This is a genomic window from Leisingera sp. CC-HEC093, from assembly GCF_059429195.1.
Genome location: NZ_JCAIJR010000001.1, coordinates 1,008,088 through 1,064,495, shown reverse-complemented (window position 1 = coordinate 1,064,495; position 56,408 = coordinate 1,008,088). Strand labels below are relative to the sequence as shown.

At 59.9% G+C, this 56,408-nt stretch carries 52 protein-coding genes, 2 tRNA genes and 3 pseudogenes (2 of these 57 only partly in view); 32 read left to right on the top strand and 25 right to left on the bottom strand.

Annotated elements, in window-relative coordinates; translation table 11 throughout:
* From polA to AC5STB_RS05095, 4 genes are all read right to left on the bottom strand, one after another.
* A protein-coding gene (gene polA / locus AC5STB_RS05110) for a DNA polymerase I (RefSeq protein ID WP_495441898.1) crosses the window boundary here: on the bottom strand, positions 1 to 2,796 show its 5' portion. It extends 12 nt beyond the left edge of the window; the window shows 2,796 of its 2,808 coding nt (coding positions 1-2,796); its start codon is at positions 2,794 to 2,796; its stop codon lies off the left edge, out of view.
* Between the two features lie 190 nt (positions 2,797 to 2,986).
* Positions 2,987 to 3,652: a YrbL family protein gene (locus AC5STB_RS05105; RefSeq protein WP_495441897.1), complete on the bottom strand. Its 666-nt coding sequence runs from the start codon at positions 3,650 to 3,652 to the stop codon at positions 2,987 to 2,989.
* 207 nt (positions 3,653 to 3,859) lie between these two features.
* Positions 3,860 to 4,345 carry an NAD(P)H-dependent oxidoreductase gene (locus AC5STB_RS05100; RefSeq protein ID WP_495441895.1) on the bottom strand — a complete coding sequence of 162 codons (486 nt, stop codon included), beginning with the start codon at positions 4,343 to 4,345 and terminating at the stop codon, positions 3,860 to 3,862.
* A gap of 131 nt (positions 4,346 to 4,476) precedes the next feature.
* Positions 4,477 to 4,659, bottom strand: coding sequence for a zinc-finger domain-containing protein (locus AC5STB_RS05095; RefSeq protein ID WP_495441894.1), 183 nt, complete (start codon positions 4,657 to 4,659; stop codon positions 4,477 to 4,479).
* 71 nt (positions 4,660 to 4,730) lie between these two features.
* Between AC5STB_RS05095 and AC5STB_RS05090 the strand changes: the two genes are divergently transcribed.
* Complete coding sequence (locus AC5STB_RS05090; protein ID WP_495441892.1) at positions 4,731 to 5,660, top strand: ABC transporter ATP-binding protein; 930 nt, start codon at positions 4,731 to 4,733, stop codon at positions 5,658 to 5,660.
* Between the two features lie 134 nt (positions 5,661 to 5,794).
* Here AC5STB_RS05090 and AC5STB_RS05085 read toward each other — a convergent pair.
* A pseudogene (locus AC5STB_RS05085) lies at positions 5,795 to 5,962 on the bottom strand (IS5/IS1182 family transposase); the annotation flags it as partial.
* Between AC5STB_RS05085 and AC5STB_RS05080 the strand changes: the two are divergent.
* Positions 5,879 to 6,127 carry a PHD finger domain-containing protein gene (locus AC5STB_RS05080; protein ID WP_495444638.1) on the top strand — a complete coding sequence of 83 codons (249 nt, stop codon included), beginning with the start codon at positions 5,879 to 5,881 and terminating at the stop codon, positions 6,125 to 6,127. The pseudogene AC5STB_RS05085 and the gene AC5STB_RS05080 sit on opposite strands and share 84 nt — an antisense overlap.
* Positions 6,128 to 6,214: 87 nt before the next feature.
* Here AC5STB_RS05080 and AC5STB_RS05075 read toward each other — a convergent pair whose 3' ends face one another.
* Complete coding sequence (locus AC5STB_RS05075) at positions 6,215 to 7,120, bottom strand: isocitrate lyase/PEP mutase family protein (protein ID WP_495441891.1); 906 nt, start codon at positions 7,118 to 7,120, stop codon at positions 6,215 to 6,217.
* 179 nt (positions 7,121 to 7,299) lie between these two features.
* Between AC5STB_RS05075 and AC5STB_RS05070 the strand changes: the two genes are divergently transcribed.
* Both AC5STB_RS05070 and AC5STB_RS05065 read left to right on the top strand, forming a co-directional pair.
* The gene (locus AC5STB_RS05070; protein ID WP_495441890.1) at positions 7,300 to 8,187 is read left to right on the top strand and encodes a LysR substrate-binding domain-containing protein; all 888 of its coding nucleotides are present in this window, start codon (positions 7,300 to 7,302) and stop codon (positions 8,185 to 8,187) included.
* 233 nt (positions 8,188 to 8,420) lie between these two features.
* A pseudogene (locus AC5STB_RS05065) lies at positions 8,421 to 8,624 on the top strand (IS110 family transposase); the annotation flags it as partial.
* 508 nt (positions 8,625 to 9,132) lie between these two features.
* Here the strand turns inward: AC5STB_RS05065 and AC5STB_RS05060 are convergent.
* Positions 9,133 to 9,207: transfer RNA gene (locus AC5STB_RS05060), tRNA-Thr, on the bottom strand.
* An 85-nt stretch (positions 9,208 to 9,292) separates the two neighbouring features.
* Between AC5STB_RS05060 and AC5STB_RS05055 the strand changes: the two genes are divergently transcribed.
* From AC5STB_RS05055 to hisD, 5 genes are all read left to right on the top strand, one after another.
* Positions 9,293 to 9,448, top strand: a complete 156-nt coding sequence (locus tag AC5STB_RS05055; protein ID WP_495441889.1) for a hypothetical protein — start codon at positions 9,293 to 9,295, stop codon at positions 9,446 to 9,448.
* Between the two features lie 6 nt (positions 9,449 to 9,454).
* Positions 9,455 to 10,726: a UDP-N-acetylglucosamine 1-carboxyvinyltransferase gene (gene murA, locus AC5STB_RS05050; protein ID WP_495441888.1), complete on the top strand. Its 1,272-nt coding sequence runs from the start codon at positions 9,455 to 9,457 to the stop codon at positions 10,724 to 10,726.
* Positions 10,723 to 11,199: a DUF2948 family protein gene (locus AC5STB_RS05045; RefSeq protein WP_495441887.1), complete on the top strand. Its 477-nt coding sequence runs from the start codon at positions 10,723 to 10,725 to the stop codon at positions 11,197 to 11,199. The genes murA and AC5STB_RS05045 overlap by 4 nt, the downstream gene beginning before the upstream one ends.
* Positions 11,200 to 11,202: 3 nt before the next feature.
* Complete coding sequence (locus AC5STB_RS05040) at positions 11,203 to 11,715, top strand: GNAT family N-acetyltransferase (protein ID WP_495441886.1); 513 nt, start codon at positions 11,203 to 11,205, stop codon at positions 11,713 to 11,715.
* 183 nt (positions 11,716 to 11,898) lie between these two features.
* Positions 11,899 to 13,200, top strand: a complete 1,302-nt coding sequence (gene hisD / locus AC5STB_RS05035; protein ID WP_495441885.1) for a histidinol dehydrogenase — start codon at positions 11,899 to 11,901, stop codon at positions 13,198 to 13,200.
* Between the two features lie 82 nt (positions 13,201 to 13,282).
* Here hisD and AC5STB_RS05030 read toward each other — a convergent pair whose 3' ends face one another.
* Entirely contained in the window at positions 13,283 to 14,041 is a 759-nt protein-coding gene (locus tag AC5STB_RS05030; RefSeq protein WP_495441884.1) for an SDR family oxidoreductase, read from the bottom strand.
* 161 nt (positions 14,042 to 14,202) lie between these two features.
* On the opposite strand from AC5STB_RS05030, the gene AC5STB_RS05025 reads away from it, so the two are divergent.
* The 4 genes from AC5STB_RS05025 to AC5STB_RS05010 are packed head-to-tail and all read left to right on the top strand — an operon-like array spanning position 14,203 to position 16,123.
* Positions 14,203 to 14,682 carry a UPF0262 family protein gene (locus AC5STB_RS05025; RefSeq protein WP_495441883.1) on the top strand — a complete coding sequence of 160 codons (480 nt, stop codon included), beginning with the start codon at positions 14,203 to 14,205 and terminating at the stop codon, positions 14,680 to 14,682.
* A gap of 3 nt (positions 14,683 to 14,685) precedes the next feature.
* Entirely contained in the window at positions 14,686 to 15,144 is a 459-nt protein-coding gene (locus tag AC5STB_RS05020; protein ID WP_495441882.1) for an arsenate-mycothiol transferase ArsC, read from the top strand.
* Positions 15,141 to 15,539: a ketosteroid isomerase-related protein gene (locus tag AC5STB_RS05015; protein WP_495441881.1), complete on the top strand. Its 399-nt coding sequence runs from the start codon at positions 15,141 to 15,143 to the stop codon at positions 15,537 to 15,539. Before AC5STB_RS05020 ends, AC5STB_RS05015 begins: the two co-directional genes overlap by 4 nt.
* Entirely contained in the window at positions 15,536 to 16,123 is a 588-nt protein-coding gene (locus tag AC5STB_RS05010) for a GNAT family N-acetyltransferase (RefSeq protein WP_495441880.1), read from the top strand. The genes AC5STB_RS05015 and AC5STB_RS05010 overlap by 4 nt, the downstream gene beginning before the upstream one ends.
* Positions 16,124 to 16,163: 40 nt before the next feature.
* Here the strand turns inward: AC5STB_RS05010 and AC5STB_RS05005 are convergent, their stop codons facing one another.
* On the bottom strand, positions 16,164 to 17,084 hold the full coding sequence (locus tag AC5STB_RS05005; RefSeq protein WP_495441879.1) for a hypothetical protein: 921 nt from the start codon (positions 17,082 to 17,084) through the stop codon (positions 16,164 to 16,166).
* Positions 17,085 to 17,339: 255 nt separating this feature from the next.
* Between AC5STB_RS05005 and AC5STB_RS05000 the strand changes: the two genes are divergently transcribed.
* From AC5STB_RS05000 to AC5STB_RS04970, 7 genes are all read left to right on the top strand, one after another.
* A complete protein-coding gene (locus AC5STB_RS05000; protein WP_495441878.1) occupies positions 17,340 to 18,218 on the top strand; it encodes a carbon-nitrogen hydrolase family protein in 879 nt (292 codons plus the stop codon).
* Between the two features lie 83 nt (positions 18,219 to 18,301).
* A complete protein-coding gene (infA, locus tag AC5STB_RS04995) occupies positions 18,302 to 18,520 on the top strand; it encodes a translation initiation factor IF-1 (protein ID WP_005978431.1) in 219 nt (72 codons plus the stop codon).
* Between the two features lie 176 nt (positions 18,521 to 18,696).
* Positions 18,697 to 19,278 carry a Maf family protein gene (locus tag AC5STB_RS04990; protein WP_495441876.1) on the top strand — a complete coding sequence of 194 codons (582 nt, stop codon included), beginning with the start codon at positions 18,697 to 18,699 and terminating at the stop codon, positions 19,276 to 19,278.
* Positions 19,275 to 20,297, top strand: coding sequence for a ribonuclease E/G (locus tag AC5STB_RS04985; RefSeq protein ID WP_495441874.1), 1,023 nt, complete (start codon positions 19,275 to 19,277; stop codon positions 20,295 to 20,297). The genes AC5STB_RS04990 and AC5STB_RS04985 overlap by 4 nt, the downstream gene beginning before the upstream one ends.
* A complete protein-coding gene (locus AC5STB_RS04980) occupies positions 20,294 to 20,497 on the top strand; it encodes a DNA gyrase inhibitor YacG (protein ID WP_495441873.1) in 204 nt (67 codons plus the stop codon). Before AC5STB_RS04985 ends, AC5STB_RS04980 begins: the two co-directional genes overlap by 4 nt.
* 81 nt (positions 20,498 to 20,578) lie before the next feature.
* Positions 20,579 to 20,653 (top strand) — tRNA-Phe (locus tag AC5STB_RS04975).
* A 270-nt stretch (positions 20,654 to 20,923) separates the two neighbouring features.
* Complete coding sequence (locus AC5STB_RS04970) at positions 20,924 to 21,940, top strand: tyrosine-type recombinase/integrase (protein ID WP_495441872.1); 1,017 nt, start codon at positions 20,924 to 20,926, stop codon at positions 21,938 to 21,940.
* A 75-nt stretch (positions 21,941 to 22,015) separates the two neighbouring features.
* Here the strand turns inward: AC5STB_RS04970 and AC5STB_RS04965 are convergent, their stop codons facing one another.
* Entirely contained in the window at positions 22,016 to 22,693 is a 678-nt protein-coding gene (locus AC5STB_RS04965) for a HEPN domain-containing protein (protein WP_495441871.1), read from the bottom strand.
* A 46-nt stretch (positions 22,694 to 22,739) separates the two neighbouring features.
* On the opposite strand from AC5STB_RS04965, the gene AC5STB_RS04960 reads away from it, so the two are divergent.
* From AC5STB_RS04960 to AC5STB_RS04945, 4 genes are all read left to right on the top strand, one after another.
* The gene (locus AC5STB_RS04960) at positions 22,740 to 23,105 is read left to right on the top strand and encodes a hypothetical protein (RefSeq protein WP_495441870.1); all 366 of its coding nucleotides are present in this window, start codon (positions 22,740 to 22,742) and stop codon (positions 23,103 to 23,105) included.
* Between the two features lie 112 nt (positions 23,106 to 23,217).
* Complete coding sequence (locus AC5STB_RS04955) at positions 23,218 to 23,613, top strand: hypothetical protein (protein WP_495441869.1); 396 nt, start codon at positions 23,218 to 23,220, stop codon at positions 23,611 to 23,613.
* An 898-nt stretch (positions 23,614 to 24,511) separates the two neighbouring features.
* The gene (locus tag AC5STB_RS04950) at positions 24,512 to 27,328 is read left to right on the top strand and encodes a DNA polymerase (protein WP_495441868.1); all 2,817 of its coding nucleotides are present in this window, start codon (positions 24,512 to 24,514) and stop codon (positions 27,326 to 27,328) included.
* A gap of 55 nt (positions 27,329 to 27,383) precedes the next feature.
* Entirely contained in the window at positions 27,384 to 28,322 is a 939-nt protein-coding gene (locus tag AC5STB_RS04945; protein WP_495441866.1) for a hypothetical protein, read from the top strand.
* A 17-nt stretch (positions 28,323 to 28,339) separates the two neighbouring features.
* Here AC5STB_RS04945 and AC5STB_RS04940 read toward each other — a convergent pair whose 3' ends face one another.
* Positions 28,340 to 28,978 (bottom strand): recombinase family protein, encoded by a 639-nt coding sequence (locus AC5STB_RS04940; protein WP_495441865.1) that lies wholly within the window; start codon positions 28,976 to 28,978, stop codon positions 28,340 to 28,342.
* Between the two features lie 536 nt (positions 28,979 to 29,514).
* Here AC5STB_RS04940 and AC5STB_RS04935 point away from each other — a divergent pair.
* Both AC5STB_RS04935 and drt2 read left to right on the top strand, forming a co-directional pair.
* Positions 29,515 to 30,549 (top strand): competence protein CoiA family protein, encoded by a 1,035-nt coding sequence (locus AC5STB_RS04935; protein WP_495441863.1) that lies wholly within the window; start codon positions 29,515 to 29,517, stop codon positions 30,547 to 30,549.
* A 330-nt stretch (positions 30,550 to 30,879) separates the two neighbouring features.
* Positions 30,880 to 32,250, top strand: a complete 1,371-nt coding sequence (gene drt2 / locus AC5STB_RS04930) for an antiviral reverse transcriptase Drt2 (RefSeq protein WP_495441862.1) — start codon at positions 30,880 to 30,882, stop codon at positions 32,248 to 32,250.
* A gap of 211 nt (positions 32,251 to 32,461) precedes the next feature.
* On the opposite strand, the gene AC5STB_RS04925 is transcribed toward drt2, so the two are convergent.
* The 3 genes from AC5STB_RS04925 to AC5STB_RS04915 form a co-directional block, all read right to left on the bottom strand.
* Positions 32,462 to 32,863: a YbhB/YbcL family Raf kinase inhibitor-like protein gene (locus AC5STB_RS04925; protein WP_495441860.1), complete on the bottom strand. Its 402-nt coding sequence runs from the start codon at positions 32,861 to 32,863 to the stop codon at positions 32,462 to 32,464.
* A gap of 27 nt (positions 32,864 to 32,890) precedes the next feature.
* Entirely contained in the window at positions 32,891 to 33,502 is a 612-nt protein-coding gene (locus AC5STB_RS04920) for a hypothetical protein (protein WP_495441859.1), read from the bottom strand.
* Positions 33,503 to 34,131: 629 nt separating this feature from the next.
* On the bottom strand, positions 34,132 to 34,863 hold the full coding sequence (locus AC5STB_RS04915; RefSeq protein ID WP_495441858.1) for a hypothetical protein: 732 nt from the start codon (positions 34,861 to 34,863) through the stop codon (positions 34,132 to 34,134).
* 115 nt (positions 34,864 to 34,978) lie between these two features.
* Between AC5STB_RS04915 and AC5STB_RS04910 the strand changes: the two genes are divergently transcribed.
* The 3 genes from AC5STB_RS04910 (at position 34,979) to AC5STB_RS04900 (ending at position 39,345) form a co-directional block, all read left to right on the top strand.
* Positions 34,979 to 36,184: a CBASS cGAMP synthase gene (locus tag AC5STB_RS04910; RefSeq protein WP_495441857.1), complete on the top strand. Its 1,206-nt coding sequence runs from the start codon at positions 34,979 to 34,981 to the stop codon at positions 36,182 to 36,184.
* A complete protein-coding gene (locus AC5STB_RS04905) occupies positions 36,184 to 37,836 on the top strand; it encodes a ThiF family adenylyltransferase (RefSeq protein ID WP_495441856.1) in 1,653 nt (550 codons plus the stop codon). The genes AC5STB_RS04910 and AC5STB_RS04905 overlap by 1 nt, the downstream gene beginning before the upstream one ends.
* A gap of 138 nt (positions 37,837 to 37,974) precedes the next feature.
* Positions 37,975 to 39,345, top strand: a complete 1,371-nt coding sequence (locus AC5STB_RS04900; protein ID WP_495441855.1) for a hypothetical protein — start codon at positions 37,975 to 37,977, stop codon at positions 39,343 to 39,345.
* 239 nt (positions 39,346 to 39,584) lie between these two features.
* Here the strand turns inward: AC5STB_RS04900 and AC5STB_RS04895 are convergent, their stop codons facing one another.
* Positions 39,585 to 40,352: a tyrosine-type recombinase/integrase gene (locus tag AC5STB_RS04895; protein ID WP_495441854.1), complete on the bottom strand. Its 768-nt coding sequence runs from the start codon at positions 40,350 to 40,352 to the stop codon at positions 39,585 to 39,587.
* A gap of 179 nt (positions 40,353 to 40,531) precedes the next feature.
* Between AC5STB_RS04895 and AC5STB_RS04890 the strand changes: the two are divergent.
* A pseudogene (locus AC5STB_RS04890) lies at positions 40,532 to 41,544 on the top strand (IS5 family transposase).
* A 56-nt stretch (positions 41,545 to 41,600) separates the two neighbouring features.
* On the opposite strand, the gene AC5STB_RS04885 reads toward AC5STB_RS04890, so the two are convergent.
* The 8 genes from AC5STB_RS04885 to AC5STB_RS04850 form a co-directional block, all read right to left on the bottom strand.
* Positions 41,601 to 42,281, bottom strand: a complete 681-nt coding sequence (locus AC5STB_RS04885; RefSeq protein WP_495441853.1) for a GntR family transcriptional regulator — start codon at positions 42,279 to 42,281, stop codon at positions 41,601 to 41,603.
* Between the two features lie 141 nt (positions 42,282 to 42,422).
* Complete coding sequence (locus AC5STB_RS04880; RefSeq protein WP_495441852.1) at positions 42,423 to 43,448, bottom strand: trans-3-hydroxy-L-proline dehydratase; 1,026 nt, start codon at positions 43,446 to 43,448, stop codon at positions 42,423 to 42,425.
* Positions 43,449 to 43,468: 20 nt separating this feature from the next.
* The gene (locus AC5STB_RS04875; protein ID WP_495441851.1) at positions 43,469 to 44,719 is read right to left on the bottom strand and encodes an NAD(P)/FAD-dependent oxidoreductase; all 1,251 of its coding nucleotides are present in this window, start codon (positions 44,717 to 44,719) and stop codon (positions 43,469 to 43,471) included.
* A 10-nt stretch (positions 44,720 to 44,729) separates the two neighbouring features.
* Positions 44,730 to 46,040, bottom strand: a complete 1,311-nt coding sequence (locus tag AC5STB_RS04870) for a TRAP transporter large permease (protein WP_495441850.1) — start codon at positions 46,038 to 46,040, stop codon at positions 44,730 to 44,732.
* A 3-nt stretch (positions 46,041 to 46,043) separates the two neighbouring features.
* On the bottom strand, positions 46,044 to 46,580 hold the full coding sequence (locus tag AC5STB_RS04865) for a TRAP transporter small permease subunit (RefSeq protein ID WP_495441849.1): 537 nt from the start codon (positions 46,578 to 46,580) through the stop codon (positions 46,044 to 46,046).
* 54 nt (positions 46,581 to 46,634) lie between these two features.
* Positions 46,635 to 47,696, bottom strand: a complete 1,062-nt coding sequence (gene dctP, locus AC5STB_RS04860; RefSeq protein ID WP_495441848.1) for a TRAP transporter substrate-binding protein DctP — start codon at positions 47,694 to 47,696, stop codon at positions 46,635 to 46,637.
* Positions 47,697 to 47,760: 64 nt separating this feature from the next.
* The gene (locus tag AC5STB_RS04855) at positions 47,761 to 48,711 is read right to left on the bottom strand and encodes a 4-hydroxyproline epimerase (RefSeq protein ID WP_495441847.1); all 951 of its coding nucleotides are present in this window, start codon (positions 48,709 to 48,711) and stop codon (positions 47,761 to 47,763) included.
* Positions 48,702 to 49,661, bottom strand: coding sequence for a dihydrodipicolinate synthase family protein (locus AC5STB_RS04850; RefSeq protein ID WP_495441846.1), 960 nt, complete (start codon positions 49,659 to 49,661; stop codon positions 48,702 to 48,704). The genes AC5STB_RS04855 and AC5STB_RS04850 overlap by 10 nt, the downstream gene beginning before the upstream one ends.
* 295 nt (positions 49,662 to 49,956) lie before the next feature.
* On the opposite strand from AC5STB_RS04850, the gene AC5STB_RS04845 reads away from it, so the two are divergent.
* Both AC5STB_RS04845 and AC5STB_RS04840 read left to right on the top strand, forming a co-directional pair.
* Positions 49,957 to 51,849 (top strand): methyl-accepting chemotaxis protein, encoded by a 1,893-nt coding sequence (locus AC5STB_RS04845; protein ID WP_495441845.1) that lies wholly within the window; start codon positions 49,957 to 49,959, stop codon positions 51,847 to 51,849.
* Between the two features lie 236 nt (positions 51,850 to 52,085).
* Complete coding sequence (locus tag AC5STB_RS04840) at positions 52,086 to 53,987, top strand: methyl-accepting chemotaxis protein (protein WP_495441844.1); 1,902 nt, start codon at positions 52,086 to 52,088, stop codon at positions 53,985 to 53,987.
* Between the two features lie 81 nt (positions 53,988 to 54,068).
* Here AC5STB_RS04840 and AC5STB_RS04835 read toward each other — a convergent pair whose 3' ends face one another.
* Complete coding sequence (locus AC5STB_RS04835) at positions 54,069 to 56,282, bottom strand: NADP-dependent isocitrate dehydrogenase (RefSeq protein WP_495441843.1); 2,214 nt, start codon at positions 56,280 to 56,282, stop codon at positions 54,069 to 54,071.
* 30 nt (positions 56,283 to 56,312) lie between these two features.
* Positions 56,313 to 56,408, bottom strand: the 3' portion of a protein-coding gene (locus tag AC5STB_RS04830) for a hypothetical protein (protein WP_495441842.1). 57 nt of this gene lie beyond the right edge of the window; only the last 96 of its 153 coding nucleotides appear in the window; its start codon lies beyond the right edge, outside the window — the gene reads right to left on this strand; its stop codon occupies positions 56,313 to 56,315.

Below are 56,408 nucleotides of genomic sequence, written 5' to 3'. Positions count from 1 at the left end.
GGCCCAGTTCTGGCCGCGGCCTGCGTCCACCACTAGTTTCACGTCCAGATGCACCGCCGGATCGGCGGCGGTCTCCATTACATGGCGGGCAGCTGCGATGGTGTCCTCCACCGCCGCTTCCGGCACTTCGAACAGCAGTTCGTCGTGCACTTGCAGCAGCATCCGGGCGGGCAGATGGGTAATGGCGTCCGGCATCCGGATCATCGCGCGGCGGATCACGTCGGCGGCTGTGCCCTGGATCGGCGCATTGATCGCCGCGCGTTTGGCAAAGCCGGCCTTCGGCCCCTTGGCATTAATCTCCGCCGTGTGGATCTTACGGCCGAACAGGGTCTGCACATAGCCATGCTCCTTGGCGAACTCCACCGTGGAATCCATATACTTTCGGATGCCCGGGAAGCGTTCGAAATAACGGTCGATAAAACCTTGCGCGTCCTTGCGCGGAATGCGCAGGTTGCGCGCCAGGCCAAAGCCCGAAATGCCGTAGATCACACCAAAGTTGATCGCCTTGGCCTGACGGCGGATTTCCGGGGTCATCTCTTCCAGCGGCACCTCAAACATCTCGGACGCGGTCATCGCGTGAATATCGACACCTTCCGCAAAGGCCTGTTTCAGCGCATCAATCCCAGCCATATGCGCCAGAATACGCAGCTCGATCTGGCTGTAATCGAGCGACAGCAGCACGTTGCCCTCTTCCGCGACAAAGGCCTCGCGGATGCGGCGGCCTTCCTCGGTGCGCACCGGAATGTTCTGCAGGTTCGGATCGGTCGAGGCCATGCGGCCGGTGCTGGCCCCGGTCTGGGCATAAGACGTATGCACCCGGCCCGTGTCGGGGTTGATGTGGTCCTGCAGCGCGTCGGTGTAGGTCGATTTCAGCTTCGATAGCTGCCGCCAGTCAAGCACCCGCCTGGGCAGGTCGTGTTCGGTCGCCAGATCCTCCAGGATATCGGCGCCGGTGGAGTACTTGCCGGTTTTGCCGCGCTTGCCGCCTTCCAGCCCCATCTTGTCGAACAGGATCTCGCCCAGCTGCGCAGGCGAGCCGACGTTGAATGTCTCGCCTGCCAGCTCGTGAATCTCCGCCTCCAGCGCCGCCATCTTCTGGGCAAAGGCATTGGACATCCGGCTGAGCGTATCGCGGTCCACCTTGATGCCGTTGCGCTCCATATCCGCCAGCACCGGCACCAGTGGCCGTTCCAGTGTCTCATAGACCGTCGTGACCCGCTCCTGATGCAACTGCGGCTTGAACAGCTGCCACAGGCGCAGGGTGATGTCGGCGTCCTCAGCAGCATAAGGCACCGCATCGTCAATCGGCACCCGGTCAAAGGTGATCGCCGATTTGCCGGAGCCCAAGAGCGGCTTGATCGGGATCGGCGTGTGATCCAGATACCGTTCCGATAGCGCATCCATACCATGCCCGTGCATCCCCGCATGCAGCGCATAAGACATCAGCATGGTGTCGTCGATGGGTGCCACATCGACCCCGTAGCGGTGGAAAATCTTGGCGTCGTATTTCATGTTCTGGCCGATCTTTATGATCGCCGGGTCTTCCAGAGCGTCCTTGAGCATCGCGACTGCTTCCTCCAGCGGCATCTGCCCTTCGGACAGCCCTTCGCTGCCAAACAGATCATCGCCCCCGGCCTTGTGCGCCAGCGGGATGTAGCAGGCCTCGCCCGCCTCGACGCACAGCGAGATGCCGACCAGATCCACCACCATCTCATCCAGGCCGGTGGTCTCGGTATCCACCGCCACCCAGCCGCGCTGGCGGATGCGGTCAACCCAGACCTGCAGCGCCGCGGCGTCGCGGACGCATTCGTATTTTTCCTTGTCAAACGGCACCGCTTTCGGCGCTTCCGCCGCTGCGGACGCAGCAGCGGCGGGCGCTTCCGGAATGGCCGGCGCCTCCATGCCCAGCTGGTCCGCCAGCCGCTTGGTCAGGGTGCGGAATTCCATGCTGCTCAGGAACTCCAGCAACACCGCCGCATCCGGCTCCTTCACCTCCAGATCGTCCAGGGTGAAGTCCAGCTCCATGTTGCAATCGAGCTGCACCAGCTTCTTCGACAGCTCGATCTGCTCGCGCTTCTCGATCAGGGTCTGGCGGCGCTTGGGCTGCTTGATCTCCTCGGCCCGGTCCAAGAGGCTCTCCAGATCGCCGAATTCATTGATCAGCAGTGCGGCGGTCTTGATCCCGATCCCCGGCGCGCCCGGCACGTTGTCAACCGAGTCGCCCGCCAGCGCCTGCACATCGACCACCCGGTCGGGGCCGACGCCGAATTTCTCCACCACGCCGTCGCTGTCGATGCGCTTGTTCTTCATCGCATCCAGCATCTCGACGCCGCCGCCGACCAGCTGCATCAGGTCCTTGTCCGACGAGATGATGGTCACCCGCCCGCCCGCATCCCGCGCCTGGTGCGCCAGCGTTGCGATGATGTCGTCGGCCTCAAAGCCTTCGACTTCCTTGCAGGCGATGTTGAACGCCTTGGTGGCTTCGCGGGTCAGCGGGAATTGCGGCACCAGATCCTCCGGTGCCGGCGGGCGGTTGGCTTTGTACAGATCGTACATCTCGTTGCGGAACGATTTGCCGGAATAGTCGAATATCACCGCCACATGGGTCGGCGCATCCGCACCTTTGTTGTCCTCCACCTGCTTGAACAGCATGTTGCAGAACCCAGCCACCGCGCCGATCGGCAGCCCGTCGGATTTGCGGGTCAGCGGTGGCAGCGCGTGATAGGCGCGGAAAATGAAGGCCGAACCGTCGATCAGATGCAGATGGCAGCCCTTGCCGAAGTGTGTCCCGCTCATGTGCGCCGCGCTCCCGTTGGAAATCCGTTCGTGTTCTGTTTCCCGGTTATCGGTGATCCGGGCAGGAAGGGCAATTGGAGTTTAGGGCGGCTGGCAAGAGCGCGGAATGCACCACCCCAGTCAGCAGCCTAAGGCGCGCCTGGCAGTCATGCAGTCCGGCTTTGACATCGCCGCCGCGCACCGCACTGGATCAGCGCTGACTGAAGGCGCACCGGTCCTTGTGCCAAATCAGCCGGGTCTTCTGGGCGATGAGGTTCAGCTGCTTGTGCAGGGACCGGTCGTTCAGGGCACGGGACATCGAACGAAGCGGCACCACGTTTCTTTCACCGTAGCCATCGATCAGGAAAAACGCCGGAACGCCTCCGCGGTGGCCATAGACGATATTGCGGTTGTGAATGTCGCGGGCAACGATCTGCAGGCCGAACAGTTTCTTTGCAAAGACATTCAGATCCTGCAGCACCGCATCATTCATCCCGCCGGTCTTGGAGACCTGCTGCAAATGCGGGGCCAGGTTGCCGTCCTGAGCGGCAATGCGTTCGACGACAACACCAGGCCCGCGGTCCGTCTGCACTACCCCCAGGCACCTGGCCAGCGGAGATCCCGCGATATCCTTGCCGAGCTTCAGCGCTGCCATCAGCTCGCATTCGATCTCTTTCAGGGTGTTGCGGTGGGTGGTATCCGGAAACAGATACCTGGCCAGCCGCTTGCCCAGCGAATAGTCATGCTTGGGGTTCTGAAGCGTGGCGACCTTGATCAGCAAGTCCGGGTGGCCGGGAAACGCAAAAACGCTTCGGACCCGGCCTTTGGCCACGGGCTCCTGGCCCGACAACGCGACAACTTCCACTGCAAATGCCATATTCTCTCCTGCGGGCGCGGGTGGGCTGGAAAATGACCCGGCAGCCAGGCGGTATCCGGCAGCGGGATGCGGTCCAAAGCAGTTCAAACCCGTTTGCAAGGGGTTTGTAAAGGCTTGAACTGCGGCAGAAATGCAGTGCTGTTCTGTTGTGACTATTAGTGATTTGTGGGCCGGGGCATTACGCCAGGGTTCAGGCGGCACTGCCGATCAGAACACTCCCATCGCCAGTCCCGCCCCCAAGGCCAGCCCCAGCTCGCGGCAGGTCTCCAGCTGATCCTCCGGGATCACCTTCTCCGCCATAATGGCCTCGGGCGTCTGCGCATGGGTGCAGATGATCAGCGGCTTCTGCACCTCTTTCAGGCGCCAGCCGGTGGCAATACGGGCGCATTGCCGCGCGGCGTTTTCCCCGTCCGACCCGGCGCAGACCATCTGCGCGTAGGGCCGCCCCTGGATCTTTCCCAGCACCGGGTAATAACAGCGGTCAAAGAAGTCCTTCATCTCGCCAGACAGCGCCGCCAGGTTCTCCGGTGCGCAGAACAGATAGCCGCTTGCGGCCACGAGATCCTCCGGCCCGGCGTCCTTGGCCTGTTTCAGGACGGTTTCGGTTTCGCTGCACGCTGCGGCCTGCGCGGCCTCAGCCATCTGCCGGCTGCCGCCGGTGCGGCTGTGATAGACGATCAGGAGCTGTGCCATATCCGCTGCCCGCCATTTCTTCCTACTTCGGACACTACCGGAGGCCAGCAAATGCCTTCAAAGAAACGTGGCCGGAAAATTCGAGTTTTCCAGAGTCGTGACGCCGGCCCCTCTGCCTCGCGCGGCCCGGATCACTGCGCCGCCTTGGCCGAGTCCTCATAGATAAATTTGCAGTCGCAATAGGGGCATTCCACAAAACCTTCGGCCTCTGGGATCTGCAGATAGACCCGCGGATGCCCCAACGCGCCTTCGCTGCCGTCGCACGCAACCTTGCGGTTGTTCACAATCTTGGTTTCCGGCGCTTCGGTGCTCATGGCTGGCGGTCCTTTCGGTTTTCGGCTAGGCGCTTTTATGAGCCAAGGAAAAACCGGGGGCAAGAGCGGCGATGACATGCGATGCAATCCGTATTGAAGCTTTGCGCAAAATCTACAGGGGCGGCAAAGGCCAGCCGGAAAAACACGCGCTGAAGGGCGTTGACCTCTCCGTGCCGCGCGGCTCTGTCTTCGGCCTGCTGGGGCCGAACGGTGCGGGCAAGTCCACCCTGATCAACATTCTGGCAGGTCTCGTGCGCAAGACCTCCGGCAAGGTTTCGATCTGGGGGTTTGACCAGGACGAAAACCCGCGCCAGAGCCGCGCCGCCATCGGGGTGATGCCGCAGGAGCTGAACCTCGACCCGTTCTTCACCCCGCGCGGCGCGCTGGAGGTGCAGGCGGGGCTTTACGGCGTGCCCAAGCACGAGCGCCACAGCGACGAGATCCTGCGGATGATCGGGCTCACGGACAAGGCGGAGGCCTATGCCCGCACTCTCTCCGGCGGCATGCGGCGGCGGCTGCTTTTGGGCAAAGCGCTGGTCCACCGCCCCTCGGTGCTGGTGCTGGACGAACCCACCGCCGGCGTCGATATTGAGCTGCGCCAGATGCTGTGGGAGAACATCCGAAAATTGAACGCACAGGGCATGACCATCATCCTCACCACCCACTATCTGGAGGAGGCCGAGGAGATGTGCGACGAGATCGCTATCATCAACCAGGGCGAGGTAGTGGCGCGGGATACCAAGGCCAGCCTTTTGGGCCGGCTCGATGCCAAGACTATGGTGGTGCAGCCCGCGGTGCCGGCGGCGGCTCTGCCGCAGGGCGAAGGCATTGAGGCCGAACTGCGCGCGGACGGCGCCGTCGCGCTGCGCTACCGCAGCCAGGCAACCAGCGCCGAAGACGTACTGGCCGCGGTTCACGCCGCCGGGATTTCGATCCGCGACGTGAAGACCGAGGAAGCGGATTTGGAGGATGTGTTCCTGTCGCTGACCAAGGCGGGGTGAGGCGCCGTCTGCCGCCCTGCCTGATGACCTGCAGCCAATCTCCGCCCCATCCGTAAAATGCAATCAGGCGCGAGAACTTCGGCAGCATACTTCGTGGTCACCAGTAGCCTGATGATTAGGGACAGGAGTCATAATCAATGGATGACGGTTGCTGCGAGGGAGGTGATTGAAAGGAAGACCTTGGGACAGCCGTCAAAGCGGGTGGCCACGCGCCTCCAATGTTCGAGCCTGCCAAACGTGATCTCGATGCGGTTTGGCCGCTTGCACCGGCGCTGGTCGTATTTAAACGGCGTCTTGCGATTGATGAATGTAATTCCGCTTATCACCTGTTTGTCATCGACCCGAGCCTTGCCGCGTCACTTTGTGAAAAAAGGGGCGGGCTTGGCCATCTTCTCGCCGGTAAGCCAAACAAAGCTCGCTCATGCCACCGCTCCGTTTTCCGAACTGTGACTCATGCAACGCAGTGAATATCAATGCATCCTGTCCCCAGCGAAGCACCGGTGGCGGCACGTAGCCGGGGCAGATCCAGTTTGGAAAATCACGTTTATCCGGCATCATTCTGTCGCCCGCTGAATTATTCTCATTTGATTGGCGGCGGCAGTATCCGAAATCGCTTTGTCAGCGTAGCGGTAGGTTCCGTGCATTTTCAGCTCTGTCGCGGCCCGGATCATCTCACCAAGCGCTGCGCGCGCAAGTGAGCCACCGGTGCTGATGCGTCGTACGCCAGCTTTTGAGAGATCGGCTACCGAGTAGCTCGTCGCGGAAAGTCCTACGACCACGTTGACGGGTACAGTAACTGCGGCGCAGACCGCGCGCACACATTTGAGGTCTGGAAGCCCCGGTGCATAGACCACATCAGCACCAGCCCGTTCAAAGGCTTTCAGGCGCCGGATCGTGTCGCAGAGATCAGGGCGTCCGCAGATGAAGTTTTCCGCCCGTGCGGTGATCAGGAATTGCTTTGATGGTTTGGCCTCAGCGGCCGCTCGTATCCGATCGACGGCAAGTTCGAATTCGATTATCGGATTGCTTGGATCGCCTGTAGAATCTTCGATGGCGCCACCGCATAAACCGGCATTTCCGGCTTCACGTATAGTTTGAGCCACGTCCTCTGGAGATGCGCCAAACCCATCCTCCAAGTCCGCGGAGACAGGAAGAGATGTGGCTTCGACAATCGAACGGGCGTTTTCCAAAACCTGCCGGCGCGATAGGCTGCCGCTGGAATCCCGCAATCCCAGCGAGAAAGCCAGCCCCGCACTTGTCGTGGCCAGCGCTGAAAAGCCTAGCCCTTCCAGAATGCGAGCGGTCCCGGCATCCCAGGTGTTCGGCATCAGAAACGCACCAGGTGCTTGGTGAAGGCGGGCAAAAGAATCAAATTTTTGCTGTTGCGAGGTTAATGGCATAGGCCTGTGGTTCTTTCGCAGTTCGTCGGCCTCTTCATTGATTTCCGTGATTGGCGCCAAGCGCGGGTTCCGTCGTTGTTGGCGCGTTACCGAGGGTCGCATGCGCGCTGCAACGAACATGCTTCGAGCAAGAATTCCTAACATACTGATTACCTCCGAGGTCAGGATAGAGGCCTCTCGCATGATTGCCGAAACGAATATTGTTGCTAAGCGTGATGAGTATGTCTTGTTATAGGCATATGAAACGCGATCTCGAAATCGACCTTCTCCGGTCCTTTATAGCCGTGGCTGCTCACCTCAACTTCACGCAGGCAGCAAGCGCGATTGGCCGAACCCAGTCGGCAGTAAGCCTTCAGATCAAACGGCTTGAAGAGATCGTCGGAAAGCGCCTGTTCAACCGGAGCCGGCAGTCTGTCGCAGTCACACACACCGGCGAAATCTTACTGGTTTACGCCAACCGTATTCTCGCTGCCAATGACGCCGCCCTCTCTCACATTCAACGGCCTGAGGCGGCCGGGCTGGTCCGGATCGGTGCACCGGACGACTATGCAACCTTTCTGTTGCCGCCGATCCTTTCGGCGATCAGCAAGGACTACCCCCGGCTGCAACTGGAAGTCACATGCGACAACGCCAGTGACTTGCTGCCGGGGATCGGCAAAGGGGCTCTTGATGTCGTCGTGGCGACCCACCCTGCGGCAGCGGTCGCAGGCGAGATCGCGCGATACGAACCGCTTCACTGGGTTGCTGCACCCGATTACTTGGACGACCCGGCGGCACCGCTGTCGTTGGTCCTGTTTCCAGCGGGATGTGTCTGCCGCGATATTGCCTTGGACGCATTGCGGCGGATCGACCGTACTTGGCATGTGGCCTACTCGACCAGAAGTATCGGCTTGATGGAGAAAGCAATACTCGAAAACTCCGGTGTTTCGGTTATGGAAGCGTCAACTATTCCCGCCGGCCTCAAGATCATAGACGGCAGGGAGGGCTTCCCTTCACTGCCTGATGTGGTGATCTCGGTCCACCGGTCGGCTATGAGCGAAGCGCATGTCTCCCTCGTGGCCGATTACCTTCTGGCGAAACTTGCAGCGCCCCTCCGGGAAATGCGGCCAGGCAAGGAACGTGACTGATCGCGGACGAGGCTATCATCCAGATCATAAACCGGCATCCAGTCAATGGTCGTTTTCTCCCGCTATGCGTGAAACCGCGGTTTCAGATTGACCGCAGACGCCGGATTGGCCGAAATTCCTTACTCCATGCCGCGGACAAAAGTCAGCGGCGCATCGGTTTTGATGATGTGACCGCCCCCGACGGCATCAATGTGCCAAGGTGGGTCTGCAACGATCCATAAGGGAGAGCGGTCATGTCGGAGATTATCACGGCCGGGCTCGATCTGGCTAAGAATGTGTTTCAGGTCCACGGGGCAGATGGAGCGGGGCAGCCTGTTCTGCGCAAGAAATTGCGGAGGGATCGGGTGCTGGCTTTCTTCAGGTCGTTGCAGCCCTGTGCCGTCGCGATGGAAGCCTGTGGCGGCGCTCACTTCTGGGGCCGTGAGATTGGGAAGCTGACCTCAAGCCATCTGCGAAATTACACCGGCTTGCCGGACGTGATCTCCCAAAAGCCGATGCATGGTGAGTTTCTTCACAGTTCCGCAACCCATCAACAGCGCAGAATGACTTATGCACATGTCTCACGCACCCGGGCGGAAGTCTCGGGGCGCAAGAGGGAGTGCAAAGGCTGATCTGAGCTTGTGGATTTCCCCTCTACGAAGAGAAGCTTTCTCCTCGCGCCGTATAGGTCCGCGTGCAAACTTTCCGGGACGGTGTATTACGCGAAAAGGCCGCGTGTGTGGTGACCGTGATGAAGACAGTCGAATCACCGGAGGGAGCCTGATCCAGCGTGTCACTGGCTTTGCCGTCCACGTCAGACGGGACGCACCCCTGATCTAATAGGCAGTGTTTCTCTGCTTTAAATTCGGCATAGCTCTAACACGCAATGTGTAGCACCTTTATGTAACAGTACGGCAGGCGCAACCCCTTGAAAACAAGGTCTATCATCAAAATCAGTGGGATACATGGTGCTGCTGGAGAGAATTGAACTCTCGACCTCTCCCTTACCAAGGGAGTGCTCTACCTCTGAGCTACAGCAGCGCCGGTGAGGGGGCTTTTAGGCATAAACGCAGAGGGGTGCAAGAGCATTCTGGACGGTTTTTTCGCACTAAGTTACAGAAGTCTTATGGCAGAGAAGAAATCACCTAAAAACGACGGTTCCGCAGCATCGCGCGATGACCGGCTGAAAGCGGCGCTCAAGGCAAACATGGCCCGGCGCAAGGCACAGGCCAAGGCGCGGGCGGATAAGCAGGACCAGAACACGGGCAAGAGCGGAGAATAACCTCAGATGGATTCGATTCTGGTTACGGGCAATGGCCCGCTGAACGGGCAGATCCCGATTGCCGGCGCCAAGAACGCCTGTCTCACCTTGATGCCGGCGACATTGCTGAGCGAAGATCCGTTGACACTGACCAACGCGCCGCGGCTGAGCGACATCAAGACGATGACGATGCTGCTGCAGTCTTTGGGGGCCGAGGTTTCCAGTCTGCAGGACGGCCAGGTGCTGGCGATGTCAAGTCATGACCTGACCAGCCACGTCGCCGACTATGATATCGTGCGCAAGATGCGCGCATCGAACCTGGTGCTGGGCCCGATGCTGGCACGGCTCGGCCAGGCGGTGGTGTCGTTGCCCGGTGGTTGCGCCATCGGTGCCCGCCCGATGGATCTGCATATCCACGGACTTGAAGCGCTGGGGGCAGAAATCGAGTTGAAGGACGGCTACTTGCATGCCAAGGCGCCCAAGGGCCTGAAAGGTGCCGTCGTGGAGCTGAGTTTTGCCTCTGTCGGCGCAACCGAAAACATCATGATGGCGGCGACGCTGGCGAAAGGCACCACCGTCATCAAAAACGCTGCGCGCGAGCCGGAGATTGTCGACCTGGCCGATTGCCTGCGCAAGATGGGCGCGCAGATCGAGGGAGACGGATCGTCTGAGATCACCATTCAGGGTGTCGACCGCCTGCATGGCGCGACGCATCAGGTGGTGACCGACCGGATCGAACTGGGCACCTATATGCTGGCGCCCGCGATCTGCGGCGGCGAGGTGGAATTGCTGGGCGGACGCCGCAGCCTGCTGGAAAGCTTCTGCGACAAGCTGGAGGCCGTCGGCGTCGAGATCACCCAGGGCACGAACAGCCTGACCGTCAGCCGCAAGAACGGCCGGATCCGGGCGGTGGATGTAGTCACCGAACCCTTCCCGGGTTTCCCGACCGACCTGCAGGCGCAGATGATGGCGCTGATGTGCACGGCTGAGGGCACTTCGGTGCTGGAAGAGAAAATCTTTGAAAACCGATTCATGCACGCGCCGGAACTGGTGCGCATGGGGGCGGAGATCGAGGTCCACGGCGGCCACGCAACAGTGACAGGCGTCGAGAAGCTGAAGGGCGCCCCGGTGATGGCCACCGACCTGCGCGCCTCTGTCTCGCTGATCCTGGCCGGGATGGCGGCAGAAGGCGAAACCAAGGTTAGCCGGGTCTACCACTTGGACCGCGGGTATGAGCATGTGGTGCGCAAACTGTCCGGTGTCGGCGCCAAAATCGAGCGGATCAAGGAGGAGTCATGACCGACGCTGGCTTTGAGGACGGCCGCGAGGCGCCGCTGAACCTGGGCGCGCTGGAGGAAGAGGACCTCAAGGTCCTGTCTTCATTGCTGCAGGACGCGGTGTTTCCGGCAAGTGAAATGAGCTGGCGCGCAGCTGAGCGCCGATTTGCGCTGCTGCTGAACCGGTTCCGCTGGGAGGACCGCGACGCCGCCGAGCGCCGGGGCCGTGCCTATGAGCGGGTGCAGTCCCTGCTAGTGGTCGACAATGTGCTGGGCGTCTCCTCGCAAGGTGTGGACCGCAAGGACAAGGATCTGATTTTGTCTCTGCTGTCTGTCACATTTGAACCGTCTGAAGACGGGGCAGGTCATGTTCTGCTCACTCTCGCAGGGGATGGAGTGCTGCGCCTTTCGGTTGAAGCGCTGGAAGTGTCCTTGCGCGATGTCACCCGGCCCTACCGGGCACCTTCCGGCCAGGCCCCGGACCACGGCGCCTGAGCCGTGCAGAACAAGCGCGGCATTTCCCAGGCCTTTGCCGCTCAGGCGGCGCCGCTGGAAATCCGCCGCGCCACGGTTTTTGACGTCTTTGCTATGAGCCGGGTTCTGATCGCCTCGATCCGGGATCTGTGCGAGGCGGATCACGGTGGCGACGCCGCGCGGATTGCGGACTGGACTGCAAACAAGACGCCGGAACAGATCCGCAACTGGATCAGCGGTCAGGGGCGGTATTGGCTGTCGGAACGGGGCGGAGAGCCCACTGCGGTGGGCGGCGTTGATCCGGGAGGCGCCATTACCCTGCTGTATGTGGCCCCTGCCGCTGCCGGCCAGGGATCAGGAACGGCGATGCTGACCCATCTGGAGGCGGAACTGCTTCGGGATGGCCATGCCGAGGGCCGGCTTAACGCTACCCGCACGGCACAGAACTTCTACAGCAAGCACGGCTGGCAAGAGACCAGGCGTAACGGCAGCTGCTGCGGCACGCCTTGTATCGCGATGCGGAAAGCTTTGCGCTGATCTGCCGCTTCTTTGTGGCCCCAAATATTCGGCGGTGAATTGGCCTCCAGGCCAAAAGAGGTGGCGCCCCTCTCCCAATCAAGCTTTCGGCCCCCCTACGACTTGCGTCCAATTGCACCGGTCTAACGTATAAATCTTGAGGCCCTGCGCCCGTGCCGCTATGCGGGGGCAAAGGAGATCCAGATGCCGCAGTTTCTGAACACCGCCGATGCCGGTTTTGAACAGTCCTTTACCGCCCTTCTGGGTGCCAAGCGGGAGGACAGCCCGGATGTGGATGCTATCGTGGCCGGGATCATTGCTGACGTCCGCGCCCGCGGCGATGCGGCGCTGGTGGAGCTGACGGCGAAATTCGACCGGCTGGAACTGGAGCCGGCTCAGCTGCGGATCTCTGACGCCGAAGTGGACGCGGCCATTGCAACTGTCCCGGCAGAGGAGCGCGAAGCGCTGGAACTGGCAGCAGAGCGCATCCGCGCCTACCACGGCCGTCAGATGCCCGAGGATGCGCAGTGGACGGACGAGAGCGGCGCATCGCTGGGCTGGCGCTGGTCAGCTGTTTCGGCTGCTGGGCTGTATGTGCCGGGCGGGTTGGCCTCCTACCCGTCATCGGTTCTGATGAACGCCATCCCGGCCAAGGTTGCGGGTGTGGAGCGGCTGGCGGTCACGGTGCCGACGCCGGCCGGGCGGATCAACCCGCTGGTGCTGCTGGCGGCCAGGATCGCAGGCGTCGATGAAATTTACCGCGTCGGCGGGGCGCAGGCGGTGGCTGCGCTGGCCTATGGCACCGAAAGCATCGCGCCGGTGGACAAGATCACCGGCCCCGGCAATGCCTTTGTCGCCGCAGCCAAGCGGCGGGTGTTCGGCAAGGTCGGCATCGACATGATTGCAGGTCCCTCGGAAATCCTGGTGATCGCGGACAAGGACAATAACCCGGACTGGATCGCACTGGACCTGATGAGCCAGGCCGAGCACGACGAAAGCGCCCAATCGATCCTGATCACCGATAACGAAGCCTTTGGCCGCGCGGTAGCCGCGGCGGTGGACAAGCGGCTGGAAACGCTGGAGCGCCGCGCCATTGCCGGTGCCTCCTGGCGCGATTTCGGTGCCGTGGTCACCGTGCGGGATTTGGATGAGGCGGCGGCGCTGTCAAACCGCATTGCGCCGGAGCACCTGGAGCTGTGCGTTGCCGACCCTGTTGCTTTGAGCAAAAAGACCATTCACGCAGGCGCCATTTTCCTCGGCCAGTACACCCCCGAAGCGATTGGCGATTACGTTGGCGGCCCGAACCATGTGCTGCCTACGGCGCGCTCTGCCCGGTTTTCTTCCGGCCTGTCGGTGATGGATTTCCTCAAGCGGACAACGCTGACCCAGATGACCCCGGACTCACTGCGCGCCATTGGCCCGGCGGCAGAGGTGCTGGCGAAAAGTGAAAGCCTGGAAGCGCACGGCCTGTCCGTCACCGCACGGCTGGATGCGCTGAACGGCTAAGCGGCGGAGGGGCCGCTGCCCCTCTGCACTTGACGCGCATTCACCCCGTGGGTTTCCAGACCAGGAAGAAGCGGATGGCAGGTCAGTAATGCGCGGTATAGCCGCCGTCCACGGCCAGCACCTGCCCGGTGATGTAGGACGCAGCGGGTGATGCGAGGAAAAGGATCGCGGGGGCCAGTTCCTCGGGCTCGCCCCAGCGGCCCAGCGCGGTGGCAGTCCTGAGTTTCTCCGCAATGGCCGGATCCGCGGCGGCGGCCTCATTCGGGGCAGTCTTGAAAAAGCCGGGAGCAATCGCGTTCACGGTGATGCCCTGGGGCCCAAGCTCAGCTGCCAGCGCCCGGGTCATGCCGTTGATGCCGGCCTTGGCGGTGGTATAGGCGGCGTCGCCGGACTGCGCGATGAGGCCAGCAATCGACGAGATATTAATGATGCGCCCCCAGCCCTTGGCCGCCATCTGTGCGGCGGCCATCTGCGACAGGCGGAAGGGTGAGACCAGGTCGACCTCCCACAGCGACTGCAAATCGGCGCGGGTGAACTCCGGCAGGCTGCGGCGGTCGCGCTGGCCAACATTGTTGACCAGGATGTCGAGCCCGCCTTCGTGCGCGATTTCCGCAAAGGCCGCAGCGGCTGCATTATCATCTGCGACATCAAACACCAGCGGGCGGGCCGCGCCGGGCATCCGGGCAAGCGCGGCTTCTACGCGAACCGTGCCGCGGCCGTTGACCCAGACCTCGGCACCGGCTTTTGCCAGCAAGCGGGCAGCGGCAAGGCCGAGGCCATCGGTGGAACCGGTCACCAGCGCACGCCGGCCATTGAGGGAAAACGGGTTAAGCGCTGTCAACTTTTTGGCCTCCTGCTGGCTGCAGGCTGGTCGCCGGAGCGTGGTGTGTCAAGCACTGCCGCAAACGGCCGCCATATTGACGTCCGCTGCTGCATTGCCCCAGGCACGGCGGTGCGATACTCATGGCCGGACGCCTTTGCGCATTTCAGAGACATAGACCCATGAGCCGCATCAGCCATATCGAACTGGACGACCGTAACCTGCCGCCCCCGACGCCCGAGATCGAGCAGGAGCGCAAGGTGGCGATCTATGATCTGATCGAGGACAACAGTTTTTCCCTGCCGCAACGGGAAGACCGCGATGTGCCCGCAGGTCCCTATCACCTGGGGCTGGCAATCCGCGACAAGCGCCTGGTCTTCGACATCAATACCGAAGCGGGGGAAAGGGCCGCGGAATTCCACCTGTCGCTTTCGCCCTTCCGGCAGGTGGTCAAGGACTACTACCAGATCTGCGAAAGCTATTTCACCGCGGTGAAGACCATGCCGCCGAGCCAGATCGAGACCATCGATATGGCGCGGCGCGGCATCCACAACGAAGGCAGCCGGGTATTGCAGGAGCGGCTGGAGGGCAAGGCTGAGGTCGATACCGACACCGCTCGGCGCCTGTTCACCCTGATTTGCGTTCTGCACTTCGGAGGCTGACGCGTGAAGGAGCTGCCGCAGTCCGTTCTGTTCTGTTGCGACCACAATTCGGTCCGCTCTCCGATGGCGGAGGGCATCATGAAGAAATTCTATGGCACCGGCACCTATGTGCAATCCGCCGGGGTCAAAAACGACATGGAGATCGACGGCTTTTCCATCGCGGTCTGCCAGGAGATGGATGTGGAACTGTCGCGCCACCGGTCGCGCTCTTTTGACGAAATGGAGCGCTGGGGCGATGACCTGTCGTCTTTTGACCTGGTGGTGGCACTGTCGCCCGCCAGCCAGCGCCGGGCACTGGAACTGACCCGTTTTTTTCACCTTGATGTCGAATATTGGCCGATAATGGACCCTACCGGGCTCGGCGAGACGCGTCAGGCCAAGTTAGATATCTACCGTCAAACACGGGATCAAATCATCCAGCACCTGAAAAACCGCTGGGGTGAACCGACGGAGAGAACATGACCGACACCATCGCGCGCTATTTCGCGGCCTTCAATGCCGGCGACACCAACACCATGCTGGATTGCCTGGACGAGCAGATTGCTCACCACGTCAACGAGGGCAAGATCCGCGTGGGCAAAGAGAAATTCGCGGATTTCTGCGCCCATATGAGCCGCTGCTACAAGGAAGAGCTGACCGATATGGTGATCTTTTCCAGCAACGACGGAACACGAGCAGCGGCGGAGTTCATCGTCAACGGCACCTATCTGGTCACTGACGAAGGTCTGCCGGAAGCCAAGGGCCAGACCTACCGTCTGCCGGGCGGGTCGTTCTTTGAGCTGAAGGACGGTAAGATTTCCCGCGTCACCACCTATTACAACCTGGCGGACTGGATCGCTCAGGTTTCGGCGGGATGACGATCCGGGTCGAAGCGATGACCGGCGCGGCACTGGCGGCCGCGCTGGACGATGTGGCGCGCCTGAGGATAAAGGTGTTCCGCGCCTGGCCGTATCTTTATGACGGGGATCTGGCCTATGAGCGGGAGTATCTGCAAAGCTACCGGGATAGCGCCCGTGCCGTGGTGGTTGGCGCCTTTGATGGCGATACCCTGGTCGGCGCCTCCACCGGCGCACCGCTGGCGGATCATGCGGATGACTTTGCGGCAGCCTTTGAGGGCACCGGCATTGATCTGAAGGATGTCTTCTACTGCGCCGAATCCGTGCTGCTGCCGGAGTACCGCGGGCATGGCGTTGGACACGGTTTCTTTGACGCGCGAGAAGCGCACGCCCGAAAGCACGGGTTCAGCAAGACCGCCTTTTGCGGCGTACAGCGCCCGGCGGACCACCCGCTGCGGCCTGCGGATTACGCGCCGCTGGACCCGTTTTGGCGCAAGCGCGGCTATGCCCCGCTGGAGGGCGCCATCGCGCATTTTTCCTGGAAGGACGTGGATCAGTCCGGAGCAACCAGCAAACCGTTGCAGTTCTGGATCCGGGACCTGTAATGGAAGCAGGCGCCCGCGCGGGGCGCCTGCAGTCTAAAGCTCAAACCCCTTCGGGGCGGGCTTTTTGCAGTTCGTCCAACGCCTGCTTGTGCTGGGCCAGGAAGAAACGCACGTCATCCTGAGCAGACTTAAAGCTATTCTGCGCCGCAACCAGCGCCTTGCCGGTTGCCATCCGCTCCTTTTCGATGCCGGGCTGCTTGGCGTATTGCTTCAGCAGGCTGGTGGCCTCTTTCAGGATCTTGGGCAGGGTTTCCTTGATGTTCTTGGTGTGAATCGCGATCTTGTGCTTCTTGATCAGCGCCCGCAAGGCAGCGTCGGCCTTGCCCTCGATATCCTCGCGGTTGGCACCCTCCTTGTTGTACTGGGTCTTCCAAGCCTTGCGGACGGCCTCCATGTCCTTTTCGGCCTGTTTCACGTCCTTAACGATGTCTTTGCAAGCGCCTTCGATCTTGCTGGCACGGGTGTGAAGTTCCTTCAGCTCCTTCAGAATCAGCTTGTTCTTCTGCTCGTGTTCTTTCTTGAGCTTGGCCAGATGCTTGTCGGTTTCTTCGTTTTCCTTCTCGGCCTTCAGCTGCTGCGCCATCTGTTTTTGCTTGATCTTGTCCGCATTGCGCGCCAGCTCCGCTGCCGCGTCTTCGCGTTTTTCGATCTGCTTGGCATAGGCCAGGCAAAGTTCCCGGCTGTGGGACTGCAGCTTGCCGCATTTACCGCGCGCCTTGAGCATCGCGTTGGCCAGCATGCTGAAGGCCTGAACGATCTCCGGCATGTTGTCCAGATCTGCCATGGCCGGGTCGCCCGACGGCGGCACCCCCAGTTTCTCCAGCAGATCCATATACTTGCCCACGCCGCTGCCCTTGCAGGCGCCGGCCCGGTATTCGCGCCAGAATTTGGTGCGGAAACCCTTTTGGGGAATGTCGGCAATAACACCTTTCAGGTTCTTGTCATCAAGTTTCGTTGCCAAAGGAGTGGTCCTTCTTTCAATAAATCAAATGGCTGGCCGCGCCCAAGAATGGCCAATTTGCCGCGCAGTACCAAGATGGAATGCAGGGCGCGGCTGTTTCCGTTGCAAAAATGCGCATCCTCTGCGGTTTTTTCTCAGCCATCCCAGTGCCACCTGCAAACCCGGTACCGCATTGCCTTGCGCCGGGCACCTTTGCAGGGCAATCCTGCAGGATGACCGCACCGGGATGCGCCTGCTGACTGCTGGAGACACCGCATGAAAATCGCCACCGCCGCCTATCCGCTCGACTGGCTGGACAGCTGGGCGCAGTATGAGGACAAGCTGGACGCCTGGGTGGCAGAAGCTGCCGGGAACGGCGCCGAGCTGCTGGTGTTCCCCGAATACGGCGCGATGGAACTGTCGACGCTGGATGGCGCGGCGGTAGCCGGTGATCTGGAGCAGTCGATCCATTCGGTTTCGGAGAAGATGGAAGATGCCGCCGCACTGCACCTGAAACTGGCCGCGGAGCATAACGTGCATATTCTGGGCGCCTCCGCACCGGTGAACAGCGGCCTGAACCGGCCGGTGAACCGGGCGGAGCTCTACGCGCCCACGGGCAAGCGGGACCATCAGGACAAGCAGATCATGACCCGGTTCGAGCGCGAAGACTGGGGCATCATGGGGGGCGGGCCGCTGAAGATATTCGACACCGCTCTGGGCAGAATCGGGGTGCTGATCTGCTATGATAGCGAATTTCCGCTCCTGGGCCGCGCGCTGGCAGAGGCAGATGTGATTCTCGTCCCTTCCTGTACTGAGGCACTGGCCGGTTACTGGCGGGTGCGCATCGGCGCCATGTCGCGGGCGCTGGAAAGCCAGTGTGTGACGGCCATGGCCTCGATCGTCGGGGCCAATGAATGGTCCGAAGCTGTGGACATGAACACCGGCACTGGCGGCATATTCGGCCCGCCGGACAAGGGCTTCCCTGGAACCGGTGTTTTGGCCGAAGGCATGCTGAACCAGCCGGGCTGGACTTACGCCGACGCGGATCTGGAAGCGATTGCCCATGTCCGGGCCGATGGCGGAGTGCTGAACCGGCTGCACTGGGCGGAGCAAATACCGCGGGTAAAATCGATCACAAAGGCCGCTCTTTGCTGATTGAGCCCTTGAAATATTGGAAAAATGACCCCATTTAAGCGCACGTCCCGCAGTTTGCGGGTTAACCCAATGATGGAGACAACATGGCCAAGGAAGATACGCTCGAATTTCCCGGTGTCGTGAAGGAACTCCTGCCTAACGCGACGTTTCGGGTCGAGCTTGAGAACGGCCATGAGATCATCGCACATACGGCAGGCAAGATGCGCAAGAACCGCATCCGTGTTCTGGCTGGCGACAAGGTCCAGGTGGAAATGACCCCCTATGACCTGACCAAGGGCCGGATCAACTACCGCTTCAAATAAGCTGTTGATCTGGAAGAAATACTGAGGCCCGGCTAACTGCCGGGCTTTTGTCTTTGGCGGCCTGGCGGCCGCTGCCTCCGGCGGGAGTATTTTTGCAAAGTAGAAGGGGGCGGTGCAGGCTTCCGGCACATGCAGAAAAACTCTAAGACAGCTGAGACGGACAAGAGGGCTTTGGCATGGCATTCATTCTGGGATCGGGCAGCCCGCGGCGGCTGCAGTTGCTGGCGCAGCTGGGCGTGAGCCCTGACGAAGTGCGCCCGCCGGAGATTGACGAAACGCCGCAGAAGGGCGAGTTGCCGCGCGCCTATTGCGCCCGAGTGACGCGGGAAAAGACCGAAGCTGTCCCGGCGAAGGCGGAAGACGTTGTTTTGTGCGCCGATACAACCGTCGCCCTTGGCCGCCGTATCCTGGGTAAGCCGCGCGATGCGGGCGAGGCGGCAGAATTCCTGCTAGCGCTTTCTGGCCGCCGCCACCGGGTGATCACCGCCGTCGCCGTGCGCCGTGGGGACCGCGTTTGGCAGAAGGATGTGGTCAGCCAGGTGAAGATGAAGAACCTCTCCGACGAGGAACTGAACGCCTATCTCGCCACCGGCGACTGGGAGGGCAAGGCCGGCGCCTATGCCATCCAGGGCCCTGCAGGCGCCTTTATTCCCTGGATCAGCGGCTCCTTCACCGGCATCGTCGGGCTGCCGCTATCCGAAACCGCAAACTTGCTGCGCGCCGCCGGGCTGCCGCTCTATCAGGAGGCCGCCGCATGAAGGGCCGCACCATCATCCTAGACCACATCCAGGACCGCGAAGCCGCTGCACTCATGGTGGACGGCAAGCTGGAAGACATACTGATCGAAAGCGACGCACCAGCGCCCGGAACCATTTACCGGGCCCGGGCTGACCGGCCAGTGAAGGGGCAGGGCGGCATGTTCCTGACCACTCCCGACGGCCCGGCTTTTCTGCGCCAGGTCAAGGGGCTGGCGCCGGGCCAAATGATCCTGGTGCAGGTCTCCGGCTACGCCGAGCCGGGCAAGGCCATTCCGGCAACCCAGAAGCTCTTGTTCAAGAGCCGCTATGCCATTGTCACGCCCGAGGCGCCGGGCCTGAACATCTCGCGCAGCATCCGTGATGAGGAAGAGCGCGACCGGCTGCTGGAGATTGCGCATGAGGAAATGGGCGAGGCGGGCTACGGCTTGATCCTGCGCTCGGCCTGTGCCGGTGCGGACAGCGAAGAGATCGCAGAAGACGTTGCCGCTATGGCGGCACTGGCGTCGCAGGTGATGCAGGACGAAGGCTTGGAGCCGGAGGTGTTGGCCGAAGGTGACACGCCCCATCTGCTGGCCTGGCGGGACTGGGTGGAGCCTGCCGGCGTGGAACGCGAGCCCGGCGGGTTCGAACGGCTGGGTGTGCTGGATGCGCTGGACACGGCACAGGGGATTCGCGAGCCGCTGCCAGGCGGCGGCTGCCTGTTTATCGAACCGACCCGCGCCCTGGTGGCGGTGGATGTGAACACTGGCTCGGACACGTCGCTTGCAGCGGGCGTAAAGGCCAATATGGCCACCGCCAAAGCCCTGCCGCGCGCCCTGCGGGTGCGGGGCCTGGGCGGTCAGATCATATTGGACCTGGCCCCGATGCCCAAGAAAGACCGCCGCGGCTTTGAAACCGCGCTGCGGGCCGCCTTCCGGGCGGACTCCGAGGAAACGGTTCTGGCGGGCTGGACCAACCTCGGCCACTACGAATTGCAGCGCAAACGCGGCCGTATAGCCCTGAGGGAGGTGCTGAGATGAGCTGTCCGATCTGCGGCGGAGAATCGCAACAGAGTTTTCGTCCGTTTTGCTCCAAACGCTGCGCGGATATCGACCTTGGCAAATGGTTGAACGGCGCATACGCGGTGCCGAGCCAGGAGCTGGAAGACACTGAAATTGCTTTGGAAGAAGCGGAACGTATCCGCGCGCAAGACGGCAATTCGGACCAAACCCGACATTAGTTGTTTTCTTTGAAAAACCCTCTGGACACTGCCGCGCGCACAGCATAGAAGGCCCACACCCAAGGCGATAAGCCTTCCCGTGCCCGGGTAGCTCAGGGGTAGAGCAGTGGATTGAAAATCCTCGTGTCGGTGGTTCGATTCCGCCCCCGGGCACCACTAAATCACTGAAATAGTTGATTTATTTGGTCCGTTGAGATCGTCAGATTTCACCCGTAAAAGTTACACACAGTTATACACTCCTCTGACGGGCTCGATTTGTCCCAAGATTCCAAAAACCGAATACTCAAGATCAAGCATCTCCGGAAAGGGCTGGCCATCGTGCTGTCAGCCCGAAGCCCGTACTGGCTTATCCGCTTCAGGGACCCCCTAGCGGGGAAATATGTCCACCGGTCATCCAAGGAGACATCGCGTCTCGAAGCGATTGAAGTGGCCTTTGAGTTTGCCGACTCATACCGCAGCAAGGCCAACAGCGACCATGCTCAGAAGAAAGCCACCAGCTTCGAACACTATGCCAAGAAGCTGATGGGTATTCAAAAGGGCAAGTCCAAGTGGTCAGACGGCGACAACAAGCTGCTGAACCGATCCAAGGACGGGCTGATCTGCTATTTCGGTAAGTATGACGTCACGAAGATCACCACCGGCAAAGTCCGGGACTACCTGATTCATCTGGACGAGAACCGGCCAAAGCGGCTGGCAGAATCGACCAAGGCCAAACACACAATCATCATCCGCAAGGTCCTGACACTGGCGGTGGAAGACGGCATCCTGAACGTCCTGCCGGTGATGCCGAAGCAGAAGACCGTGGACACGCCCCGCCACACCTTCACGGACGACGAATACAAACGGTTCATGAAGGCTGCCGGTGAGTGTGCCAAACGTGGGGATATGGTCCGCGGCGTCCAGATCACCGGCCACCACGCCAAGATGTTCCGGTTCGTCGTTCACACCTTCCTTCGGCCTACAGAAGGTGAGCTGTTCGGGCTGAAGCACAAGGATATCCAGATCAAAGGCGAACCACCGCATTTGGAAATGAATGTTCGTGGCGGCAAGACCGGCGGGCGCACTAGCGTGACCATGCCGCTGGCTGTTCCCCTTTATCACGGGACTCTGAACCCCTTTGATGAAACGGGTTCTGATCGGAACGGTTTTGTGTGGATGCCGGAATATTCCAACCGCAGGACGGCCATCAACACCGCCCGCCGCCTGTTCAACCATATCCTGGAAAAGGCTGAGCTGCTGGACGAGGACAGGAAGCTGTCTCCGTACTCCCTCCGGCACTATGCCATCCAAGCACGCCTCAGAGGCTCCCAGGGTAAGGTGAACCTTTACACCCTGGCCAAGAATGCTGGCACGTCGGTGGACCAGCTGGAGCGCTTTTACCTGAAGAACATGGCCCCTACGAAAGAGCTGATCGAAAACCTGCAGACGCGTGGGGATGATTGATAGCGAAGGCTGAAGTTGGCCCGACCGCCCCTTGAAGCCCTTCTCGGAGCAAAGGGCAAACCCAGCCTATTTCAATCATGAAACGTGGTTCTGTGGGTCGTTGGGCTTGAGGTCCCAGAAGTGTTGAGCTGCCGCTTGATACAATGAGTCGAACTCATCCCACCCGAGCGGAATGTGTTTCCTGATTGTCATCCCGCCTAAACTCTCAGTCCGCTTGTGCTTTTCAAACCGTTCTTGCGATCTAATCAAATCCTTGTCCCGCCGTGGAGCAGCATATCTACCGGCCCAATACAGCAGCTGTGTCATTTGGGCCAAGCGATGCGCGTCATCATTCGAAAGCTTTGGAAGCCCGGCTTCAGCCCAAAGATCATACACATCATGTGTAGCGGGTGGCGTGCCTTTTGTTTTGACACACAAAATGGCCTTTAAAATTAGCTCCATAGCAATTGAAGCCTCTCGCCTGAAACCTTCTCCAGTGGCATACCTGTGATCGCCTCCATACGGGGCGTCTGCGGCAAGCTTATCGACCAAGTCGTCACTAACGTGCGACAGCACATATGCTGACATTCGGGCATTGTCGGCTTTAGCAAGGAAGTGGAATGGCGCCTTTCGGCGCATGTCCCAAATGCTTTCAGGCAAATCCCAGTCAGTAGTCTTGGTCATGTCTATTCCAATCTGAATTTCTTTGCTGTCCGGTTCTTCGAATAGCGGGTCTTTAAGCAATTCAAAATGCTTCAAAAGCCCGTTGCCCACCGCACACGACCTGCAGGACGCCGTTGGGGTAGCAAAGGAGACCCCAATGGCACTTGAGAAACAGTTCAAACTTGAAGCCGCCGAGAAGCCGAAGGCAGGCCAGCCGTCGAGCCAGCGCCGTCAGAAATTCATCACCGCCATCGACAAGCAGCTAGCAGGTATGCCGGATGGTGATACCAGCACGATCAAAAGCACTTGGGTGTGGAAATCGGATCAGGGCGATTGGTTCATCTCGCCCCGTTACGGGAAGGCTCCCCTTGAGCTGGCCCCTGGCCTGAACGCCATCAAATGCACCAATGCCAAGGACGTGGCCGAGAACCTTCAGAAGCTGAAGGCACTGGCAAGCGAAGGCAAGCTGGATGATGTGCTGGAAGGAGCCGCGTCGGCCATCCGCAGCCGCTTCGGCAAGTGACATTTCAATTGGGATAGGTGACTTCATCAGGTACACGGTCGTGGTGTTGGTCTCGGATTTAACATCCCGGATCTGCATCGTGCGCAGCGCCTATCCCAAGGAACTCTTCTCAATGGCCGTTATCGAAATCATCACTTTCACTCCGTCAGCAGTCAAACGCTCGGCTCCCGGCAACTGTCTTGCCCATAAGTGGCTGGAGGAAAATGGTGGCCCTGCAACCACCAAAAAAGCGATTTTCGAGGGCGTCGGTCGGGTGGAAGGCCGCAGGGTTCATTTTGCCCTCGCGATCGGCCTGACTGAACAAGAAGTTCGGGACTTCCATCAGCAAAAGAAAGTTGAGCTCCCCGGAGGCACAGCCTTCTATTGGTCCTACCTGGCATCGGATGATCCCAAGAAGCTGAGCAGCCAAATCGTAGAAGGGGTCGATGGACTGAACACCCAAGAACTCGATGATGTTCTAGGGGGCGTTGGCGAAAGTGTATTCATGGAAATCAGCCTCAGAGGATGATGGTCTTTGGCGGGCTGCAGAACCAGTTTGGCCGAAGGCCGAACTCTAAACTCAGCCCGCCCAGCCCAACCAGCCAGCAAATCCTATGGCTCCTGCGAAGCACTTCACGAAGTGAAGCCATAGCCAATCTTTGGCCAATCGCTTGATCACTTCGTGATCAAGAACTGCGTTTGTATCTGTTTGGTATTCTTGGATTTTGGACATACTTCTCCTATCCGTTAAGGAGAAGCCTGTGAGACCCGAAGGTCTGACAAACCATCCACACACGATTGCTTTCCAAAGCGCGGCTGGCGGTTATCCGGTCTCAGCCTACGTGCTGCTCAAACAGCGGACCGATGTGCTAGCTTGACGTGGACGGCAGTTCGGCTAGCTCGGCGACGGCACTTCCCCGTCTCGTGATGACAATTGTTTTGCTCTGGCTCTCTGATGGGGGCTTTCACCCTTCCCCCGCTTTCGCTGTCCCCTGACCCTACTATTCGATGACGTCATGTCTGCTGACCTACTGGATTCGGTTCGGCACCATCCGGCGGAGATTACCTTCTGATCGCATGACGCTTCGGGCTGTCTATGTGGTTGTCTGTATCGCGTTCCTGATACGAGAGAGCTGCGAGCTGTGTTCAATATGGGCGTGTGTACGGAGTGTCTTCTGTGTGTGGGGTTATTTATACGTCGAGGCCGCCGGGTTTCCCGAGGTTCACGGCGATTTGGTCAAAAAGGGAGAATGTCCCCCAAACACCGGGGAACGGGGCAGATTATCCCACGGCCCCGGCGGCTTGCCCTGGCTGCTGTCACGGCTGGTAAAAATAGTATTTGTTCCGTATGGGTGTAGGGCATCAACATTTACTATTTTTGCAGTTCAGCACGTTCCCCTCGCAGCCTCACCTAGATCCAGGGTTCCATGCAAGCCAAAGTCAATTTCCGGCCTGATCAGTTTTACCCCAAGAACAGGCCAAACTCGAAGCACATTCGCTATCTCGTGATCGGCTTCGACACGGAGTACCAGCGGGAGGCAATCGTAAATGCGGATGGCCTAGCCGAAGTCCGCAATCAGGTGCTGTCTTACCAGTATAGCTGCCATGTCATTACCCCCGGCAATGCAGGTGCAGAGCCGCATTGGTCCGGCATTGTGCTGCCGCCGGGACCATCAGACGACGACCGGCTAACCCTGGTTGAGTTCTTGGAACATGCGTTGCGGGACGGGTTCAGGACGCACCCCAATCTGAGGCTGCCGGTGAATGTCTACTTGGTCGCCCACTTCACGCGGGCAGACGTGCCGGGGTTCTCTGACTTCAAGGAGGAGAAGTCCCGGAAAGCCATGAACTTAGACAATATCCGCAACCTGTTCATGAATGTCAGCAAGGATATCAAGGTCAACCTCAAGCGGGGTGACAAGCTCAAGCCAATCAGGCTGCATGTCCTAATCCGGGACACAATTGCTCTTGCGCCCACTGGGGCCAAAAGCCTTGCCAAGCTGGGGGAAATCCTTGGCTATGAGAAGCTGAAGCTGTCTGACGACCCGCAGCAGGAACAGCACTACAAAGAAAACATGGGGGAATTGCTGAAGTCCAACTGGCCGCTGTTCCGGGACTATGCCATTCGGGATGCCGAGGTCTGTGCACAATATACTATCCGCATGATCCGGCTGTATTTTGACAAGACCAAGGCGTTCAAACTGCCGGTGACATTGACGTCCATCGGTGTTGATCTGATCCAGGCGCACTGGGAGTCCCAAGGGCTCGACCCGCTTGAAATCGTCGGCAAAGAGATGGTGGCAGAGAAGCGGTGGAACACCAAGACAAAGCGCTATGTGACCATCACTGAGCCTAAGTCCCTGCCGAAGCTGTTTTGGAGCGAGGACTTTTTCACCGAGTGCTATCATGGCGGGCGCAATGAGCAGTTCTGGTTTGGCCCGGCCCCGGAAGGTGTTTGGTATGACTATGATCTGGCCAGCGCGTATCCATCGGCCATGGCGCTCATCGGGGAGCCTGATTGGTCAACCATCACCCCCATCGCCAGCACAGAAGAATTGCTGGGTCCCGCTTTGACGGTCGAAGACCTGGCCTTTGCCAATGTGAACTTTGAGTTCCCGGAAGACGTCCGGTACCCGGTCCTGCCGGTGCGCACAGAAAACGGCCTGCTGTTTCCCCGCAAAGGCAACAGCACGACCCATATCAGTGAAATCCTGCTGGCCAAGCAGCTAGGGGCAAAGATTGAACTGGTGGAGGGTCGGCGGGTCGATTCTGACCGCGTTATCAGCCGCAGAGATGATGGCGTCAGGGAATATGGGGGCCACGCCAAGCGGCCGTTTCTCGACTTCGCCCGTCATTGCATCGACGAGCGCGCCAAACACCCGAAGAAGACCCTGGACAATCTGTTCTGGAAAGAGCTGGTCAATTCCACGTACGGCAAGACGGCCCAGGGTCTGCGGGAGCGCCGGATATATGACCTGAGGGATGCAGATACCAAACGCTTGGGGCCGAGCAAGATCACCAACCCGGTCTATGCTGCCTTTATCACGGCTTTCTGCCGGGGTGTGCTCAGCGAGATCATGAACGCCCTGCCTCCGGACGTGCAGATATTCAGCGTCACCACAGACGGGTTTCTGACCACGGCCACAGATGCTCAAATGACGGCGGCTGCAAAGGGGCAGCTGGGCCGCAGGTATCTGGACTCCCGGATCAAGCTGGCCGCTCAATGGGGCATCTACGAAGTCAAACACATCATCCGTCAGCCTGTTGGCTGGCGGACCAGAGGTCAAGCCACGCTGCGCCCGTCTGAAGTTTCCGACTGGGATGGCACAGAAATGGTGCCAAAAGAGGATGAGCGGGTGGTGCTGGCCAAGGGCGGCATCAAGCTGGACGCCATGCTGTCCAAGCCCGAGCAGAATGGCAAAATCGTCGACCTGTTCTTTGACCGCAAGCCAACCGACACGCTGACGGTGACGATGGGTGCGGGCATCCGGGAGATGTATGAGCAGGGGATGGACTTCGTAGACAAAACCATGACCAAACGCCTGTCCATGGAATTTGACTGGAAGCGCAGGCCAGCGGCGGCGGGAGACGTGACTGTCACAACCGGCGGCGGGCAAAGCCGCACCCATTTGGCATTCTCGACCCAGCCATGGGACACAGTGGATCAGTTCAACACCACGCGGGACATCTGGGCGGACTACAACAAGCAGACCCCGCATTGCCTGAAGTCGCTTGCTGACTACCAAGCATGGGCTGAGTATTTTGAAGGCAAGCTGGCGGCGCAGGGGCCTGCTGGGGCCTACATCGCCAAAGAGGATGGTGTCCTGAAACGCCTCCGCCGGGACCTGAGCATAGCGCATAAACTGCGGAAGGCGGGCACACACAAAATCAACGTGGCGTCGTTCAGCGGCGGCGACGGCATCACTTCGGACCACAAGCTCAGGGTCAACGACTTTGCCCGCATCCTGAATGATAGCTTTCGCATTCCTTGCACGAAGTTCGATGTGGACAATGCCAGGAAGAAGACAGCCTTCGTGCCGCATCAGGTGCCGCGGACAGCCAAAACCGTAGAGCTGCTGGGATACATCAAGGAGACGCTGTTCCCCGAGTTGGACGTGGAGCAGTTCCTCACGCCGAAGGCGGCGTTCAGCCTGGATGTGGAGGTTGCTGATATGTCGCTGCATCCGCGTGATCCGTTGAAGGAATGGGTGGCGTCGTTTGGCAGAAGCCCCAAGCCCAGTTGAAGTCGGATCAAGCCTATGTTCATCTCAGGATTGAAATGTGCAACTCGGTATCCCTATGGCATTAGACAGCATTCGAAAGCGAACCTCGTTCGCGCCTCAAAAGAAGGTGATGTGGCAAGATCTAGGCGGAGAGGATGTCCAAAATTGGATTCATCTTGCCGAAAATCCAGATGAAGAATGGATCCAGGAGACCACTGAACAAATTGGCGCTTGGCGAGATATGTCACGCAGTGTCTATTTGCGGTGGGCGCTCACAATTAACGCAATGCATGTGTCTTCGGATCACTACAGTAAGTTTACTGGCGACCAGCGACTTCAAACCGAAACCTTGCGAGTTGAACATGGCGCGCCGATGCGTGTTCCTTTGGCAATTTGGCCTGGAACAGAGGCGTCAGATCGGTATCAAGAAGCCAGTGAGTTGATCGCTGCGTACGGTTTCGCAGACATGTACGGAGTTGTAGAGGACATCACCTTCGACGCTCATGAAATTTTCCTCCGGCACAACCCACAATCCTTGATTAAGGGGCCAGACTACAAAGACGTTCGGAGAAAGTTTGGTAGAAGAGCTGAACACCCTGATGCTTGGCTGGCGGCTTGGTCGAAGAGGTATGAAGATTGGAGACGAAAGAAGCTGTATGATGGCCTTCCAAAAGTTGCCAGATCCTACTGGACCTCGGCGGGATTGCGGAAGCCGTCGGTCTTTGAACACACTGAAGTAAATGATTGGATGGCAACGATCAAAATGTTCGGTGTCTTGCGAAATCACATTACTCACAGTGCCACCAATGTGACGGGCGAGCTAAGTGAGGCATGTAAGATTAAGGGGAATATGGATTTCTCATTCACCGAAGGTGAGCCGATCAAAGTTGAGTTGTACCACTTGATGGCAATTGAGTGCTTTGTAGATCAATATTTGTCTGCGCTAAATATGTCACTTCTAGAACTCGTCTACGGTCATGGGCACTGGGCTAAGCTTGCCGAGAAATATGCGTAACCAACTGAAGGCTGGTTTCACTCGATTAGTGTGAGCCCGACATAGTTCTTCACCGTCTGAGGATGCCAGAGTCCATTCTTGTATGTCCTTATGCCCCGCGCATTCAGCAATGCAGCAGCCCCTGAATAGCTGCCTGCCTCGCTGAGGGCTTGCTCGAGTTCTAAACGCACAGTCTCGAAGAATTCCCGCTTCTCTAGCTGCCGTTGGGCGGCCAAGGCTTGGGCATTCCGGCCAAGCACGGTTCCCCGCTTCTTGGCGGCTCTGAGCGCGGCTCTGGTGCGTTCTGATATCTGGCGGCGTTCTTCCTCGGCGAAGCAGGCCAGCAGATGCAGGAAGAAGGTTGAGACGTTCGGGTGCTCACAAACGGTCAGCTCTATGCCCTGGTCGATGATCCCCGATATGAACGACACCTTCCGGGAGAACCTGTCCAGCTTCGGGATCAGCAGCTTGGACCGGGTCTTCTTGACGAGGTTGATCGCGTTCCACAGCTCGGCCCGGTCGTCACGTTTGCCGGATTGGATTTCGGTAAACTCGGCGATCACGTTGTCGGCGGGCTGAAGGAACTGCTCAACCATCGCCCGCTGTGCTTCCAGCCCCAAGCCGGACCGCCCCTGCCGTTCCGTCGAAACCCGATAGTAGACAACATATTCTGCCATTCCGCTCCCTCCGTAGCCGACAAACGTTGGTTTGTCGTAGACGGCGTCCGGCAGATGGCCCGAGGGTTCAACCGGTTTGAGGCTGGAGCTCAGGATCCTTTCTCCGACAGTGCTCACTGGTGCACAAAACTACAAATGTGCTGCTCTGATCAGGGTGACTGATGCTGCGTGCAGGCCTGCACTGCCTGATCCGATAGAAACACGCGACCGCCTAGAATTGGATTTTCACAGAAGACACAGACACCTGACCTCGGTTACAGTCCGTGTCCATGCCCCGTGAACCTCGCCGCATAATTGAAGAAGCAATCTTCGAAAGCCTAGGCCCGTTGTCGGCCCGTGAACTGCTCGCTATGCCACGCGAGGGCTGGGAAAGCTTGCGGGCGGACATCACGGATCACCGTAACGGCAAAGACGGCCTAGTTGCCCGGTGCGTAGCTTGTCAGGGGCAAGTCTATGTCACGACCTCACACGGGCGCCCGCTTTTTGCTCACTATCAAGGCTCGGACCCTCGCTGCCCCTGGTACTCTGGCAAGAACATGCACCCGAATGACGCCCGGGCAGCGCAGTATCGCGGACAACAAGAATCCGAGACACACCGCCGCATGTGTGAGCTGATTGCGGAGCTTGCTGCTCTAGACGAGCGATGTGAGGGCACGAAGGTTGACAAGTATCTGGCTCCAAAAGAAGGCGAGCACGGGCGCTATCCTGACGTTCTTGTGGATTGGCGTGATTTTGGACGCTTTGCCGTCGAATACCAAATGTCACGCACCTTTCAGACCGAGGTTTCCCAGAGATGCATTCACTACGACCGCGAAGGAATGCCCCTCTTATGGGTGCTATCTTCCTTCGATCCTGACTGCGTGCCGCAAGCGATTTCGGACGTTGTTCATCGGCATAGGGGCAATGCCTTTGTCCTTGACCAGAAGGCAGTCAGTGCATCACGCGAACAAAACACGCTGGTGCTATCCTGCCACCTGTCGAACGGTGAGGGATATGACGCACCCGTTCTGGTCCGCTTCGACGCACTGACCTTCCCGGAATCCCGACGCCCATTCCTGGAGGATCGGCTTGCAGGGCCGCTGCTCGAACAGATTAGGCAAAAACGCTTGCCATACTTCCACTCATTGCGAGCTTGGGGTGATAGAATGAGCGATCTACCTTTAGCCGAGCTTGACACATTCGCGGAGCGGAAACGTATCGACCGGCTTGTCGGTGCCGCGTTTTCCATCGTCGCTGAGGCCGCTGGTAAACCCGAGAATTTTGCGAGCGATCACCCCAATATCAAAGGGATGCTGAACACCTTTCAGAACTCCGGGTCGCTTGCCCCCTATGCACGCTTGCTGACCACATTGATCGAAAATACCTCTCAGCACGCCCTGTTGACGGGCAAGGTCGGAGAGCACCTACGACGATCGATCAGCGGTCACAGACTTGGCCATTTCGAACAGGTCGATGAACAATCGGCGGAATGGAGGCTGCTTCGCGACCTGCTGCCGGAAGCTCTGGACCCGTTCGTCCGTCAGCGTCTGACTGAGGCCGGTGCGCTGCCTGCCTGGGCTTCCCGTGCCTAAAGCTCAAGCTCAAACATTATTTCTCAACTCGGAACAGCAAATCAGAACAAAACGCGAAAAAGTTTGCGGTAACGGCTTGTAAAGATTTTGTGAGCACCCATCTCAGTTGTGCCCCGGGGCATTGGACCCGGATGACCAGTGTTAAGGACCGCAAGCGCGATCTGCGCGAGCGGCTTCCGGGTCGGCGTGATCTCGGTCATGTCGCATCCTTCTAGGCACATTGTGGTTATACTATACCACGCAAGGTTATCTCGTACCGGAGGGTGCCAATTCGCACCTGTTGATGGGAGCAAGGTTAAATAGCCCGGGCATTTGACGAACGGAGTCGCTATGCCCGGGTTTTACCTGCCTACCGAGAACGAGTATGATCCTTCGACCGATGACTTTGTATTGCCAGCCATATCCAAGGAACGGCGGTACAAGCATTTTGACCTGTCCCTGCCTGAGAAACAGCGGGAACTGGCAGTTGATTTCACGCAAGAGAGTGAACCGCACCGTTTCCTGCCAATGCTCGGTTTCACGGATATCGCCCGTCGATACATTCGCCAGAAAGGTGCCGATGGCACATGGCTCCGTGACCCAGACGGGAAATTCCTTCGAACGGTGAAGGAAAAGCCGAGGCCTATCCGGTTTGCAGGACACGCCGATGCTGCCTACCTCCAAGCCTATGCGGAGCACCTAAACCCCATTTACGAGCGGGCGCTGGACACAGACGGGACATCTGGTTCTGTTCTTGCCTATCGTAAGGGGGGCGGGACAAACATCCATCATGCCAAGTCCTTGTTTGACGAGATTGTACACCGCCAGGATTGCACTGTTGTAGCAATGGACATTTCTGGCTTTTTCGATTGCCTTGATCATACCCTGTTGAGAGATGAAGTCGCAGGCTTGCTTGGAGAAACGCGGCTTGACGGACACCATGGGACAGTGTGGAAAAATGTTACCCGTTACTCATGGGTTGAGACCGAGGACTTAGACGCCGTCCTCGGAATGAAACGAAACGGTCATGGCCGGGTTTGCTCCCCGGTTGACTTTGTCCAGCATGTAAGAGGGCGAAAGGGTGGGCTTGTCCGAAAGCACGATTTCACATTCGGCATCCCCCAAGGCACGCCCATTTCCGGTCTCTACGCCAACATTTACCTGCGAACATTCGACCGCGAAATGTTGGCGTGGGTTAGTCGCTACGGGGGGTCATACCGCCGTTACTCGGACGATATCGCTGTTGTGCTACCTCTGGGCAGCAAGGTGGATCACGTTGTTTCGGTTGTAGAGAAGATGTTGGCCGACTTCGGCCTTGCCATGTCGGTCGACAAAACCGATCACGCGCACTTCCAAGGTGGTCAACTCGTTTCTGCGAAAGCTATCCAGTACCTGGGGTTCACGTTTGACGGCTATAAGGTGCTGATCCGACCATCTTCCCTCGACTCTTACCGACACAAGATGCGCCGGGGGATTCATGCGAAACTTGTCGCGGCCAAAGGCAAAGAAATTCCGTCGCTCAACGTGTTCAAGCGCGAGGTGCTCAGCCGCTATACTCACCTTGGAAAACGCCGCAATTTCCTGAAGTACGCCTACAAAGCTGCTGATGTGATAGGCAGCAAGGAGATCAGGCAGCAGGTGAAGCCGCATATGACCTGGTTTGAAAGAGCTTGGGAGAGCGAGGTTGCCAAGGTTTACGGTGGCCTTGTTGCCTCATCGTGATGCAGCATTGCCCAACCTAGCAGGTACCGATCCTGTCCGGATATGTTCGTACCGGCCTCGATACACTCAGACCTGACGCGCCCATCGGTCTCGAAGCGGAATCCGATATCGTCCAGAGCATCGTCAAACTGGTACTGCGCCTTGCCGTAGTGGCTGTCCTCGTTGGCCGCCGAGAGGTCAGGCGGCGCGTAGCCGCCTGAGTGGTGCGTGGCTACTCAGGATAATTGCGCTGCGCAGTTGCAACTCCGAGCTTTGTGCCGCCAGATTTTTTAGTGCGTGCAACAGCTGTCCATTCGTAGGTATGGACGCCATTCGGCGGACAAGGGCTTTTGTATTTGAACGCACCAGACGGGACGGTACCATCTGCTGACATTTTCACAACGCCGCCGCCATGGTTGTATGAGCGCGCGTCCAAGTCTTTCATTGTAAACCTGACATACTGCGTGCCTTCAGGCAGACCTTTGACCACAAAGGCTGGGTTTCCTACGCGGTTCGGGTTGCCTGACGTGCATGACTTCAAGCCATCCCATGTGAACGAGATTGAAAAGTCCTCTGCGGCGGCCCCGGTGGCCAACGCTGAAAGAACCCCTGCGAGTAGTACCTGCTTGATCATGTTGAAATTTCCTTGGTGTCTGTGAATTTACTGGTCGATGGGGGTAATGTCGCGAAGGTCGAACAGGAAGGTCCTGTTTGTCAATTCCGGCGCGCCGCCCGTAAGTGCTGACCACGTCGTCCGCAGGCATTGGTTTTCGTCCATATTGCCCCGCTTAAAAGTGCCTGAGAATGTGACCGGCGCTCCTGGCTCGAGACCCAAAACAGTTTTGCGGAGCCAGTTCGGCACGGCTGCTCTGATTTTGTTGTCGAAACCGATTTCGACCTCGACGTACATGTCTTCGCTCGAGTCGGTCAGGTCAGCTTCGTCGAAGATTCCGGTCCAGCCTGTCTTTCGGTCAAACGGATTGCGGGTACACAGTTTTTTGTTTCCAGCAATGTATGCAGCAGTTTGCGCTGCTTCGTTGGCAGCCTCTTCAGCCGCCGCAACCGCCTCTCCGACAATGCCAAGGAACTGGTGCTGGTCCGCAGGAGCCTGGGCGGAAGCCAGTTCCTGAAATTTGTCCTCACGGGGATCGGTGAAAAATACGGTATAGATCACGTAGCAGATGCCGAGAAACAGGATCAGCTTGATAACATCGATAATGCTGCCGTCGTCCTGATCGTCTGTGTTGGCCTTGTCTTCTGGTGTGTCTGTCATTCTGAAATCCGCTTTTCCGTTGATGGTGGTCTGTCTGCTGCTGCTCGAAACACTTTTGGGATGTTCTGAGTCAGCGTAAGGGCTTGGTCACGGCTAACCGGGCTGAGGCCAACGGGGTTGAGCGTTGGGCGCGATGAAATCACGTTCCCCCACGCTGCTGCCTGCGCCCGCCCGCGATGCCTTGCATCGGTGGCCAATACGCAAAATGTGTTAGGTATGTTTGGCTTCATGCGGCCCCGATCAGCGAGCGCCCTCGCGGTTGACTGGTGATCGGGGTGTTGGAAATCCGCACGTACACGGACCCTGTGCCTTTAGCCGGAGCCTGTTGTATAACACAGGCACCCCGACCATAGGTCAAAGGTGTTCAGCCGAATTTACGGCCTAGTACGTGAGGGGTTTCCACGCCCCAACATGGCCGCGTCTGCCATGTCGAGAGCAGTCGTAGCAGCTAACGTGGGAGAGCAAAAGGCGTCTGTTTTGATGTTGGGGTGTGCAAGCGGTTCTCGGTCAGAACGATGGGAGGTTGATCTTCTCGGAAGTTGCAACGTACTTGGCATAAAACGAAAAGAAGCGGGCATTCGTGCTGTTAGTGCCGACTGTTTGGAATCTCAGACCATGTTGAGCCCGAACTAGCTCTTGCGTTTCAGAACGATTAGTCCTGCCGCGTTCAAGCCGCGATGCCAGGAACGGTTTTGCCAAAACTCACCCGTCAACTCAGAACCATCCTCGCTCAGTTTTAATTTTGCCGCACCGTGGTACCCACGCTCGTCAGTGGCAGCCAAGCGAACTGCATTTTCGCGCTTATTCTTGGCTTCGAAGACCCAAGCCATTGATTTGGTTCCCTCCTCAGACTTGAAGAACTCAACGGAAACAGTCTTTGATTCCAGCAAAGGATCGGTTTCGTTCGGAAGAAATTCGACATCGGTCCTAAACCAAGTTTGCTTAATCCGTACGTCAAAGCGCTTTTCAAGTAAGTCTGGTAGATCTTTGTCATCGAGCACATTGAAACTCAGGCTTTCACTCTGCGCCGCGTCTTTCATTTTCTCGACTATCGAATAGTTCGACTGCAACTCTGCGGTCCATTCTCCATTGAGATCGTAGAACACGGCTTGGCTGAGTTTTGGTCCAATATATGGCAGCTTCCAAACTACTCGCCAGCCTTGGGACACCACGACAAGGGCAATGACACCAGACACGAGCGAAGCGATCAGTCGCGTAGTTGCTGCCCCCTCAATCAGAGGTGCAATCGACGGCAGCTTCAAGCTCAGCCATCCGATTCCGAGTTCAACAAGCGGCAACAGCCCCAAGGCAAGATAGACTGCGAGCGTGACCCAGAACTTTAAGGGAACAAACTTTGCCAAATTGCACGACCTCTGGTATTGATATTTCTATGGGTCACCCCCAAGTATATGGGTGACCTGAAGGAAATCTACAAGATAAGCCGAAAGAAGGGACAGTTCTTTGGTTACCGCCGCAATGAATGCCCATGCTCTGTTTATCGGGGCGAACACAAGCGCTTCCTTCCATCAGGCCATCCTACTGCCCGATAAGACACGCCGTGCCCTGTTGCAGGCAGACCGGAAACTTCGCGCCGCCATCCGAGCAGCCGCGCAAAACGCCGTAAAGTTTGGGAAGCAGATGGCTCTGGCCACCGATGCCTATCGCGCTGCTAAGCAGACCCCGCCGACCTTCGAAGTACGTTTTTTGCTTCAAGGCGGGTTGGCCTATGACACGGCGGTCGAACCGGCACTGATGCCGCCCCAGCAATGCGATCGGGATACCGGCGTCTATGTGAAGACCTCCTTCCTAGCCCGTCAGGAGCCGGGTCTTGCAGCTAAGATGTTCTTCGAGCTGGTTGAAGACGCAATTAGGCCGCTTTGTGATGCTGAAGGCTGGGTCATTAAAGTGAAGAACACATGTGTGCGGGTCGAGCTGAACCCGCAGATGCATATCGACCTCCCGCTCTACGCGATCCCGGATGATGCGTTTGAGACACTGGAAAAGAGCCTTCGCGACGCCACCGGTGAAACGCTGGTCACGGCCTCATCCCGGATGCTCACGCTAATGGATCGCCACCGCACCCTTCGCGTTCCTTCGGATCGCATTATGCTTGCCCACCGCGAAGAGGGGTGGGTTCAATCAGACCCGCGCGCCCTTCATGACTGGTTCGAAGAACAATTTTCCCGGTATGGGCCGCAGCTTCGACGCCAGAGCCGATACTTCAAAGGCTGGCGCGATTTCGCCTTTGAGAAGAGCGGCCCCTCTTCGGTGGCCCTAATGGTCTGCATTGCCAATTGCTATCGTGAAGGCATTGTCCACGCGGATGAGGGACGCGACGACCTAGCCTTTCATCAAGTAGCAGGCGCGCTGCCCGAGCTCATGAGCGGGCCAATTTTGAATCCTGTTCTCGATGTGCCGAGCGCCCTAAATGACTGGGATGATCTCGACCGCGCGCGCTATCAGAATGCCGCCAATACGCTGTACGAGACGGTGGGCACTGCTTTGAACGGACATTATCATCAAGAGCTGACAGTGAAACGGCTTCGAGATTCCTTGGGCGGGCGCGTTCCGAACCGTCCAGATCTCGTGAAAGCCCACTCCAAAGTGCCGGAGGTTGCCGCCCCAGTAGCGATCACCTCGACCGCGCCGCTCAAGATGACGACACGCACCACGTCCGGCTGATGGAGAGTTGGAAACGCGTGCGTGATGCTCTCGCAGCGCAAGGGTTTTCCCTTGTGCCGGGCGCAGGAAGGGACCGCTATCAAGGACAGATCGATGTCGGTTCGATTCCAGTATTGCTGGAAATTGAGATCGGTGATTATGAGTTTCTGGACCTCCCGAAAATCCGCGTTTTGAAGCGCGAGTCGCTGCCCAAACGGCTCAAAGCCCACATGGTGAGCGATGGCTCGCTCTGCTATGCTGACAAGGCGACCTTCTTGCTGGACCGCTATCAGCCGGATCGAAGTGTTTCTTCATGCCTTGAGCAGGTTCGGGCGACGCTAAGCAGTTTGCTGCACGGCAATCCTAGCGCCGCCTATATGGCCGAGCTTGCTGCATATTGGAGCACCACACCCTATTGTCTGATTGATGAGCCGCAGCATCTCAATCACATGGTCTTTGGCGTATGTAGCTTTGATGAAGACCCTCAAATCCTGATCGCAGGGGCGAGCGAAGACCGCCTGAACGCTTGGGTGGGCAAATCGGGTGGGACATTTACCAAGACGTTTGAAGCGCCAGTCGTGCACGCACTTGATGCGATCCGCCCGCCCTCAGAAGGGGCGCTAACCCTGAAGGGCGCGACGGACTGGCTGGGGCCGCAAGTAGGCAGCTATCGGTCTTTGATTGATATCGCCATAGGTGCTGCCAAAGGGCGGCCTGCGCTCATGATCGCGGCCTCGAATGCTCTTATCGGGTTCAGGGCAGAGAAGACCCCACTCATCAAGAAGTCTGAGGAAAGCGGCTTCCGACCATCTGCTATTCCGGGAATGTGGAAGAACGAAGCGCACCGGGTTCCTCTTAAAACTTTCCATTGTGTACCTGCTTCCCAGGAAGAGATCACCGCACGGAATCTGGATGGGCTCGCGCCGCTCTCAACCCGGCGGCTGGCCCTAATCGGCTGCGGTACCATTGGCGGCTATCTTGCCCGCGCACTTGTGCAACTTGGTGCGGGGCAGGAATCGAACCTGCTTCTGATCGACAATGATGACCTCAAACCAGAAAACCTCGGGCGTCATGCCTTGGGGGCTCGCCATCTCTGGAAGAACAAAGCCGTCGCGCTTGCGGATCAACTTGGGATCGATTTTCCGGATGCACGCCTCGATGTGCTTGAGGAGCAGGCTCAAAAAGCCTTTGATCGACTCACTGGCTATGACCTCGTAATCGATGCTACCGGCGATGAGCAGTTTTCTGATGCTCTCAATGCTTTTGCCCTTGGAGTATTGAACGAACAGGGCAACTTTCCGCCGACTCTTTTTGCTATGCTTTTTGGTAACGGCCTCGCTGCCCAGAGCTATCTGGCTCGTTGGAAACGAGGAAGCGCTTGCTACCGCTGTCTCAAACCCCGATTTGAGGATGGCTGGCGTTTCAATCCACTCAAACCGGATGCCAACGGAACAACCACAGTCATTCGGCCCTGCGCTCAAGGCGCATTCGTTCCTTATGCGGTTCCGGCATCAATGCAGGCAGCAGCCCTTGCTGCCGCCCATGCGTGTGCGTACTTTTCCGAGGATTATTCGCGAGATCTGCGTACGGCGCAGATAGATCCATCAATGACAATCTGCATTCCTTACAAGAATGTTGATCGCGCGAAGTCCTGTCCGGCTTGCTCCCCTTAGGATTGCTGTGGGGTAAATCGAAGTCTGGTTTAGAGGGCTGCACCTTTGCTTAATTGTGCTTGAGGCAGAGTCGGCTCAGGTATCGGCGAAACCTTGGATGACGAGCTGTTCAGGCTTGCTTAATCGAATGAGGTTCCATTGATTTCAGATCAGTTCAACGGAAGAGCTTGGGAGGCGCGCCTGTCAGATGCTCTCGAGAACCTCCGTAAGGTTCAAAAACCGTTTCTGGACCGCTACTGGCAGGCAAACGGTTATCCGACCCAAGTGTCTTGGAACGGTCGAGATGAAACGCCGTTTCCAAGCGATGATCTGCTAATGCTCTATCAAGATGTTCTGCATCGGTTCGATAAGAGGCAAGACCAATTCTATCAACCTCTTCGAGCGGCCTTGGATCCCGTGAGGGGCGTCTTGCGAGGACATCCGCGTCTCGGTTCCGCACTGGGTATCCGCACAGGCAACGACGACTTTCACATGGGCATTCTGAATGGAAGCACTCTTACCAGCCTAAGCGGTTTGATCGTTGGGCAGATGGCCAATCGCGATAACCATTCAGAGGCTGATTTTCAGGAGACGGCGGCGAAACTGAATTCCTTGCTTCTGTTACCTGACAGGAAGTTTTCAGCGCTTCAAACTGGTCTAAATGTTGGAATGGACATTGCTCTTTTCCACGGTGTTCATATCGATTCCGAGGTCGATTTAGGGGAAGGATATTCGCTTATCCCTTTCTCTAATCTATCGGACTACGTTGATCCGGCTTGGCTCACAGACGTTGCTCCCGAACATATTGAACGCGGGCGCACCGAGAGTATTTTTGGTGTGGTTCGCAAATTCATTTGGAAACCCAAGATACGGCCTAAGCATTCGCATTGGCATTCCGAGCCGCGAACCCCAGCACCGTTGTTTCATCGCTGGGTGGAAGAGTTTGCAAACCTGCTAGCGGTATCGCTTGGCACAAGAGTGTCTTGGATGCGGACACTGGAAGGCTGTGTTTCGCTGACAGCGGCTAATCTACTTGGCAACTCTTACCACCCAAACATGACCCCAAAGGGGCGCTCGATTAGTCACCTGTTCGATCCATTTGCAAAAGTCCAACTGGCATGCCCCAAACGAGTTGAGGACGCCAAACTGCTGTTTTCCCGTAAGAGTGAGACAGCATATGCTGACCTCGCGTCAGAGGTATATCGCTTAGCAGAAGCATATAGCCGAGACGGTCGTTTTGCTGCTCACGACAGGGTTTTGGATTTGGCAATTGTTTTCGAGCGCATGTTCCAACCGCCGGGCAGAGGCATCAGCAACTTTCTTCAAAATGAGATCGCCGAGCTCCTTGGTCAGAGTGAAGAGGAAAGAGAACGTCTGAAGGCAGAGGTGAAGCACTTTTACGAGGTTCGATCAGCGATCATTCATGGCCCATCAGGCGAAAAGAAATCCCAACGACGTCGAGAAACGGTTCAGGCATGGGAAAACGGTGCTAGAATTGCTCGTGAAGTTTTGCTTCGGAAGCTGCAGTAGATATTACACCAAGGCTTGCTTGTTTGATTTTGGATGTGCGTGACCTCATGAAATATTGTTTGATTTCAATTTCTTAATCTGAAGTTGTTCGGTGGGATTTAGAAGTTAGGCACATAATTCGACACTTACACGTAACTATTTGATTTCATTATTGGTAATGAGATTGAAAATCCTCGTGTCGGTGGTTCGATTCCGCCCCCGGGCACCACTTAACAAGATGTTTTTGTTAGGTATTTCCATCACGCTTTGTCCTCGTTCTGGTCAGGTTTGACGCTTTTCTCAGAAGGTTTGACAGTCTTCGTGCGTCTTTCGATTTCTTTTTCCAGTGTTGCCATAGTCTCGCGATTTTTGTCGGCAAGATTCGCTGACCGCGAATAGTGCCGCGCCATTGATGGTGTCTTCTGTCCCAGAAGGTCTGCAATACGGCGCTCATCCAATCCTGCCTCGCGCAAGGTGGTCGCTACGGTGTGCCGCAGACCCTTGAGCGTAAGGCCGGACGCAATCAACTCTTCCTTTTCCAGAGCGGTCTTGAAACGATGCCATACTGTCGAAAACCCGTTGTAGGTCCACGCCTCACCGCGTGAGTTGCCTAGAACTGTCTCGGCTTCATGTTCTGGGATGCGATTTAACGCAGCCTGTAAGGTAGGACTGATCGGTATCGCTATTTCCTCACCCGTCTTACCGCGCACACCCCAAATGGTGTTTCCGTCGATCTGGTCTTTACGTAGTTTCAGTGCATCGGACGGATCAAGGCCGGTGTTCATCATTAGGGCCAGCGCGACCCGAACATGTGGCTTGGCGTGAGAAAGGACAACTTCCTGCTCTTCAATACTCCATGGACGGTTAACAACCTGGTTCTGGGGGAGCCGCGCTTCATCAGCGTTGGGCGTTTCGCGCTCGCGGAATGTGTGCTGCAGGCTGCCACTCATGTTGCCGAGAGTTTTGATCTTGGCTGTTCTGAGAATGACGAAGCCGGGTGCGTCACCGTTTACGCCGGTTTGCGGCACGTGAAAGCCACCGCCACCAGCTTTCGTCTTGGTGACGCACTACCTTCCGCATACTTGTCGACCCGACTTTTGCCATTCTTCCGCTCTTAGTGCCTCGATATGAGAGTGTTGAACGGCGTTGTTGCACATCCTGACGCCGTAGGATTCACTTCGCGAATCCATGCGGTTACACGGACTGCATGAGCAAGCCACTTCCCACCCGCTATCGTACGACGAACTGCTCCAACTGCAACGCGGCGCTGCGCAAGCGTGGGTCTCTGCTGATCTGGGTGGACAAGGACATGACCCGGCACGCGCCGCATGACGGGCGGCCCGGACGTCCGTCGGTTTTTTCCGATGCGGCTATTCAGTTCTGCCTATCGATCAAAATCCTGTTCAAGCTGCCGTTGCGCCAGACCGTAGGGATGGTAGCCAGCCTGCTCCGGTTAGCGGGGCTGGACTGGCCTGTACCGGACTTCTCCACCTTGTGCCGCAGGCAGAAAACCTTGGCGGTTCAGATTCCCTATCGCCGCGCGGATGGCCCGCTGAACCTGCTCGTGGACAGTACCGGGATCAAGTTCCTCGGCGATGGCGAGTGGCAGGCCCGCAAGCATGGTGTTCAGGGCCGCCGCCAATCACTGCCCGGCAGTTGATTGCAAAGCAATCAATGAGAGGGGCGCAAAGTGCATTTGGCCATGGACACGGCCACATCCGACATCCGCGCAGTCGAGTTCACCCCCAGCCGAGACGGCGGCAGCCCCGTCCTGCCGGACCTGCTCGGCCAGATCCCAGAGGGCGAGCAGATCGGTACGGTGACCGCCCCCTCCCGGCAGATTGCTTCGCAATCGCCTGCCGGGCAGTGGATGGAGCCTATGACACGCGCCGGTGCCACAGCGCGATCCTCGCGCGCGGCGCCGTCCCGGTCATTCCGATCCGCAAGAATGGTCGATTGTGGAAGGAAGACTGCCCGGCAGCATGCGTCCGCAACGAAACCCTGCGCGCCACCCGATACTATGGCCGGGCCTTCTGGAAGCGCTGGACGGGCTATCACGCCCGAAGCCGGATCGAAGCGAAGATGCGCTGCCTGGAAGCCTTCGGAGAACGCATCGCTGCCAGAGACCCCGGCCGCCAGACCGCCGATATCCACATCCGCATAGCCCTCATGAACCGTTTCCCGGCCCTCGGCACCGCCGAGATCCAACGCGTGTCATGACGTCAACGGGGGAAGGGGAAGTCACCTCTCACGCGTGGGTAATGCAACAACGCTGGTTAACTGTCAGCCGTTGCGCGGTGTTCTGCGACCAGCGACAAGAGCTCTTCCTTGGTGCGGGAGATGTGATGGGACAGCGCCGCGCAGGCGCCCTCGGCATCGCGGGCCTGGGCCAAGTCCAGAAGGTCGCGGTGCTCCTTCTTGGCGGGCTCGCGCTGTTTCATCACACTGAGGTGCATCCGCACAAAACGGTCGCAATGCAGGCTGATGCCTTGCAGCACTTCGTTGGTCAGCTTGCGGTCCGCGGCGGCATAAAGCGCCGAGTGGTATTTGTGGTTGAGCGCGCCCCATTTGGCGACGTCATTGGCATCATAGGAGGCGTCCATGTCATCCAGGATCTGGCCGCAGCGGGTGAAGTCCCTGGTGGTCATCGCGGGGATCGCGCGGCGGAACAGGTCCACCTCCAGAAGGATGCGCAGGTCGAAGATCTCCGCGATTTCGCGTAGCGAGTGCTTGGTGACAGAGGCGCCGCGGTTGTTGGTGAACTGCACCAGCCCTTCGGCGTCCAGCCGTTTCAGCGCCTCGCGGATCGGCATGCGGGAGACATCGTACTCCTCTGCCAAGGCTTCCTGCCGGATGGTTTCGCCCTCTGCCAGCTCGCCACTCAGGATGCGTTCACGCAGGTCGTTGGCAATCACCTCCGGGAGGGAGCTGCGGGTAACGGCGCGTTTTCCTGCCATGAGAGCCTCGTCAAACCTGTTGTTCGTATTTTGGATACGCTAGCGGGTCTGTTCGTTCTCTTCAAGCAATTGGCCGGATTTCGCACAGTCTGCAGGTGTTGCAGCCCAGCAGCCGGTTTTTGTATCCAAAACCCGGCCCCGTCATGCGCCCCAAGTATCGCTAAGGCGGTAGCCGCCGGGCCAGGGGTCGTCCGGGTCCAGCATGTGCTGGTGGATGCCGGTGATCCAGCCGCGGCCGCTGAGTTCCGGCACGATGGCTGCGCGTCCGCCCACCGTGGTTTGCTCCACAATACGTCCGGTGAAACGGGAGCCGATGATGGAGACTGCCTCAAACGTCTGGTTCTCAGTCATCTGCCCCTTTTCCAGCATCAGCGCCATGCGGGCTGAAACCGCGGTGCCGGTGGGGGAGCGGTCCACCTTGCCCGGCTGGATTGCCACGGCGGAGCGGCTGCGCAAGCCGGTTTCAGTTTCCTCCAACGGTCCGCAAAACGCGCAGAAGGAGATGTGGGTCCAGTCCGGGTTCTCCGGGTGGGTGAAACCCAGCTGTGCGTTGGCAGCGTCCAGGATGCGGGTGCCCAGCCGGGCGATCTTCTTGGCGTTCTCCTCCGCAATCTCCACCCCTAGATCCACGGCCTGCACCACCACAAAACTGTCGCCGCCATAAGCGGTGTCGACGGTCAGCGTGCCGATACCCGGCACGTCCAGTGCTGCGTCCAGTTCGCCGGCAAAGCTCGGAACGTTCTGAACGAAGATCCGCTCCGCCTTGCCGGCCTTGCATTCTGCGCGCACCCGCACCAGCCCGCCGGGGGCCTCCAGCACCAGGCGGGTTTCCGGCTCCTGCATCGGCAGGATGCCCCCGTCCAGCAGAACGGTGGACACGCAGATCGAGTTGGAGCCGGACATCGGCGGGGTGTATTCCGGCTCCATGATGATGAAGCCCATGTCGGCCTCCGGATGCTTGGGCGGCACCAGCAGGTTCACATGACGGAATACGCCTCCGCGGGGTTCATTCAGAACGAAGTTCCGCAAAGTCTGGTCCCGGTCTATGAAAGCGCGCTGTTCCCACAACGTCTCGCCCGGCGGCGGCGCGACACCGCCGACGATGACATCCCCCACCTCGCCCTCCGCATGGGCGGAGATCACGTGGATGGTCTTGCTGCTGCGCATCTAAGCTTCCTTTCTAAGGCTCAGAACCTTGTGGCCGCGTAGGGCTGCATCGGCAGCGCCGGCGGGCGGTTCAGGGTCAGGTCCGCCACCAGTTCTGCGGTGCCGGCGGCCTGGGTCAAGCCCAGATGGCCGTGGCCGAAGACATAGATCACACTGGGCGCGCGGGCGGAGCGGCTGATCACCGGCAGGCTGTCGGGCATCGAGGGGCGAAAGCCCATCCACTGGCTGCCGCCCGATGTGTCGAGGTCCGGCAGGAATTGGCTGGCCTTTTGCAGCAGGATGTCCGCCCGGCGGTAGTTGGGCGGCAGCTTCAACCCGCCCAGTTCAACCGCGCCGCCCACCCGCACGCCACCGCTGATCCGGCTGACGACAAAGCCATGCGCGGGGAAGGTCAGATGGGTGCGCAGGCCAAAGGCTCCGGGGGGCAGGGTAGTGTTGTAACCGCGTTCGGTTTCCAGCGGGATGTGTTCACCAAGCGTGCGGGCCAGGTGGTGCGACCAGGCTCCGCAGGCGACCACGATGTGGGCAGCGGAGACCGGGCCCTCCTTGGTCTGGGCGACGGTCTGCCCGTCTTCAGTCCGCAGTGCGGTCACCTTGGCGGTGTCTATTCTGCCTCCGCGGGCCAGGAAGGCCTGCGCCAGATGTTCGGCCCAGTGCTTGGGGTTCACCGTATTCATCCAGTCGGGGGTGAATGCGGCATGGGTGAAGCGCGCCGCCAGCCCAGGCTGGATATCCGCAATCGTCTCCGGGCTGTGCAGCAGGTCGAAGCGGATGCCGTGCGCGCGCCGCAGCTCCCAGTCGGGAAGGGCAGCGCGGAAGGCTGCCTCGCCCTCGTAAAGCTGCAGCTGCCCCTCACGCTGCATCAGCGGCTCGCCGTCCACGTCTGCGATCTGGCGCTCCAGTGCGGCGCGGGAGTGCTGCATCAGCTGTACCTGCGCCGCCAGCGCCGCCTGGTAGCGGCTGCGCCAGCTGGCGCGCCAGAACCGCAGCATCCAGGGTGCGATCTGCAGCGCATAGGCGGGCGGCACCGACAGCGGCCCCAGCGGATCCAGCAGCCACTTGGGCGCCTTGCGCATGATGCCCGGCGTTGCTAGCGGCACGATGTCAGTAAAGGCAAAGGCGCCGGCGCTGGCGGCGGAGGCCTCAGCCGCGACGCCCTTGCGGTCGAGGATACGCACGCGGCGGCCCTGTTTCTGCAACTCCAGTGCCGCGCTGAGGCCGATGATGCCGGCGCCGAGCACTAGGATATCGTCCGTCTCTTTCGCGGTCATGCTGGATCCCTTACAGGCCGACGAGCAGGGAGGGCAGCCAGGTTGCCAGCTCCGGCACCAGCAGGAGCGCCACCAGCACCAGGCCTTGTGCGGCCACAAAGGGCAGCACCCCTCGGTACATGTGGCCGTAGGTCATGTCCTTGGGCGCGATGGAGCGCAGGTAGAAGATCGAGGGCGCCATTGGCGGCGTCAGATAGGATGTTTGGATCACCACCAGCACCAGCATCGCAAACCACACCGGATCAACTCCGGCGCCGCGCACAAGCGGCGCGAAGATTGGCACGAAGATCAGCACGATCGACACCCAGTCCAGCACAAAGCCGGCAAAGAACACGACCAGCAGCAGGAAGGTGATCAGCCCCGCATTGCCATAACCGATCACCTCCACCGTGTCGCGCACCAGCCCGCCGCCGCCAGTGACGGCAAAGATCGAGGTGAACATGGTGCCGCCCGCCACGATCAGCATGATCATCGCGGTAATGCGCAGGGTGACACCCAGGGCCTCGCGCAGCATGGTGAAGGTGAGTTCGCGGAACAGGAGCGTCAGCACCAGCGTGCCGGCAGCGCCCACGGCGGCGGCCTCGGTTGCGGAAGCAGCACCCGCCAGCAGCGAGCCTAGTACCATCGCGATCAGCATCAGCGGTGGCACCAGCGCGGTGAAGGTGATCTTCAGCTTCTGCCCCATCGGCATGGCGCGGCCCTCGGCCGGCAGCACTGGTGCGTCCTGCGGGCTGCGCAGGCTGCGCAGCAGCACATAGCCGACGAAGAACACCACCATCAGCACGCCGGGCAGGACCGAGGCGGCAAACAACTGCCCGATCGACAGCTGCGCGATGGAGGCATAGACCACCACGATCACGGAAGGCGGGATGATGGTGCCGAGCGAGCCACCGGCGCATATGGTGCCGGCAATGAGGTCATTCTTGTAACCTGCCGCGCGCATCGCGGGGATCGCCATCAGCCCGACCACAATCTCCACCGCGCCGACGACACCAGAGGCGGCGGCAAAGATCGCGCACATGGCGATGGTTGACAGCGCCAGCCCGCCGGGCAACCCGCCCAGCCAGATCTGCAGCGCGTAAAACAGCCGCTTGGCAATGCCGGAACGTTCCAGCACCGCGCCCATGAAGATGAACAGCGGGATCGCCGCCAGCACGAAGTTGGACGCGGTGTGCAAGAGCGGGCCGTAAAGCTGCAGAAACAGCATGTCGCCAAAGACCGAATAGCCAAAGGCAACGGCGACGATCATCATCGAAAACGCCACCGGGATGCCGGCAAAGACCAGCGCGAACAGGGCGGCAAACATTAGAAGGGGGATCATAAATCAGGTCTCCGCCGCGCTGTGGTGATCGTCGGGGCCTTGCCCCGGTGTCTTCTCGCCGCGCAGATACAAAAGCGCCTCCAGCAGGAACTGCAGGCAAAAGGCAAAGAGGCCGAGGGCAATCACCGAATAGAACGGCCACATCAGGGGTGCCCAGGGGCTGACGGTTTCCACCTCGCCGGTCTGGAACGCCTTCAGCGCCTTGGAGGCGGCCACCCAGGTCAGCGCGCCGGTGATGGGCGCCATCAGCAGCGCATAGACCGCGGCATTCAGCAGTTGCTGGACCCGCAGCGGGAATTTCTGCGACAGGAAGTCGATCCGCACATGCGCCTCCTTGCGCAGCGAATAGGCCGCGCCCAGGAACACGATGGAGCCGTTCAGCATGTAGGAAATGTCAAAGGCCCAGAGCGTCGGCGCGCCAAAGGCATAGCGGGCAACGACCTCGTAAAGCATGGCTGCGATCATGGCGAGGATGGTCAGTTGGCCAACCGCGCCCAAGAGGGCCGATAGCCCTTCAACGCCGGTTCTGAAGAATTGCATGGAAACCTCCGGGCAGGGAGGCGCGGGCCGGATGCGCCCGGCCCGCGCAAAGGGTTATTCTGCGGCGTCGCGCACCAGGTAGACGGAGTTTTCGGCCCAGCTGGCCTGGTAGGCGAGGTAGCTGTCCAGAACCTCCTGCATCCGGGCGTTGCCGCCGTCTGAGAGTTCAGCAGCACGGGCACGCGCCCAGTTGCGGCCCGCCTCGCGCAGCTTCTCGGATTCGGCGTGCTCCATCTGGACCATCTGCACCTTGGTCTTGCGGTAGTCGGCCATCGCCTTGATGTCGGCGTCGCCAAGCCGGGTGTAGCCTTCATAGGTCGACAGGCGCGCGGAGGCTTCGATCAGCCCCTGCAGGTCTTCGGGCAGCGCGTCCCAGGTCTCAGCCTTGACGAACACCTCCCACAGGAAGGAGGGCTGATGCACGCCGGGCATGATCATGTAGGGCGCGACCTCGTGGAAGCCTTCGGAGAAATTGGCGCCGGGGGTGGACCATTCGATGGCATCAACGCCCTTGCGCTGCAGCAGAGTGTAGATCTCGTTGCCCGGCACCACAGTCGGCACGCCGCCGAAATCATCCTTCATCACCGCGGCAAAGGCGCCGGAGGTTCGGTATTTCACGCCCTTCAGGTCCTCGACGGTTTTGATCTCGACGTTGGAATGGGCCATCACTTCTGAGGTGCCGATGCCGACGACCAGGCTGTGCAGCCCCATTTCCTCGCGGCGGAAGTCCTGCAGCAGCTTCTCGCCGCCGCCCTCGTAGATCCAGTGCAGGGTGGCCTCAGGCGACATGCCGCCGGGGAAGCTGGCAAAGATCGCATTGGTCGGGTCCTGGTTGACCAGATAGGAGGGGGTGGAATGGCCGGCCTCGACGATGCCCTCCTGCACCGCTTCATGCGCTTTGAAGGCAGGCACCAGAACGCCTGCGCCGAACGGCTGGATCTCCACCCGGCCTTGGGTCAGGGTTTCAACGTTGCCGGCAAAACGCTCCATGAAGTTCTGGTAAAGGAAGGAGCCCTCTCCGACGGCGGCGGTCATCTTCCATTCGACCTCTGCCGCGGAGGCGGCGGTTGCCAGGGCCAGGCTGAACCCGGCGGCGATTGCTGATGTGAATTTCATGTTGGTGACCTCTCTTCTGCTGGTTTGCGGCCCGGTTTTTGCCCCGGGTCCTGGTTGAAAACGTTCAGGCGGCGGCTTCTCCGCCGTCGGAAATGCCATCTCGGAAGGGATCATTAGGGCTGAAGAACAGCTTGCCTTCCCCCATCACAAAGGCCTGCCCGCTGAGGGTGGGGATCACGCCGCCGTTCAGCCCCGGCTGATAAGACAACCGGTAGGGAGAGCCGATGATGCTTTCCTGGATGATCTCCTCGCCCGGCTGCAGCCGCCCCGCCGCCGCCAGGCAGGCCAGCCGGGCAGAGCTGCCGGTGCCGCAGGGGGAGCGGTCATAGGTGTCGTCTGGGCACAGCACGAAGTTGCGGCTGTGAGTGCCCGCGCGGGGTGAGGCGTCTTGAAAGATGACGTGATCGATCAGTTCCCCCATCTCACCACCCACGCCTTGGGCATTGGCGGCGGTGCGTATGGAAATCGCATGATCGGTTAGCGCGCGGATGTTCTCCCGTCGCAAAGGCAGCGGGCTGGGTTCGACGATGAAGAACCAGTTGCCGCCATAGGCGACATCGCCAGTCACCGTGCTGCCGTCGGGCAGCGTGACCTTGGCCCCTGCAGTCACACGGCGGCTTTCGATGTTGGTGACGGTGACAGTATTGGCGTCCTCCAGCAGCACCGTCACCACGCCCACGGGGGATTCAATGCGGTGGCTGCCGGCGGTGATCCTGCCCAGATGGGCCAGTGTCACCGCCAGCCCGATGGTGCCATGGCCGCACATGCCCAGCACCGCATCGGCGTCAAAATAGATGACGCCGGTAGCGCAGCTGGGGTCCGCCGGTTCCACCAGCAGCGCGCCGACCATGGCGGGCTGGCCGCGCGGTTCGCGCATGACCGCATGGCAGAACCCCATGTGGTCCTCTGCCAGCCGCCGCGCGCGTTCCGCTAAGGGGCCCGTCCCCAGATCGGGTCCGCCGTTTAGGATCACCCGCGTCGGCTCGCCGCCGGTATGGCTGTCGACTACATGCATTCGGCAATGATCCCGCCCTGCGCCGACCAGTCCGCAAACCAGTTGCGGAACAGCTTGTACTGCTGTTCGCAATAGTTGCGCTGGGCGTCCGACAATTCGTCACTTTCGTTGAAATGCAGGCGGTAGTCGTCCTCGCCGTTCAGCACCAAGAGGTGCTTGTAGTAGAGGATCAGGTCCGGGCCTTCGTCGAAGGTGGACAGCACATGGATCGCGTCGGTCAGCTCCTGCGCGCGGACACGTGCCTCAGCGCTGCCCTCAGCCGCCTGCTTGGACAGGCGCGCCAGCAGCAGCGCCTCCCGAGGCAGCGCGCAGCCGATCCCGGTGATTGAGCCGGTGGCGCCGCAGTTAACGAAACCGTGGTAGACCTCGGTGTCAACGCCGACCATCAGCGTCACCTGATCATCCTGGCTGGTGATATGCTCCGCCGCATAGCGCAGGTCGTCCTTGCCGCCGAACTCCTTGAAGCCGATCAGGTTCTTGTGCTCTGCGCGCAGGGCAAAGAACAGATCGGCGCGGGTGGCAAAGCCGTAATAGGGGCTGTTGTAGATGATCGCCGGCACGTTGGGCGCGGCATCCAGGATCGCCTTGAAGTGGTTCTTCTGCGCCGCCACGGAGGTGCCACGGGACAGCACGCGCGGGATCACCATCAAACCGGCAGCGCCGACCTCTTGCGCGTGGCGGGCGTGATCGACTGCGGATTTGGTGTTTATTGCACCGGTGCCGACCACAACCGGCAGGCCTGCGGCTGCGAGGCGGGCAACGCCTTCCATCCGCTGTTCATCGGTCAGCAGCGGCCAGTCGCCCATCGAACCGCAGTAGACCACCGCCGACATGCCCGCGGCGATCATCTCCTCGCCCTTCCTGACCAGTGCGTCGAAGTTCGGTGTGCGGTCTGGGTTGCAGGGGGTCATCAGGGCCGGCATGGTGCCGGTGAAGACGTTTGTAGACATTATCCAATTTCTCCAGATATGGGCAGCCCGCCGCTGCAAAGCATGGCCAGCGATTTGCGCATGAGATCTTTCTGCCGGCCTGCCGGTGTGCAGAATCAAATAAAGGATAATGGATACAAAATCCACATGAATATTGAGACTCCCCATTGTGGCCGTTCCGCAAACCTTGAGCGAAAAGTCCGGAAGAGGCCATCAACCCCCCCCGTGGGCCGGCGGTCTTGCAGTGCTAGGAGAATCTTAGGATCGGGCGCTTATGAAAGGAAAAATGGCCCGTAAAAAAAGGACCCAAATTGAAATGCCTGCTTTCTTCTATCGTTTGCCGGTGCGAATCTACGCCTTGGCCGCTTTGGCGATTGTCTTGTTCGCAATGCTGACCGTTTTTCTGTTGATCCGGTCAAACAACCAAGAATACGCCAGCCGCGAACGTGAATTGCATCAGCTCACGGATCTGGCATTCAGCCAGCTGGACGTGCTGCAGAAACAGGCTGAAGCGGGCCAGCTCGACGCGGCCGCCGCCCGCGAGATGGGGCGTGCAACGCTTGAGGCCTTCAGATTCGGCACCGCAGGCGATTTTCACGCCTTTGACTTCGATCTGGTGATCACTGCAAATTCCTTTTTGCCGGAATGGGTGGGCACGCGCCAGCCGGGCCTGACCGATGAAAACGGGGTGAAGATCTACCAGGAGATGCTCAAGATCGCCGAGGCGGACGGGCAGGGTTCGCTGATCTACCATTTCGCCAACGCAAGCACCGGCGTGATTGAGGCGAAGATGGGCTATATCCGGGTCTATGAACCCTGGGGCTGGATCGTCGGCACCGGCGCCTACGTCTCCGATATCGAAGCCAAGGTGCAGCAGAACATTCTCACGACCGTGACCGCGCTGCTTGTAACGCTGGCGGTGCTGCTGGTGGGGGCCACCCTCATCACCCGCAGCGTCACCGGCCCGGTGAGCGCCCTGCGCGGCCGCATGCAGTCAATGGCCGATGGGGATACCGCGAGCGAAATCCCGGCCACCGCCAACCGGAGCGAGATCGGCGACATGGCTCGGACCCTCGACGTGTTCCGTCAGGCGCTGATCCGCCAGCAGGAGCTGGAAGCGGCGGAGCACGCCTTGAACGAAAAGCGCAGCCGGGTTGTGGCGTCGCTCAGCAGCAAGCTGTCGGCACTGTCGCAGGGCGACCTGACCGCGCAGATTACGGAAACCTTCCCCGAGGATTACGAGCAGCTGCGCCAGGACTTCAACACCACCGCGCAGAACCTCAGCGGCACGGTGGAGCAGGTGATTGCCGCCGCAGCCAGTATCCGCAACGGCGCCACCGAGATCAGCCAGGCCTCTGACGACCTGTCGCACCGCACCGAAAGCCAAGCGGCGACGCTGGAACAGACCGCCGCGGCGCTGGATGAGCTGACCGCAAGCGTCAAATCCGCCGCCGATGGCGCCCGCAGCGTTGAGGCAACGATGGAGGATGCCAAAGCCGAGGCCCGCACCAGCGGTGAGGTGGTGCAGAGCGCGGTCTCGGCGATGACCGAGATCGAGGAATCTTCGAACAAGATCAGCCAGATCATCAGCGTCATCGACGATATTGCCTTCCAAACCAACCTCTTGGCGCTGAATGCCGGCGTCGAGGCGGCCCGCGCAGGCGAAGCTGGCCGCGGGTTCGCGGTTGTCGCCAGCGAAGTGCGGGCGCTGGCGCAGCGCTCCTCCGACGCGGCGATGGAAATCAAGACGCTGATCTCCGACAGCTCCGGCCAGGTCGCGCGCGGCGTCGATCTGGTCGGAAAGGCCGGCGGGGCGCTGCAAAGCATCGTCAGCCAGGTCACCCATATCTCGCAGCTGGTCTCTGGCATTGCCGAGGGCGCGGCGGAGCAGTCCACCGGCCTGGGCGAGATCAACACCGGCGTCACACAGCTGGATCAGGTGACCCAGCAGAACGCGGCGATGGTGGAGGAGGCCACCGCGGCCGGCCACATGCTGAAGACCGACGCGGGCAAGCTGGCCGAGCTGGTGGCGCATTTCAAGATCGCGGGCGGCAGCCGGATCGCGGCCCCGGCCGCGGCCGCCAGTGCCCCTGCGCCGGTGCCGACCGCCCATGGCAGCGGTGACTGGGATGTGCAGCCCGCCCCGCAGCCAGCCGCCGTGGCGCCGTCGGATGGCAATGCAGCACGGGATCTGTGGCAGGATTTCTGATCCGCCGGCTCGATTGCAGCAGCAAAAAACGCCCGGGGATTTCTCCCCGGGCGTTTTTTGTTTGCAGGGACAGGGAACACTGCCTGCAGCCCCGTCTGCGGCATTCCATTCAAAATGCGGCAATAATTTTCCAGTTCGCGGCAAGGAGGCGCCATCAGCACGGTGCACAGTAGGGTTTTGTTAGAAACTGCAGCCTAAACAGACAGGTAATAGACCTGAAATGAAGGCCTGAACTTATGCCCCGAATACCCGCTTTCCTCTACCGTCTGCCCGTCCGGATCTACGCATTGGGCGCGCTCGCGCTCTCCCTGATGGCGCTGCTGACTTTCCTGCTGCTCTCGCAGTCCGTCAAAAACGCCTATGAAATGCGTTACACGGAGCTGCACAACGTTACCGATACGGCTGTCAGCCTGCTGCGCGACCTGGAGGAAGGTATCCAGTCCGGGCGTTTCACGGTGGAAGAAGCGCGCGATATCGGCCGGGAACGGCTGACCGCGCTGCGATTCGGCGATTCAGGTTATGTCTTCGTCTTCGATCACGATCTGGTGGTGCAGGCGCATCCCATTGTGCCGGATTGGGTCGGCACCAACCAGGGCGCCTATGAGGACGTGACTGGTACGAGGGTGTTTGAGGAGCTGGAGAAGATCGCCGCCTCCAAAGGCGCGGGGGAGCTGACCTATTACTTCAAGAAGCCCGATTCGGAAGTGATGGAAGCCAAGATTGGCTATGTTCAGGCTTATGAACCCTGGGGCTGGATCGTCGGCACCGGCGCCTATGTCGCCGATATCGAGGCCGATGTTGCCAAGATGCGAAACGAGGCGCTCATCGTGCTCGGCATCAGCCTGGTGGCGCTGATGGTTGCCGCCTATTTCATCACCCGCAGCGTCACCGGGCCGCTCAATGGTCTCAAGAGCCGTATGCAGACGATGGCGGACGGCGATACCAGCAGCCAAATCCCCTCGGCCAATGCGCGCAGCGAACTGGGGGAAATCGCGCAGAGCGTCGACGTGTTCCGTCAGGCGCTGATCCGCCAGCAGGAGCTGGAAGCGGCGGAGCACGCCTTGAACGAGAAGCGCAGCCGGGTTGTGGCGTCGCTCAGCAGCAAGCTGTCGGCGCTGTCGCAGGGCGACCTGACCGCGCAGATCACGGAAACCTTCCCCGAGGATTACGAGCAGCTGCGCCAGGACTTCAACACCACCGCGCAGAACCTCAGCGGCACGGTGGAGCAGGTGATTGCCGCCGCAGCCAGTATCCGCAACGGCGCCACCGAGATCAGCCAGGCCTCTGACGACCTGTCGCACCGCACGGAAAGCCAGGCGGCGACGCTGGAACAGACCGCCGCGGCGCTGGATGAGCTGACCGCAAGCGTCAAATCCGCGGCCGATGGCGCCCGCAGCGTTGAGGCAACGATGGAGGATGCCAAGGCCGAGGCCCGCACCAGCGGCGAGGTGGTGCAGAGCGCAGTCTCGGCGATGACCGAGATCGAGGAATCTTCGAACAAGATCAGCCAGATCATCAGCGTCATCGACGACATTGCCTTCCAAACCAACCTCTTGGCGCTGAATGCCGGCGTCGAGGCGGCCCGCGCAGGCGAAGCTGGCCGCGGGTTCGCGGTTGTCGCCAGCGAAGTGCGGGCGCTGGCGCAGCGCTCCTCCGACGCGGCGATGGAAATCAAGACGCTGATCTCCGACAGCTCCGGCCAGGTCGCGCGCGGCGTCGATCTGGTGGGCAAGGCCGGCGGGGCGCTGCAAAGCATCGTCAGCCAGGTCACCCATATCTCGCAGCTGGTCTCCGGCATAGCCGAGGGCGCGGCGGAGCAGTCCACCGGCCTGGGTGAGATCAACACCGGCGTCACGCAGCTGGATCAGGTGACCCAGCAGAACGCGGCGATGGTGGAGGAGGCCACCGCGGCCGGCCACATGCTGAAGACCGACGCGGGCAAGCTGGCCGAGCTGGTGGCGCATTTCAAGATCGCGGGCGGCAGCCGGACCGCGGCCCCGGCCCCGGCCGCCAGTGCCCCTGCGCCGGTGCCGACCGCCCATGGCAGCGGTGACTGGGATGTGCAGCCCGCCCCGCAGCCGGCCGCCGTGGCGCCGTCGGATGGCAATGCAGCACGGGACCTGTGGCAGGATTTCTGATCCGCCGGCTCAATTGCAGCAGCAAAAAACGCCCGGGGAGAATTCCCCGGGCGTTTTTTGTTTCAGTTTGTTAAGCGCGTATCAGCCGATGATGGCGTTCAGCGTTGCGCTTGGGCGCATCACCTTGGCCTTCAGCTCGACGCTCGGGCGGTAGTAGCCGCCGATGTCGGCAGGCGCACCCTGCGCGGCGGCCAGCTCAGACAGGATCTGCTCTTCCTTGGCGCCCAGTTCTTCGGCGATGGGGGCGAAATGCGCCGCCAGGCCTGCGTCCTCGGTTTGCGCCGCCAGCGCCTCGGCCCAGTAGCGGGCAAACCAGTAGTGGCTGTCGCGGTTGTCCGGCTGGCCGACCTTGCGCGAGGGCGAGCGGTTGTGGTCCAGGATGCCCTGGGTCGCGTCCTCAGCCGCGCGGCCCAGCACGCCGGCCTTGGCGTTGCCCTTCACATCCGCCAGGAAGTTCAGCGACTCGCCGAGGGCGCAGAATTCACCCATCGAATCCCAGCGCAGGTGGTTTTCCTCAACCAGCTGCTGCACGTGCTTGGGGGCAGAGCCGCCGGCACCGGTTTCAAACAAGCCGCCGCCCTGCATCAGCTTGACGATCGACAGCATCTTGGCCGAGGTGCCCAGCTCCAGGATCGGGAAAAGGTCGGTCAAGTAGTCGCGCAGCACGTTGCCGGTGATGGCGATGCTGTCTTTGCCCGCGGTGATGGTCTCCAGCGACTGGCGGGTTGCTTCGCGCGGCGCCATGATCTGGAACTTGTCCGCAACGCCGGCCGCTTCCAGCGCGGGCTGAACGTATTTGATCAGCTCAGCGTCATGGGCGCGGTTGGCGTCCAGCCAGAAGATCGCCTCGGAGCCGGTCAGCCGCTGGCGGTCCATTGCCAGCAGGATCCAGTTCTCGATCGGCGCCTTCTTGACGGTGCAGGCGCGCCAGATGTCGCCGGCTTCCACATCATGCGAATGCAGCGTGCCGTCGCTGGCCAGCACGATGCGGATGGTGCCGTCTGCCGGGGCTTCGAAAGTGGTCGGGTGGGAGCCGTACTCCTCCGCCTTCTGGGCCATCAGGCCGACGTTGGCGACTGCGCCCGCGGTGGTCACGTCCAGCGCGCCATTGGCTTTAAAGAAGTTGATGGTCTCGTCATAAACGGAGGCATAGCAGCGATCGGGGATCACGCAGTTGGTATCACCCTTGTTGCCGTTCTGGTCCCAGCCTTTGCCGCCGGCGCGGATCACCGCAGGCATGGACGCGTCGATGATCACATCGGACGGAACATGCAGGTTTGTGATGCCCTTGTCGCTGTCGACCATGTACATGTCGGGGCGGTCAGCGCGCACCGCTTCGATGGCGGCGGTGATTTCGGCGTTGCCTTTGACGCGTTCCAAAAGGTCGCCCATGCCGGAATTCGGGTCCACACCCAGCGCGTCCAGCTCGGCACCGTATTTCTCGAACACCGGCGCCAGCCATGCCTTCACCGCATGGCCAAAGATGATCGGGTCAGAGACCTTCATCATGGTGGCCTTCATGTGCAGCGAGAACATGGTGCCGTCAGATTCGGTGTCGGCAATGGCTTCGCCGAGGAAGGACGACAGCGCCTTCACGGACATGAAGGTGGCGTCCGCCACGGTGCCTTCTTCCAGCGGCCAGCTGTCTTTAAGCACGGTGGCAGCGCCGTCCTTGGCCACAAACTCGATCCGCGCGGCACCGGCCTGTGCGGCGGTGATGGTGGCGGATTTCTCGTTTGCATAGAAGTCGTTGCCCGGCATCGACGACACTTTGGTCTTGCTGTCTGCCGACCATTCCCCCATCGAGTGCGGGTTCTTCTGGGCAAAGTTCTTCACCGCCTTGGCGGCGCGGCGGTCGGAGTTGCCTTCGCGCAGAACCGGGTTCACCGCGGAGCCCTTGATGGCATCATAGCGGGCGCGCACATCTTTCTCGGCGTCACTCTTCGGCTCTTCCGGGTAATCCGGGAGATCATAGCCCTGGGCCTGCAGCTCTTTGATAGCGGAGGTCAGCTGCGGCACCGACGCGGAGATGTTCGGCAGCTTGATCACATTGGCGTCCGGGGTCTTCACCAGCTGGCCCAGCTCAGCCAGGTTATCGCTCTGGCGCTGTGCCTCGGTCAGGTTTTCCGGGAAGGCGGCGATGATGCGTCCGGCCAGCGAAATGTCCTTGGTGCCGACGGACACACCGGCGGCGGCGGCGAACTTGCGGATGATCGGCAGGAAGGATGCCGAGGCCAGTTCGGGCGCTTCGTCTACAATGGTATACAATATGTCCGGGGTTTGATTTTCTGCCATGTTCCACAACCTTTCAGCGATCTCGGAGGCTTATAGGGCATCAGCGCGGCCAGGCCGCGCCGGTTTCGGGTAGTCCGGTGCTGCCGCGGCGGTGCCCGGATAGCGGGCGGGTCCGGCCTGGGCAGC

Coding starts and splice junctions, on each gene's coding strand:
- AC5STB_RS04850 (WP_495441846.1), bottom strand. CDS start 49,661: ATGTCTACAAACGTCTTCACCGGCACCATGCCGGCCCTGATGACCCCC.
- AC5STB_RS04935 (WP_495441863.1), top strand. CDS start 29,515: ATGCACCCGAATGACGCCCGGGCAGCGCAGTATCGCGGACAACAAGAA.
- AC5STB_RS04925 (WP_495441860.1), bottom strand. CDS start 32,863: ATGATCAAGCAGGTACTACTCGCAGGGGTTCTTTCAGCGTTGGCCACC.
- AC5STB_RS04955 (WP_495441869.1), top strand. CDS start 23,218: ATGGCCGTTATCGAAATCATCACTTTCACTCCGTCAGCAGTCAAACGC.
- AC5STB_RS05100 (WP_495441895.1), bottom strand. CDS start 4,345: ATGGCACAGCTCCTGATCGTCTATCACAGCCGCACCGGCGGCAGCCGG.
- AC5STB_RS04920 (WP_495441859.1), bottom strand. CDS start 33,502: ATGACAGACACACCAGAAGACAAGGCCAACACAGACGATCAGGACGAC.
- AC5STB_RS05000 (WP_495441878.1), top strand. CDS start 17,340: ATGAAAATCGCCACCGCCGCCTATCCGCTCGACTGGCTGGACAGCTGG.
- AC5STB_RS04870 (WP_495441850.1), bottom strand. CDS start 46,040: ATGATCCCCCTTCTAATGTTTGCCGCCCTGTTCGCGCTGGTCTTTGCC.
- AC5STB_RS05090 (WP_495441892.1), top strand. CDS start 4,731: ATGACATGCGATGCAATCCGTATTGAAGCTTTGCGCAAAATCTACAGG.
- AC5STB_RS05105 (WP_495441897.1), bottom strand. CDS start 3,652: ATGGCATTTGCAGTGGAAGTTGTCGCGTTGTCGGGCCAGGAGCCCGTG.
- drt2 (WP_495441862.1), top strand. CDS start 30,880: ATGCCCGGGTTTTACCTGCCTACCGAGAACGAGTATGATCCTTCGACC.
- dctP (WP_495441848.1), bottom strand. CDS start 47,696: ATGAAATTCACATCAGCAATCGCCGCCGGGTTCAGCCTGGCCCTGGCA.
- AC5STB_RS04835 (WP_495441843.1), bottom strand. CDS start 56,282: ATGGCAGAAAATCAAACCCCGGACATATTGTATACCATTGTAGACGAA.
- AC5STB_RS04855 (WP_495441847.1), bottom strand. CDS start 48,711: ATGCATGTAGTCGACAGCCATACCGGCGGCGAGCCGACGCGGGTGATC.
- AC5STB_RS04905 (WP_495441856.1), top strand. CDS start 36,184: ATGGAGAGTTGGAAACGCGTGCGTGATGCTCTCGCAGCGCAAGGGTTT.
- AC5STB_RS05045 (WP_495441887.1), top strand. CDS start 10,723: ATGACCGACGCTGGCTTTGAGGACGGCCGCGAGGCGCCGCTGAACCTG.
- AC5STB_RS04985 (WP_495441874.1), top strand. CDS start 19,275: ATGAAGGGCCGCACCATCATCCTAGACCACATCCAGGACCGCGAAGCC.
- AC5STB_RS05095 (WP_495441894.1), bottom strand. CDS start 4,659: ATGAGCACCGAAGCGCCGGAAACCAAGATTGTGAACAACCGCAAGGTT.
- AC5STB_RS04940 (WP_495441865.1), bottom strand. CDS start 28,978: ATGGCAGAATATGTTGTCTACTATCGGGTTTCGACGGAACGGCAGGGG.
- AC5STB_RS04990 (WP_495441876.1), top strand. CDS start 18,697: ATGGCATTCATTCTGGGATCGGGCAGCCCGCGGCGGCTGCAGTTGCTG.
- AC5STB_RS05010 (WP_495441880.1), top strand. CDS start 15,536: ATGACGATCCGGGTCGAAGCGATGACCGGCGCGGCACTGGCGGCCGCG.
- AC5STB_RS04880 (WP_495441852.1), bottom strand. CDS start 43,448: ATGCGCAGCAGCAAGACCATCCACGTGATCTCCGCCCATGCGGAGGGC.
- AC5STB_RS04980 (WP_495441873.1), top strand. CDS start 20,294: ATGAGCTGTCCGATCTGCGGCGGAGAATCGCAACAGAGTTTTCGTCCG.
- AC5STB_RS05080 (WP_495444638.1), top strand. CDS start 5,879: ATGTTCGAGCCTGCCAAACGTGATCTCGATGCGGTTTGGCCGCTTGCA.
- AC5STB_RS04845 (WP_495441845.1), top strand. CDS start 49,957: ATGCCTGCTTTCTTCTATCGTTTGCCGGTGCGAATCTACGCCTTGGCC.
- AC5STB_RS04910 (WP_495441857.1), top strand. CDS start 34,979: ATGAATGCCCATGCTCTGTTTATCGGGGCGAACACAAGCGCTTCCTTC.
- AC5STB_RS05025 (WP_495441883.1), top strand. CDS start 14,203: ATGAGCCGCATCAGCCATATCGAACTGGACGACCGTAACCTGCCGCCC.
- hisD (WP_495441885.1), top strand. CDS start 11,899: ATGCCGCAGTTTCTGAACACCGCCGATGCCGGTTTTGAACAGTCCTTT.
- AC5STB_RS04945 (WP_495441866.1), top strand. CDS start 27,384: ATGGCATTAGACAGCATTCGAAAGCGAACCTCGTTCGCGCCTCAAAAG.
- AC5STB_RS04875 (WP_495441851.1), bottom strand. CDS start 44,719: ATGACCGCGAAAGAGACGGACGATATCCTAGTGCTCGGCGCCGGCATC.
- AC5STB_RS04840 (WP_495441844.1), top strand. CDS start 52,086: ATGCCCCGAATACCCGCTTTCCTCTACCGTCTGCCCGTCCGGATCTAC.
- AC5STB_RS04885 (WP_495441853.1), bottom strand. CDS start 42,281: ATGGCAGGAAAACGCGCCGTTACCCGCAGCTCCCTCCCGGAGGTGATT.
- AC5STB_RS04865 (WP_495441849.1), bottom strand. CDS start 46,580: ATGCAATTCTTCAGAACCGGCGTTGAAGGGCTATCGGCCCTCTTGGGC.
- AC5STB_RS05055 (WP_495441889.1), top strand. CDS start 9,293: ATGGCAGAGAAGAAATCACCTAAAAACGACGGTTCCGCAGCATCGCGC.
- AC5STB_RS04950 (WP_495441868.1), top strand. CDS start 24,512: ATGCAAGCCAAAGTCAATTTCCGGCCTGATCAGTTTTACCCCAAGAAC.
- AC5STB_RS04960 (WP_495441870.1), top strand. CDS start 22,740: ATGGCACTTGAGAAACAGTTCAAACTTGAAGCCGCCGAGAAGCCGAAG.
- murA (WP_495441888.1), top strand. CDS start 9,455: ATGGATTCGATTCTGGTTACGGGCAATGGCCCGCTGAACGGGCAGATC.
- AC5STB_RS05070 (WP_495441890.1), top strand. CDS start 7,300: ATGAAACGCGATCTCGAAATCGACCTTCTCCGGTCCTTTATAGCCGTG.
- infA (WP_005978431.1), top strand. CDS start 18,302: ATGGCCAAGGAAGATACGCTCGAATTTCCCGGTGTCGTGAAGGAACTC.
- AC5STB_RS05015 (WP_495441881.1), top strand. CDS start 15,141: ATGACCGACACCATCGCGCGCTATTTCGCGGCCTTCAATGCCGGCGAC.